Source organism: Inquilinus limosus (genome assembly GCF_002195995.1).
Classification (GTDB): domain Bacteria; phylum Pseudomonadota; class Alphaproteobacteria; order DSM-16000; family Inquilinaceae; genus Inquilinus; species Inquilinus limosus_C.
Window position 1 is genome coordinate 55,452 of sequence record NZ_NHON01000014.1, and the last position, 41,606, is coordinate 97,057.

General features: G+C 71.7%; 53 protein-coding genes and 1 riboswitch (1 of these 54 only partly in view). Of the genes, 31 read left to right on the forward strand and 22 right to left on the reverse strand.

Going from position 1 to position 41,606, the window contains the following annotated elements; genetic code table 11:
* The 6 genes from tldD to BWR60_RS10075 form a co-directional block, all read left to right on the forward strand.
* Nucleotides 1–1,428, forward strand: partial view of a metalloprotease TldD gene (gene tldD, locus BWR60_RS10050; protein WP_088150875.1) — the 3' portion only. 6 nt of this gene lie to the left of the window's left edge; the window shows 1,428 of its 1,434 coding nt (coding positions 7–1,434); its start codon lies off the left edge, out of view; the stop codon is at nucleotides 1,426–1,428.
* Nucleotides 1,429–1,779: 351 nt separating this feature from the next.
* On the forward strand, nucleotides 1,780–2,214 hold the full coding sequence (locus tag BWR60_RS10055) for a Csu type fimbrial protein (protein ID WP_230983009.1): 435 nt from the start codon (nucleotides 1,780–1,782) through the stop codon (nucleotides 2,212–2,214).
* 22 nt (nucleotides 2,215–2,236) lie between these two features.
* The gene (locus BWR60_RS10060; RefSeq protein ID WP_179221707.1) at nucleotides 2,237–2,950 is read left to right on the forward strand and encodes a fimbrial biogenesis chaperone; all 714 of its coding nucleotides are present in this window, start codon (nucleotides 2,237–2,239) and stop codon (nucleotides 2,948–2,950) included.
* Nucleotides 2,919–5,240, forward strand: coding sequence for a fimbria/pilus outer membrane usher protein (locus BWR60_RS10065; protein ID WP_179221708.1), 2,322 nt, complete (start codon nucleotides 2,919–2,921; stop codon nucleotides 5,238–5,240). The genes BWR60_RS10060 and BWR60_RS10065 overlap by 32 nt, the downstream gene beginning before the upstream one ends.
* Nucleotides 5,237–5,746 (forward strand): Csu type fimbrial protein, encoded by a 510-nt coding sequence (locus BWR60_RS10070; RefSeq protein WP_088150879.1) that lies wholly within the window; start codon nucleotides 5,237–5,239, stop codon nucleotides 5,744–5,746. The genes BWR60_RS10065 and BWR60_RS10070 overlap by 4 nt, the downstream gene beginning before the upstream one ends.
* 46 nt (nucleotides 5,747–5,792) lie before the next feature.
* Nucleotides 5,793–6,131, forward strand: coding sequence for an antibiotic biosynthesis monooxygenase family protein (locus tag BWR60_RS10075; protein WP_088150880.1), 339 nt, complete (start codon nucleotides 5,793–5,795; stop codon nucleotides 6,129–6,131).
* Here the strand turns inward: BWR60_RS10075 and BWR60_RS10080 are convergent.
* The 3 genes from BWR60_RS10080 to BWR60_RS10090 all read right to left on the reverse strand — a co-directional run bounded on the left by BWR60_RS10080 (nucleotide 6,128) and on the right by BWR60_RS10090 (nucleotide 7,275).
* Nucleotides 6,128–6,517, reverse strand: a complete 390-nt coding sequence (locus BWR60_RS10080; RefSeq protein WP_088150881.1) for a type II toxin-antitoxin system VapC family toxin — start codon at nucleotides 6,515–6,517, stop codon at nucleotides 6,128–6,130. The genes BWR60_RS10075 and BWR60_RS10080 overlap by 4 nt on opposite strands.
* A complete protein-coding gene (locus tag BWR60_RS10085; RefSeq protein ID WP_088150882.1) occupies nucleotides 6,517–6,771 on the reverse strand; it encodes a type II toxin-antitoxin system VapB family antitoxin in 255 nt (84 codons plus the stop codon). The genes BWR60_RS10080 and BWR60_RS10085 overlap by 1 nt, the downstream gene beginning before the upstream one ends.
* A gap of 69 nt (nucleotides 6,772–6,840) precedes the next feature.
* On the reverse strand, nucleotides 6,841–7,275 hold the full coding sequence (locus BWR60_RS10090) for a GFA family protein (protein WP_088150883.1): 435 nt from the start codon (nucleotides 7,273–7,275) through the stop codon (nucleotides 6,841–6,843).
* A 172-nt stretch (nucleotides 7,276–7,447) separates the two neighbouring features.
* Nucleotides 7,448–7,610, forward strand: a riboswitch (FMN riboswitch).
* A gap of 73 nt (nucleotides 7,611–7,683) precedes the next feature.
* Here BWR60_RS10090 and BWR60_RS10095 point away from each other — a divergent pair.
* Nucleotides 7,684–8,184 carry a 6,7-dimethyl-8-ribityllumazine synthase gene (locus BWR60_RS10095; protein WP_088150884.1) on the forward strand — a complete coding sequence of 167 codons (501 nt, stop codon included), beginning with the start codon at nucleotides 7,684–7,686 and terminating at the stop codon, nucleotides 8,182–8,184.
* An 18-nt stretch (nucleotides 8,185–8,202) separates the two neighbouring features.
* Here BWR60_RS10095 and BWR60_RS10100 read toward each other — a convergent pair whose 3' ends face one another.
* From BWR60_RS10100 to BWR60_RS10115, 4 genes are read right to left on the reverse strand one after another with little or no spacing between them, the layout of a single operon-like run.
* Complete coding sequence (locus BWR60_RS10100; protein WP_088150885.1) at nucleotides 8,203–8,763, reverse strand: YbhB/YbcL family Raf kinase inhibitor-like protein; 561 nt, start codon at nucleotides 8,761–8,763, stop codon at nucleotides 8,203–8,205.
* A gap of 31 nt (nucleotides 8,764–8,794) precedes the next feature.
* Nucleotides 8,795–9,706 (reverse strand): helix-turn-helix transcriptional regulator, encoded by a 912-nt coding sequence (locus tag BWR60_RS10105; protein ID WP_088150886.1) that lies wholly within the window; start codon nucleotides 9,704–9,706, stop codon nucleotides 8,795–8,797.
* A 3-nt stretch (nucleotides 9,707–9,709) separates the two neighbouring features.
* Nucleotides 9,710–10,276: a 16S rRNA (guanine(966)-N(2))-methyltransferase RsmD gene (gene rsmD, locus BWR60_RS10110; protein WP_088150887.1), complete on the reverse strand. Its 567-nt coding sequence runs from the start codon at nucleotides 10,274–10,276 to the stop codon at nucleotides 9,710–9,712.
* Complete coding sequence (locus BWR60_RS10115) at nucleotides 10,245–11,204, reverse strand: pseudouridine synthase (protein WP_088150888.1); 960 nt, start codon at nucleotides 11,202–11,204, stop codon at nucleotides 10,245–10,247. The genes rsmD and BWR60_RS10115 overlap by 32 nt, the downstream gene beginning before the upstream one ends.
* 58 nt (nucleotides 11,205–11,262) lie before the next feature.
* Between BWR60_RS10115 and BWR60_RS10120 the strand changes: the two genes are divergently transcribed.
* From BWR60_RS10120 to BWR60_RS10130, 3 genes are all read left to right on the forward strand, one after another.
* Nucleotides 11,263–11,739 (forward strand): nucleoside deaminase, encoded by a 477-nt coding sequence (locus BWR60_RS10120; protein WP_429913021.1) that lies wholly within the window; start codon nucleotides 11,263–11,265, stop codon nucleotides 11,737–11,739.
* A gap of 100 nt (nucleotides 11,740–11,839) precedes the next feature.
* A complete protein-coding gene (locus BWR60_RS10125; protein ID WP_088150889.1) occupies nucleotides 11,840–12,886 on the forward strand; it encodes a DUF6438 domain-containing protein in 1,047 nt (348 codons plus the stop codon).
* A 109-nt stretch (nucleotides 12,887–12,995) separates the two neighbouring features.
* On the forward strand, nucleotides 12,996–14,069 hold the full coding sequence (locus BWR60_RS10130) for an ankyrin repeat domain-containing protein (RefSeq protein ID WP_088150890.1): 1,074 nt from the start codon (nucleotides 12,996–12,998) through the stop codon (nucleotides 14,067–14,069).
* On the opposite strand, the gene BWR60_RS10135 is transcribed toward BWR60_RS10130, so the two are convergent.
* On the reverse strand, nucleotides 14,066–14,983 hold the full coding sequence (locus BWR60_RS10135; RefSeq protein ID WP_088150891.1) for a PhzF family phenazine biosynthesis protein: 918 nt from the start codon (nucleotides 14,981–14,983) through the stop codon (nucleotides 14,066–14,068). The genes BWR60_RS10130 and BWR60_RS10135 overlap by 4 nt on opposite strands.
* Before the next feature lie 70 nt (nucleotides 14,984–15,053).
* Between BWR60_RS10135 and BWR60_RS10140 the strand changes: the two genes are divergently transcribed.
* Entirely contained in the window at nucleotides 15,054–15,353 is a 300-nt protein-coding gene (locus tag BWR60_RS10140; protein WP_088150892.1) for an ArsR/SmtB family transcription factor, read from the forward strand.
* A 61-nt stretch (nucleotides 15,354–15,414) separates the two neighbouring features.
* Nucleotides 15,415–15,909 (forward strand): GAF domain-containing protein, encoded by a 495-nt coding sequence (locus BWR60_RS10145; RefSeq protein ID WP_088150893.1) that lies wholly within the window; start codon nucleotides 15,415–15,417, stop codon nucleotides 15,907–15,909.
* A 3-nt stretch (nucleotides 15,910–15,912) separates the two neighbouring features.
* Here BWR60_RS10145 and greB read toward each other — a convergent pair whose 3' ends face one another.
* Both greB and purD read right to left on the reverse strand, forming a co-directional pair.
* A complete protein-coding gene (greB, locus tag BWR60_RS10150; protein ID WP_088150894.1) occupies nucleotides 15,913–16,464 on the reverse strand; it encodes a transcription elongation factor GreB in 552 nt (183 codons plus the stop codon).
* Between the two features lie 43 nt (nucleotides 16,465–16,507).
* Nucleotides 16,508–17,767: a phosphoribosylamine--glycine ligase gene (gene purD, locus BWR60_RS10155; RefSeq protein WP_088150895.1), complete on the reverse strand. Its 1,260-nt coding sequence runs from the start codon at nucleotides 17,765–17,767 to the stop codon at nucleotides 16,508–16,510.
* Nucleotides 17,768–17,823: 56 nt separating this feature from the next.
* On the opposite strand from purD, the gene xseA reads away from it, so the two are divergent.
* Together xseA and BWR60_RS10165 are read left to right on the forward strand one after the other, a co-directional pair.
* Entirely contained in the window at nucleotides 17,824–19,329 is a 1,506-nt protein-coding gene (gene xseA, locus BWR60_RS10160; RefSeq protein ID WP_088150896.1) for an exodeoxyribonuclease VII large subunit, read from the forward strand.
* Nucleotides 19,330–19,364: 35 nt separating this feature from the next.
* Nucleotides 19,365–20,684, forward strand: coding sequence for an MFS transporter (locus BWR60_RS10165; protein ID WP_218823429.1), 1,320 nt, complete (start codon nucleotides 19,365–19,367; stop codon nucleotides 20,682–20,684).
* Between the two features lie 7 nt (nucleotides 20,685–20,691).
* On the opposite strand, the gene BWR60_RS10170 is transcribed toward BWR60_RS10165, so the two are convergent.
* The gene (locus BWR60_RS10170; protein ID WP_088150898.1) at nucleotides 20,692–21,375 is read right to left on the reverse strand and encodes a class I SAM-dependent methyltransferase; all 684 of its coding nucleotides are present in this window, start codon (nucleotides 21,373–21,375) and stop codon (nucleotides 20,692–20,694) included.
* A 196-nt stretch (nucleotides 21,376–21,571) separates the two neighbouring features.
* Here BWR60_RS10170 and BWR60_RS10175 point away from each other — a divergent pair, with 196 nt between their 5' ends.
* From BWR60_RS10175 to BWR60_RS10205, 7 genes are all read left to right on the forward strand, one after another.
* Nucleotides 21,572–22,375, forward strand: coding sequence for an alanine--tRNA ligase-related protein (locus BWR60_RS10175; protein WP_275542375.1), 804 nt, complete (start codon nucleotides 21,572–21,574; stop codon nucleotides 22,373–22,375).
* On the forward strand, nucleotides 22,372–23,232 hold the full coding sequence (locus BWR60_RS10180) for an aminoglycoside phosphotransferase family protein (protein ID WP_218823430.1): 861 nt from the start codon (nucleotides 22,372–22,374) through the stop codon (nucleotides 23,230–23,232). The genes BWR60_RS10175 and BWR60_RS10180 overlap by 4 nt, the downstream gene beginning before the upstream one ends.
* Nucleotides 23,233–23,563: 331 nt before the next feature.
* A complete protein-coding gene (locus tag BWR60_RS10185; RefSeq protein ID WP_088150900.1) occupies nucleotides 23,564–23,935 on the forward strand; it encodes a YciI family protein in 372 nt (123 codons plus the stop codon).
* On the forward strand, nucleotides 23,932–25,191 hold the full coding sequence (locus tag BWR60_RS10190; RefSeq protein ID WP_088150901.1) for an RNA polymerase sigma factor: 1,260 nt from the start codon (nucleotides 23,932–23,934) through the stop codon (nucleotides 25,189–25,191). Before BWR60_RS10185 ends, BWR60_RS10190 begins: the two co-directional genes overlap by 4 nt.
* Nucleotides 25,192–25,454: 263 nt before the next feature.
* Nucleotides 25,455–25,874 carry a VOC family protein gene (locus tag BWR60_RS10195; RefSeq protein WP_088150902.1) on the forward strand — a complete coding sequence of 140 codons (420 nt, stop codon included), beginning with the start codon at nucleotides 25,455–25,457 and terminating at the stop codon, nucleotides 25,872–25,874.
* Between the two features lie 58 nt (nucleotides 25,875–25,932).
* Nucleotides 25,933–26,379 carry a YybH family protein gene (locus BWR60_RS10200; protein ID WP_088150903.1) on the forward strand — a complete coding sequence of 149 codons (447 nt, stop codon included), beginning with the start codon at nucleotides 25,933–25,935 and terminating at the stop codon, nucleotides 26,377–26,379.
* 43 nt (nucleotides 26,380–26,422) lie between these two features.
* Nucleotides 26,423–26,851, forward strand: coding sequence for a YybH family protein (locus tag BWR60_RS10205; RefSeq protein WP_088150904.1), 429 nt, complete (start codon nucleotides 26,423–26,425; stop codon nucleotides 26,849–26,851).
* Nucleotides 26,852–26,860: 9 nt separating this feature from the next.
* On the opposite strand, the gene BWR60_RS10210 is transcribed toward BWR60_RS10205, so the two are convergent.
* Nucleotides 26,861–27,271, reverse strand: a complete 411-nt coding sequence (locus tag BWR60_RS10210; RefSeq protein ID WP_088150905.1) for a nuclear transport factor 2 family protein — start codon at nucleotides 27,269–27,271, stop codon at nucleotides 26,861–26,863.
* A 219-nt stretch (nucleotides 27,272–27,490) separates the two neighbouring features.
* Between BWR60_RS10210 and BWR60_RS10215 the strand changes: the two genes are divergently transcribed.
* On the forward strand, nucleotides 27,491–28,123 hold the full coding sequence (locus BWR60_RS10215) for a VOC family protein (protein WP_088150906.1): 633 nt from the start codon (nucleotides 27,491–27,493) through the stop codon (nucleotides 28,121–28,123).
* 9 nt (nucleotides 28,124–28,132) lie between these two features.
* Here BWR60_RS10215 and BWR60_RS10220 read toward each other — a convergent pair whose 3' ends face one another.
* From BWR60_RS10220 to BWR60_RS10235, 4 genes are all read right to left on the reverse strand, one after another.
* Nucleotides 28,133–28,540 carry a hypothetical protein gene (locus tag BWR60_RS10220; protein WP_088150907.1) on the reverse strand — a complete coding sequence of 136 codons (408 nt, stop codon included), beginning with the start codon at nucleotides 28,538–28,540 and terminating at the stop codon, nucleotides 28,133–28,135.
* A 72-nt stretch (nucleotides 28,541–28,612) separates the two neighbouring features.
* Complete coding sequence (locus BWR60_RS10225; protein ID WP_088150908.1) at nucleotides 28,613–29,491, reverse strand: hypothetical protein; 879 nt, start codon at nucleotides 29,489–29,491, stop codon at nucleotides 28,613–28,615.
* Between the two features lie 58 nt (nucleotides 29,492–29,549).
* On the reverse strand, nucleotides 29,550–30,416 hold the full coding sequence (locus BWR60_RS10230) for a hypothetical protein (protein WP_144445577.1): 867 nt from the start codon (nucleotides 30,414–30,416) through the stop codon (nucleotides 29,550–29,552).
* 63 nt (nucleotides 30,417–30,479) lie between these two features.
* Nucleotides 30,480–30,734 (reverse strand): hypothetical protein, encoded by a 255-nt coding sequence (locus tag BWR60_RS10235; protein WP_088150910.1) that lies wholly within the window; start codon nucleotides 30,732–30,734, stop codon nucleotides 30,480–30,482.
* 192 nt (nucleotides 30,735–30,926) lie between these two features.
* Between BWR60_RS10235 and BWR60_RS10240 the strand changes: the two genes are divergently transcribed.
* From BWR60_RS10240 to BWR60_RS10265, 6 genes are all read left to right on the forward strand, one after another.
* A complete protein-coding gene (locus BWR60_RS10240) occupies nucleotides 30,927–31,658 on the forward strand; it encodes a Crp/Fnr family transcriptional regulator (protein WP_088150911.1) in 732 nt (243 codons plus the stop codon).
* A 94-nt stretch (nucleotides 31,659–31,752) separates the two neighbouring features.
* Nucleotides 31,753–32,019 carry a hypothetical protein gene (locus BWR60_RS10245; protein ID WP_144445578.1) on the forward strand — a complete coding sequence of 89 codons (267 nt, stop codon included), beginning with the start codon at nucleotides 31,753–31,755 and terminating at the stop codon, nucleotides 32,017–32,019.
* A 90-nt stretch (nucleotides 32,020–32,109) separates the two neighbouring features.
* The gene (locus tag BWR60_RS10250; RefSeq protein ID WP_088150913.1) at nucleotides 32,110–32,292 is read left to right on the forward strand and encodes a CsbD family protein; all 183 of its coding nucleotides are present in this window, start codon (nucleotides 32,110–32,112) and stop codon (nucleotides 32,290–32,292) included.
* Between the two features lie 10 nt (nucleotides 32,293–32,302).
* A complete protein-coding gene (locus tag BWR60_RS10255; protein ID WP_088150914.1) occupies nucleotides 32,303–32,449 on the forward strand; it encodes an entericidin A/B family lipoprotein in 147 nt (48 codons plus the stop codon).
* A gap of 90 nt (nucleotides 32,450–32,539) precedes the next feature.
* The gene (locus BWR60_RS10260; RefSeq protein ID WP_088150915.1) at nucleotides 32,540–32,698 is read left to right on the forward strand and encodes a YqaE/Pmp3 family membrane protein; all 159 of its coding nucleotides are present in this window, start codon (nucleotides 32,540–32,542) and stop codon (nucleotides 32,696–32,698) included.
* A 69-nt stretch (nucleotides 32,699–32,767) separates the two neighbouring features.
* Entirely contained in the window at nucleotides 32,768–34,738 is a 1,971-nt protein-coding gene (locus BWR60_RS10265) for a S9 family peptidase (RefSeq protein ID WP_088150916.1), read from the forward strand.
* Nucleotides 34,739–34,782: 44 nt separating this feature from the next.
* Here BWR60_RS10265 and BWR60_RS10270 read toward each other — a convergent pair whose 3' ends face one another.
* From BWR60_RS10270 to BWR60_RS10290, 5 genes are all read right to left on the reverse strand, one after another.
* Nucleotides 34,783–35,205: a cupin domain-containing protein gene (locus BWR60_RS10270; protein WP_088150917.1), complete on the reverse strand. Its 423-nt coding sequence runs from the start codon at nucleotides 35,203–35,205 to the stop codon at nucleotides 34,783–34,785.
* Nucleotides 35,206–35,245: 40 nt separating this feature from the next.
* The gene (locus BWR60_RS10275) at nucleotides 35,246–35,971 is read right to left on the reverse strand and encodes an SDR family oxidoreductase (protein ID WP_088150918.1); all 726 of its coding nucleotides are present in this window, start codon (nucleotides 35,969–35,971) and stop codon (nucleotides 35,246–35,248) included.
* Between the two features lie 131 nt (nucleotides 35,972–36,102).
* Nucleotides 36,103–36,810 carry a TOPRIM nucleotidyl transferase/hydrolase domain-containing protein gene (locus BWR60_RS10280; RefSeq protein ID WP_218823431.1) on the reverse strand — a complete coding sequence of 236 codons (708 nt, stop codon included), beginning with the start codon at nucleotides 36,808–36,810 and terminating at the stop codon, nucleotides 36,103–36,105.
* Between the two features lie 79 nt (nucleotides 36,811–36,889).
* Nucleotides 36,890–37,432 carry a DUF3455 domain-containing protein gene (locus tag BWR60_RS10285; protein WP_179221709.1) on the reverse strand — a complete coding sequence of 181 codons (543 nt, stop codon included), beginning with the start codon at nucleotides 37,430–37,432 and terminating at the stop codon, nucleotides 36,890–36,892.
* Between the two features lie 134 nt (nucleotides 37,433–37,566).
* Entirely contained in the window at nucleotides 37,567–38,367 is an 801-nt protein-coding gene (locus BWR60_RS10290) for an AraC family transcriptional regulator (protein WP_088150920.1), read from the reverse strand.
* Nucleotides 38,368–38,542: 175 nt separating this feature from the next.
* Between BWR60_RS10290 and BWR60_RS10295 the strand changes: the two genes are divergently transcribed.
* The 3 genes from BWR60_RS10295 (at nucleotide 38,543) to BWR60_RS10305 (ending at nucleotide 40,574) form a co-directional block, all read left to right on the forward strand.
* Nucleotides 38,543–38,779, forward strand: coding sequence for a DUF1127 domain-containing protein (locus BWR60_RS10295; RefSeq protein WP_179221710.1), 237 nt, complete (start codon nucleotides 38,543–38,545; stop codon nucleotides 38,777–38,779).
* A 133-nt stretch (nucleotides 38,780–38,912) separates the two neighbouring features.
* Nucleotides 38,913–39,713, forward strand: a complete 801-nt coding sequence (locus BWR60_RS10300; protein ID WP_088150922.1) for a class I SAM-dependent methyltransferase — start codon at nucleotides 38,913–38,915, stop codon at nucleotides 39,711–39,713.
* Between the two features lie 33 nt (nucleotides 39,714–39,746).
* Nucleotides 39,747–40,574: a class I SAM-dependent methyltransferase gene (locus BWR60_RS10305; protein ID WP_088150923.1), complete on the forward strand. Its 828-nt coding sequence runs from the start codon at nucleotides 39,747–39,749 to the stop codon at nucleotides 40,572–40,574.
* Here the strand turns inward: BWR60_RS10305 and lpxK are convergent.
* Nucleotides 40,571–41,560, reverse strand: a complete 990-nt coding sequence (gene lpxK / locus BWR60_RS10310) for a tetraacyldisaccharide 4'-kinase (RefSeq protein WP_088150924.1) — start codon at nucleotides 41,558–41,560, stop codon at nucleotides 40,571–40,573. The two genes, BWR60_RS10305 and lpxK, sit on opposite strands and share 4 nt — an antisense overlap.
* Between the last annotated feature and the right edge of the window lie 46 nt (nucleotides 41,561–41,606).

The following is a 41,606-nucleotide window of genomic DNA, read 5'->3' on the forward strand; positions in this document are numbered from 1 at the left end:
GCCATCGACCAGACCGACGACCTGTTCTTCACCCAGGCCGGGCTCGACCGGGCCCGGCTCGAGCGGCTGGTCGGCGACGCGCTGCAGGGCGCCGATGACGGCGAGCTGTTCCTGGAATACGTCCAGTCCGAGGGGCTGAGCTGGGACGATGGCAAGCTGAAGAGCGCCAGCTTCGACACCAGCCAGGGATTCGGGCTGCGCGCGGTGGCGGGCGAGACCACCGGCTACAGCCATGCCTCGACCCTCAGCGAGGACGCGGTGAAGCGGGCGGCGGACACGGTGCGCGCGGTCCGCGCCGGCCATGGCGGCAGCCTGGCCGAGCCGCCGCAGGGCACCAACCGGCAGCTCTACACCGACGCCAACCCGCTTTCGGCGGTGCCGTTCGAGGCCAAGGTCAGGGTCCTGGCCGAGATCGATGCCTATGCCCGGGCGAAGGATCCGCGGGTGCGCCAGGTCAGCGCCTCGATCAGCGGCAACTGGCAGGCGGTGCGGATCCTTCGCGCCGATGGCCGCGACGCCGCCGACATCCGGCCGCTGGTGCGGGTCAACGTCTCGGTCGTGGTCGGCGACGGCGACCGGATGGAGAGCGGCAGCCACGGCGCCGGCGGCCGCACCGGCTACGATCTCTACCTCGAGCCGGCGCAATGGCAGGGGGCGGTGGACGAGGCGCTGCGCCAGGCCCTGGTGCGGCTGGACGCGGTCGAGGCGCCGGCCGGCGAGATGACCGTGGTGCTCGGCGCCGGCTGGCCCGGCATCCTGCTGCACGAGGCGATCGGCCACGGCCTCGAGGGCGATTTCAATCGCAAGAAGACCTCCGCCTTCTCCGGCCTGATGGGCCAGCGCGTCGCGGCGCCGGGCGTCACCGTGATCGATGACGGCACCCTGCCGGATCGGCGCGGCAGCCTGACCGTGGACGATGAGGGCACGCCGACCGGCAGCACCACGCTGATCGAGGACGGCATCCTGGTCGGCTACATGCAGGACCGGATGAACGCCCGGCTGATGGGCATGGCGCCGACCGGCAACGGCCGGCGGCAGAGCTACGCCCACCACCCGATGCCGCGGATGACCAACACCATCATGCTCGGCGGCAACACCTCGCCGGCGGAGATCCTGGCCTCGGTGAAGACCGGCCTCTACGCCGTCAACTTCGCCGGCGGCCAGGTCGACATCACCAACGGCAAGTTCGTGTTCTCCGCCTCCGAGGCCTATCTGATCGAGGACGGCAGGATCGGCCCGGCGGTGAAGGGCGCGACCCTGATCGGCAACGGGCCCGACGCGCTGACCAAGGTGTCGATGGTCGGCGACGACATGGCGCTCGACCCCGGCATCGGCACCTGCGGCAAGGAAGGCCAGGGCGTGCCGGTCGGTGTCGGCCAGCCGACGCTGCGGATCGACGGGCTCACGGTCGGCGGCACCCGGGCCTGACCGGCCCGGGCCTTCGGTCCCGTCAAGACTTCCGGTCTCATTCAAGAACGGCTGTCCGCCGACGGTGCCTCTTCGCCCGGAAGGTGGCGAGACTGAATAGTATTTTATGTATTCCTTCCAGAATTGCCGCCTGGAATCACCTGACTCTCCTTTAAATCAGACAAATTGCTTCGCCGCCGCCTCATTTGAGTATCCTCTTTTTCTTGATCGTTCTCGGGATATATGGCGTTATGAAAAGACGCTTCTGCGGGGGCGCATATTTTATAATTGATGTTTGGAGAGGCGAACGTGCGAATCTCCTTTGGTCTTTTGATCGGCGCGGCCATCGCTTTTCAGGCGCCGGCCAATATTGTGCAGGCGGCGACCGCGACCACCAGCTTCCTGGTCACGGCGACCGTGTTGAAGTTCTGTACCGTGGTGGCGACGCCGATGGCATTCGGCAACTACACCAGCTCGACGGACGCGATCAGCACCTCCACGATCACCGTCACCTGCACCAACGGCACCGGCTATGACATCGGCCTCGATGCGGGCGGGGCGGCCGGCGCCACGGTGACCACGCGCCAGATGTCGGGCACGACGGTGACCGCCGCCCGGCTGAACTACTTCCTGTACAGCGACAGCAGCCGCACCGTGAATTGGGGCAACACCGTGGGCACCGACACGGTCCACCTCACCGCCGGCGTCGCCCCCATCGTCTCGACCGTCTACGGGCGGGTCCCCTCCGGCCAGTTCGTCTCCCCCGACGCGTATCTGGACACGATCAACGTCACGGTCACCTACTGACCCGGGGCGGCCGATGACGGTGATGCGCGGACGCCTCGTCCTGATCGCGGCGGCCCTGGCTGCCTTGTGCCTCGGCGCCGGGGGCGCCCGGGCCGGGGGGCTCGAGGTCGCCCCCCTCGGGGTCGACTTCCCGGCGGGCCAGATGGCCCAGACCATCACCGTCGCCAACCGGGCCACCGCCCCGGCGACGGTGCAGGTGCGGACCTTCGAATGGTCGCAGCCCGGCGGGGTCGACCGGCTGGTCCCGACCGACGCGGTGGTGGCCAGCCCGCCGATCGTCACCATCCCGCCGGGGCGGGAGCAGGTGATCCGCGTGCTGCTGCGCCGGCCGTCCGCCGGGGCGGCGGAAAAGAGCTACCGGCTGATGGTCGACGAGATTCCGGTGCCCGTGCCGGGCCAGATCAACCTGGCGTTGCACCTGTCGCTGCCGATCTTCGTCCTGCCGGCCGCGCCCGGCCAGGCCAGCGTCGCCTGGTCGGCCCGGCCGGCGGGGGGCGGGGCGGTCGAGCTGGCGGCCCGCAATGGCGGCACCCGGCATGCCAAGTTCGACAGCCTGACCGTCGCCACCCGCAGCGGGGCGGCCAGTGCGGCCTTCGGCGGCTATGTCCTGCCCGGCCAGGAAAAGCGGTGGCGGATCCCGCTGCGCGGGCTGGACCGGGCCGGGCAGGTCACGCTCCGCGGCAACGGCAGCCAGGGCGGGGTGGATGTCACGATCGCCCTGGACGGCCGCCCTTAAGGCCGGCGCGGCGGTGCTGGCGGCCATCGGCTGGCTGGCGGCGCTGCCCGCGGCGGCGGAGGACCGCAGCCTCTATCTCGACGTCACCGTCAACGGGCAGAGGCAGGAGCTGATCGGCAGCTTCGTCGAGCGGGACGGCACCCTCTACGCGACGCCGGAGGAGCTGGAGGCGGTGGGCGTGCGGCGGCCGGAGGGCGCCGCGCCGACCGCCGATGGGCTGCTGCGCCTGACCGATGTCCCCGGCCTGCGCTACGACTACGACGAACCGGGCCAGGCGCTGCGCCTCGACCTGCCGGAGGAGGCGCGCCGGCCGGTGGCGATCGGGGCGCGCACCCCCCGGGTCGTCCAGGCCGACAGCGACTACGGCCTGCTGCTGAACTACGATTTGATCGGCACCCGCAGCGCGGGCGAGACCTCCGGCTCCGGCGTGGTGGAGGGGCGCGTGTTCGGGCCGCTCGGCGTGCTCGACACCAGCTTCCTCGGCAATATCGGCGCCGCGGCCGGCCAGGATGAGCGGCTGGTCCGGCTGGACACGACCTGGACCTGGTCCGACCCCGACGCGCTGCGCCGGGTCCGGCTGGGCGACTTCATCAGCGGCGGCCTGGCCTGGACCCGGCCGGTGCGGATGATCGGCGGCCAGGTCGACCGCGACTTCACCATGCGGCCGGACCTGGTGACCTTTCCGGTGCCGGCCTTCGGCGGCGATGCGGCGGTGCCGTCCACCGTCGACGTCTATGTCAACAACGTGAAGCAGTTCTCGACCGAGGTGAAGCCGGGCCCGTTCGAGATCACCAGCCTGCCGGTGCTGACCGGGGCCGGCGACGCCCGGGTGGTGGTGCGCGACGCGCTGGGCCGCGAGACGGTGCAGACCCTGCCCTTCTACGCCAGCCGCAGCCTGCTGCGCGAAGGCTTCGTCGACTATTCCCTCGAGGCCGGCTCGATCCGCCGGCGCTATGGCGAGGCCAGCAACGACTATTCCGGCTTCGCCGGCATCGGCTCGCTGCGCTACGGCCTCGACGACACGCTGACGCTGGAAGGCCATGTCGAGGGCAGCCGCGACCTGGTCCTGGGCGGCGCCGGCGCCGTCTATGGCGTCGGCACGCTCGGCACCGTCAACGCCGCGGTGGCCGCCAGCCGCGGCGGCGGCGAGTCCGGGCTGCAATACGCGGTGGGGTTCGAGCATCTCGATCCGCGCTGGAGCGCCAGCCTGCAGCGCACCGGCACGATCGGGGTCTACAAGGACCTGGCGGCGGTGGAGGATCGCAGCCGGCTGCGCGGCAGCACCCGGGTCAGCGCCAGCCTGAACCTCGACCGCTGGGGGTCGATCGGCCTGGCCTATGTCGACCTCGACCGGACCCGATTCGGGCGGACGCAGATCGCCTCGGGCAACTACACCGTGACGCTGTTCGACGACATCCAGCTGGTGGCCAGCAGCTTCCTCGACCTCGACGACACCTCGAATGCCGGGGTGCTGCTGTCGCTGACCGTGCCCCTCGGCCGCGAGACCAGCGTCGGCCTCGACGCCAATGCGCAGAACGGCCGGCGCTGGCTGACCCAGCGCGCCAGCTATGTGCAGGACACCGGCGTCACCGATCGCGGCCTGGTGGTCAACGCCCAGGTCAGCGAGGGCGACCTGCGCCGTTACTACGGCCAGGTCGACTACCGCACGGCGCTGGCCGACTTCACCGTGTCGGCCGACCAGATCGACGACCGTGCGAGTTTCCGCGGCGAGGTCCGCGGCTCGCTCGCCTATGCCGGGGGCGGGGTCTTCGTCGGCCAGCGCATCGACGACAGCTTCGCCGTGGTCGACACCGGCGTGCCGGATGTCGGCGTGACGCTGGAGAACCGACCGGTCGGCCGCACCGACGGCGCCGGCCAGCTGCTGGTGCACGGGCTTCGGGCCTATGAGGCCAACCAGATGGCGATCGACGTGGCCGACCTGCCGGGCGACGCCGCCTTCGACGACACCCGCCGGTCGGTGGTGCCGGCCGACCGTAGCGGCATCGTCGTGCGGTTCCCGGTCCATGTCGGCGATGCCGCGACCGTCGTCATCCATCGGCCCGACGGCAGCGCCGTGCCGCCCGGCTCCACCCTGGTGCTCGACACCGCCGGGCCGGAGCCGCTGCCGGTCGGCTATGACGGGCTGGCCTATGCCACCGGGCTGCAGCCGGAGAATGCCGGGACGGTCACCCTGCCGGACGGCAGCCGCTGCCGCATCGCCTTCGCCTTCGCCCCGACGCCGGGCGATATTCCCCGGATCGGTCCCGTCACCTGCGGAGGACCGCCATGAGACGATCCCTGCTGTGCGGCCTGCTCGTGACGCTGGCCTTCATCCTGGCCGGCCGCCCGGCCTTGGCTGCCGGGGAAAGCTGCACGGTCACCGCCACCCCGCTGGCCTTCGGCAATTTCGCGCCGCTGTCGGGCACGGTGCTGGACGTGACATCGACGATCACGGTGACCTGCGTCTGTCCTGTGCTGTGCCTCGGCATCAACTACACCGTCGCGGTCAGCACCGGCGGGTCGGGCACCTTCTCGCCGCGGCGGATGAGTGCCGGGATGCCGACCCTGGCCTATAACGGCTACACCACGTCCGGGCGGACCACGATCTGGGGCGACGGCACGGGGAGCACCGCGGTGCAGACGCGCTGCCGACTGGTCGGCGCCATCGGCAGCAGCTGGGTCGAGCCGATCACCTTCTATGGGCGGATCCCGGTCAACACGGCAGCGGCCCCCGGCAGCTATTCGGACACGCTCAACGTGACCGTCACCTATACGGGCATCTCCCTCTGCCTTTAGCCGCCGGGCCGGCTAAGCTGGAGGCAACGCAGCCAGGGAGAGACGCATGATCGCTGTTATCTTCGAGGTCGAGCCGGCGGAGGGCCGGTTCGACGACTACCTCGACCACGCCGCGCGGCTGCGCCCGGTGCTGGAGCAGATGCCCGGCTTCATCTCGGTGGAGCGCTTCCGCAGCCTGACCAATCCGGACAAGCTGCTGTCGCTGTCGTTCTGGGAGGATGAGCAGGCCGTCGCCGCCTGGCGCAACCGGGCCGAGCACCGCACTGCCCAGGCCGCCGGCCGCACCGGGATCTTCGCCGGCTACCGGCTGCGCATCGCTGGAGTGATCCGCGACTACGACATGGCTGAGCATCGCGAGCAGGCGCCGGCCGATTCGCCGTTCTAGGGAGCGGTCGTCAGATCCGTCTGGCTGAAGTCGTTCCCCTTGAACAGGAGTGGCTCTCCCCTCGTCGCGGCGAGGGCATAGGAAAAGCAGTCGCCATAGTTCAGCCCGGCGGGATGCCGGCCCTTGCCGAAGCGACGCCACGCCCGCCGCGCCATGGCGGCCTGCTCCGCGTCGACCGGCACGGTCTCGGCATCGAGCCGATGGAGCCACAGGTCGAGTTCCCGGCCGCCTGTGTCGCCCAGCCGTGCTTCGATCACGATCCCGGCCTCCAGCACGATCGCGGCCGAGATCAGCCGGACCGGATCCGCCGCGATCCGCCGTTCAAGATCAGCCGCCTCCGGCTCGTCGAGGAAGATCGCGAGGATCGCTGATGTGTCGATCACCATCAGCGCGGCAGCCCGTCTTCGTCATAGCCCATGATCTCGTCCGGACTCCGGCGGTCCAGAACGGGCAGGGCGGCGACCCGCTTGCGGATGGCGGCCAGATCCTCGAGCAATATCGGCGCCTTCCGGGCGCCAGCCACTCGGCGCAGCCGGTCCTCCAGGGCGCGGCGGGTGGCTTCGGTGATCGACTCACCGGTTCGTCGGGCCAGCTCGCGCGCCAGCGTCTCGGTCTCGGGATCCTTGATGCTGAGTGCCATGGTTGGTTCCTAGGTATCTTCCTAGGTAGATTATACCTGCAGCATCAGCAATACCACTGCAGACAGCTCTCACCCCAGTCCCGGCACCTGCGGATAGGCGGGGTCGTCCCAGTCCGGATGCTCCTCCCACTGCGGCGCGCCATCGGCGATGGCGTAGTAGTCGCCCTTGCCGACGGTGTAGAGATGGCCGCTCATTTCGAGCCCGGTGGCGCCGTCCAGCGTGCCGGCGGCGATGCTGATGGCGCGGCACTCCGCCAGCTTCCAGAACAGGCTCGAACCGCAGTCGCCGCAGAAGCCGCGCTGGGCCTCGGGTGACGACCGGTACCAGCGCAGCGTGCGGTCGCTCTCCAGTGCCAGGTCGCCGGCGGCGCAGGCGGTGAAGGCGGCGAAATGGCCGGAGGTGCGGCGGCACTGGCCGCAATGGCAGGCCACCACTTGCCGCAGCGGTCCCGTCACACGATAGCGCACCCCGCCGCACAGGCAGCCGCCGGTCCGGTCCGTCATCGCTCGCCTCCCTCGATGGTCCAGCCGCCAGGGTGCTGCCCCCGGGCCTGCGTCATTGTGCCGAAGCCGTCCAAGGATGTCGCAGCCGCGCCACCGCCATGTCGCGTCTGGCCTTGCCAAGCCCCTGCGGCCTCCCGATATTCGACGAAGCCGTCCGGATCCCCCGGGCGGCGGACGTTCTCAGGGCGGGGTGGAAGTCCCCACCGGCGGTGATGGCGCATTCCTCTCGGGGAGGCGCATGAGCCCGCGAGCGCCTGCCGGGTCAACCTGCAGGGTCAGCAGATTCGGTGCGATCCCGAAGCCGACGGTCACAGTCCGGATGAAAGAGAACGGGGACGGCAGGCCGGGCACGAGTCCCGGTGGTCGGTCCCGTATGCCCTGATTCTGGTCCGTTGCATGAGGATGACCATGAATCAGCCCCTGTCTTCTTCCTCCCGTACCGATACGCCCCGCATCGCCTTCATCCAGGCCTGCTGGCACCGCGACATCGTCGACCAGTGCAAGACCGCTTTCCTGGCTGAGATCGCCCAGGCCGGCAGTGCGGCTCCTGAGGTCGACCTGTTCGAGGTGCCGGGCGTGTTCGAGATCCCGCTGCACGCCCAGCTTCTCGCCAAGTCCGGCCGCTACGATGCCATCGTCGCCACCGGCTTCATCGTCGATGGCGGCATCTACCGGCATGAATTCGTGTCGACCGCGGTGATCGACGCGCTGATGCGGGTGCAGCTCGACACCGAAGTGCCGGTGCTGTCCGCCGTGCTGACGCCGCAGCGCTTCCACGAGCACGAGGCCCACACCGCCTTCTTCCGCGACCATTTCCTGGTCAAGGGCAAGGAGGCGGCGGAGGCCGCGCTGAAGACCATCGCCGCGGTGGCCAAGCTGCGCGGCCAGGGCCTGCGCGCCGCCGCCTGATCCGGATCCGCGCGGGTCTTACCTCCCGTAGCGGGTGGTGAGGCTCGCGCGGCCGATCTCGCTGCCGTGCAGGGCGAAGCCGACCATGGCGGCGGAGGCCTGCGGGTCGGCCGGCAGCCGGTCGACCGACAGCGCATGCACCGTGAAGATGTAGCGGTGCGGCTTGTCGCCCTGCGGCGGGCACGGGCCGCCATAGGCCGAGCTGCCGTAATCGGTGCGGCCCTGCACCGCTCCGGCGGGCAGCCCCTGTCCCGACACTGCGCCCGCGCCCTGCGGCAGCGCCGTGACCCCGGCCGGGATGTCGGCCACCACCCAATGCCACCAGCCGCTGCCGGACGGCGCGTCCGGGTCATAGGCGGTGACGACGAAGCTCTTGGTCCCGGCCGGCGCGCCGGACCAGGCCAGGGCCGGGGACACGTTGCCGCCGGTGCAGCCGAAGCCGTTGAAGACGAAGCGGTCGGCGATCGTGCCGCCGGGCGTGAGGTCGGGGCTGGTCAGGCGGAACTGGGCGGCATGGCCGGGACTGCTGGACAGCAGGGCGGCCAGCGCCAGGCCGGCAGCGACGGAAAACAGACGCATGGAACTCTCCTCGGGATCGGGTGAGGAGAGGCTAGGGCGACGACGCCCCCGGCATCGTCCCGTTCCGATCGGAGACGGTCCCGATCCGATCAATCGCGGCCGCCGGGCGGGTGGCGGAGGGGATCAGCCCGAACCGCGCCCGGAACAGCCCGGCGAAGCGGGAGGGCGAGCGGTAGCCGCAGGCCTGCGCCACCTGGGCGATCGGGCCGGCGCCGCCATAGAGCAGCGTCAGCGCATGGTCCAGCCGGGTGTCGCTCAGCACCCGGGTGAAGCCGGTGCCCTCGGCCCGCAGGCGGCGGCGCAGCGTCGGCTCGCTCAGCCCCAGGCGGCGGGCGGCATCGGCGGCGGACCAGGGCGCGGCCGGCTGGGCCGCGATCAGCAGCCGCAGCCGTTCGGCCACGCGCTCCTCCGCCTCCGGCCGCCAGGCGATGCCATGCTCGGCCAGCAGGATCAGGAGCTCGGTCATCCGGTGCCGGGTGGCCTCGACCGACAGCTTCGGCCCGGCGGCGAAGGCCGACAGCGCATGGTCGGCTGCCTCGGCGAGACGGTCGGAGCGCAGCAGGGCGAAGGGCCGCGGCGGCCGGCCGCTTTCGGCGAGATGGGGGAAGGACAGGCGGAAGGCGCGCAGCAGCGACGGCGCGAAGCTGATCAGCACCGACCGGTACAGCCCGCCCTCCGGCGGGATGTTGACCACGTCCACCGCCTCGACCGGCGACAGGGCGATGGCGTCCCCGGCGCGGGCGGCGATCAAGCGGCCGTCGAGATGGAACTCCTTGCCGCCGCTGGCGACCAGGATCAGCCCGGGCTCGGGGAAGCGGACGTTGCGGATATGGTCGCGGGCGTGGCAGCCGAAGACGCAGGCGGTGCCCACGGCCTCGTCGCGCAGGGTGCCGCCCTCTTCCCCGAAATGGCGGATCAGCGCGGTGGCGGCCTTGTGCCCCATGGCCTACTCCGCCACCCGGCCGAAGCCGATGCGGGCGATGCCGTAGCGGCGCTCGTCCAGCAGGGCCAGGCCGGGCACCGCCGGCTCGTCCGCCGCGGTCTCGGCCACCACCAGGCAGCCGGGCGCCAGCCAGCCGGCGGCCGCCAGCGCCGCGATCGCCGGACCGATCAGCCCCTGGCGGTAAGGCGGGTCCAGGAACAGCAGCGTCGCCTGCGCCCGGGCCGGCGGCGGCTTCAGCGCGTCGGCGCGCAGCAGATGGGCGCGGCCCGTCTCGCCCAGCGTCTCGGCATTCTTCCGGGCGAAGCCCAGCGCTACCGCGGAGCTGTCGAACAGCCAGGCCTCGGCGGCGCCGCGCGACAGCGCCTCGAAGGCCAAGGCCCCGGTGCCGGCGAAGGCGTCCAGCACCACGGCGCCGGTGACGGCGTCGCCCTCGTCGGGGCCGTAGCCGGCATGGGCCAGGATGTTGAACACGGCCTCACGCACCCGCTCGCCGGTCGGCCGGGTGGCGCGATCCGGCGGGGCGGCGAGCGCCCGGCCCCTATGCCGGCCGGCGACGAGGTGCAGGGGCATGGCCGGGCTTCGGGCCGGAAGACTTTGCGGCGGCGGGCTTTCCGCCTGCGGGCTTGGCCGCCGGCTTGCGCGTCGGCCGCTCCTCCTCATGGGCCTGCAGCCAGCGGCCCAGCTGGTCGCGCAGCACCGAGGCCTTGATCTCCTCGGCCTCGCCCTTCTCCAGGATGCCCAGCTGGAACGGGCCGTAGGAGACGCGGATCAGCCGGTTCACGTTCAGGCCGATCGCCTCCATCACCTTGCGCACCTCGCGGTTCTTGCCTTCGCGCAGGGTGACGGTCAGCCAGGCATTGGCGCCCTGCACCTTGTCCAGCGCCGCCTCGATCGGGCCGTAATGGACGCCGGAGACGGTGATGCCCTTGGCCAGCCCGGCCAGCTTCGCCGGGTCCGGCGCGCCGTGCACCCGCACGCGATAGCGCCGCGGCCAGCCGGTCGACGGCAGCTCCAGCCGGCGCGACAGCTCGCCGTCATTGGTCAGCAGCAGCAGGCCCTCGCTGTTCAGGTCCAGCCGGCCGATCGAGACCACGCGCGGCAGCTCTGCCGGCAGGTTGTCGAACACGGTCTGGCGGCCCTGCGGGTCGGACCGGGTGGTGACCAGCCCGGCCGGCTTGTGATAGCGCCACAGCCGGGTGCGCTCGGCCTCCGGCACCGGCACGCCGTCGACGCTGAGGACGGCGCCGGGCGGCACCACCACGGCCGGGGTGTCCAGCACCTTGCCGTCCAGCGCCACGCGGCCCTCGGCGATCCAGCGCTCGGCCTCGCGGCGCGAGCACATCCCGGCCCGGGCCAGCACCTTGGCGACGCGCTCGCCGTCCTTCTCGCCGCCATCCTTGAAGGTGGCTTTCGGTTTCCCGGCGGGCATCGCGGCGCCTGTCGCGGCCGGGTCGCCCGCCGTCTTCCCGACGGTGGTCTTGGGGTCACTCTTGCTCATCACCCTTGTCTACCGCGAAGCGCCCGGCCAGGGTTAGCGCGAAACGTGAGGATCTGACTTGCCCGCCGACCTGCCCGCTGCCGATCCGGCCGACCCCTATATCCGCCTGGCCCTCGACGAGGCCGCCGCCGCCGCCGCGCGCGGCGAGGTGCCGGTCGGGGCGGTGCTGGTCGAGGCCGCGACCGGCCAGGTGCTGGCGAAGGCCGGCAACCGGGTGGAGGAGCTGGCGGATCCGACCGCCCATGCCGAGGTGCTGGCGATCCGCGAGGCCGGGCGGCTGCGCGGCCGGCCGCGGCTGCCGGATTGCGACCTCTACGTCACGCTCGAGCCCTGCGCGCTGTGCGCCGGCGCCATCTCCTTCGCCCGCATCCGCCGGCTGGTCTTCGCCGCGACCGACCCGAAGGGCGGCGCCGTGCTGCATGGCCCGCGCTTCTTCGAGCAGAAGACCTGCCACCACCGCCCCGAGGTGGCGCAGGCCCCGGGCGCGGAGGAGGCCGGCGAGCTGCTGCGCGCCTTCTTCCGGGCGCGGCGGTAGGGCGCCGGGCTGGCCGCGGATCCGGCGATCTGACAAGATCGAACGGCCCTGGGGAGGGGCGGTTTCAGAGATGCCATATCATGCTCGGATTGCGGGACGGATGGCCGCAGCCATCCTGGCTTTCGGTGTCCTCCCGGGATGCCAGGCGCCGTTTCCCAAGGTGTCGGAGGCGAGCAAGGTCCGTATCCAGCTGGAGCGCAGCTGGTGCTACGGCGGGTGCCCGGCCTATGTCGTCGATGTCACCGAGGACGGATCGGTGACCTACGAGGGGACCAGTTTGGTGGCCGTCAGCGGCCGGTTCCAGGACCGGATCGCGCCGACAGCGGTGGCTGCGCTAGTCGGCCTGTTCGATCGTGCAGATTTCTTCTCGCTCCGGGATGAATACTCAGCGTCATTCCCTGATGGCGTGGCCTACACGATATCACTGACCGTCGACGGACGAACGAAGACCGTCAGAGACTATGAAGGACAGACGGTTGGCATGCCCGTAATCGTCACGGAACTCGAAGACGCGATCGACCGGACTGCGGGAACAGCAAAGTTCGTCAAAGGCACGCCCGAGACCATTGAGGTGCTCCGGAAGGCAGGCTTTAACTTCTCCTCTCCACAGGCCGGGGTGTATCTGGCCGACGCGCTGGAGATCGGCAGCTACGGCTACGCGCGCGAGCTTATCGAAGCGGGCGCCCCTCTCGACGGCCGGACGACGCGGCAACAACTGCCATTCCCGCAACTGATCGGCACGGGCTTGCCAGAAACGGACGCGACTGCAAGGCTGCTCGTCGAAACGGCCATCGCGCGGGGCTCCTATCAGGACAGAACCAATGCGCTTTGGCTGGCGGTGGATCTCGACGATGCTGATCTGCTGCGCCGGCTCATTGCCAAGGGCGCCGACCTCAGGATTACTTTTGGGGACATTCCCTGGATCACGCTTCTGAGCAATGCCCGGTCGGCTTCGGTGGCTCGCGTCCTGCTCGCTGCGGGTCTCGATCCGAGGCAGATGAGGCCTTCGCCTCTCTTGGTGACCGAATCCGAGGACGTGGCGCTGCTGCTGGCCGGCAGGGGCTTGAGCGACGAGACCAGGACCGCGCTGATCGCCCGCGCCCGCGAGAAGGGTTGGAGCCGTATCCTCGCCAAACTGCGGGCCTAGCCGCTCCGGCCACAGGATTGCTGCAAAGCCCGGCAGTCCGCCACCGGACGGCCACAGAGGGCGGGCGGAATGGCGGCAGGTTCAGCTTGTACCGATGATGGAAGACCCGATGCGCCGATCTCTCCTGCCGCTCCTCGCCGCTGCCCTGCTGCTGCCGGGCGCTGCGGCCATGGCCGCGCCGAAGGACTGGTCCGGCGTCCGCATCGGCCTCAGCCGCGACGCCTGCTACGGCAGCTGCCCGGTCTACACGGTCGAGATCGCCGGCGACGGGACGGTGACCTATGAGGGCGGACCGTTCACGGTGATCCAGGGCCGGCATCAGGCGACGGTGCCGCGCGCGGCGCTGGAGCGGCTGGTCGCGCAGATCGAGGCGGCGGATTTCTTCGCGCTGCAGCCGGCCTATCAGGCCGGCGTCACCGACATGCCCGCCTATACCATCACCGTGTCGATCGACGGGCGACAGCACATGGTGCTGGACTATCTCGGCCGCGAGGTCGGGATGCCGGCCGCGGTCACGGCGCTGGAGGACGAGATCGACCGTGTCGCCGGCACCGGGCGCTGGGTGGCGGGGACCGAGGAGACGATTCCGCTCCTCAAGACCGCCGGCTTCGACTTCCGGTCGGAGGCCGCGGCCGACCTGCTGGCCGACGCGGCCCGTGGCGAGCGCATGGCGTTCCTGCAGGGGCTGCTGGCCGAAGGCGCGCCGCTGGACGGCCGGGGCGGCGGTCGCGGGTCATCGGCGCTCTTGCATGCCGCCCGGGGCAAGGCCGCGATCGAAGCCGCGTTGATCGAGGCGGGGCTCAGGCGCGGCACCAAAGTGGACCTGACCCAGGCGCTCGGCATCGCCGCGCAGGCCGGCGACGCGCCGCATGTCCGCGAGCTTCTGGCCCATGGCGGCGCGGTCGACGGCCGGCTCGTCGCCGGCCTGACCCCGATCATGGTGGCTTCGACCGCCGAGACCGTCCGCCTGCTGGCCGCATCCGGCGCGGATGTGAACGCCCGGGCCGAGAACGGCGCCACCGCCCTGCGCATGGCCTCCACCGAGGATGTCGCCCTGGCGCTGCTGGACGCGAAGGCCGATCCCGCCATCGGCACCGATCCCTTCGGCGGCAAGACCCCGTTCCACGACCAGGCCCGCGACGCCGGCTGGACCCGGGTGCTGGCGAAGCTGGGGAAGTCCTAGACTTCCGCCTCGCCCTTCAGCACCGGGATGCAGCCGCCGCCGACGGTGGAGCGGATGCCATCCGCGGCGCGGCGGGCGGCGACGCGCAGCAGGCTCGGGCGGCCCATCTCCACGCCCTGGACGATCTCGGCCTGCCCGGCCTCGGCGCCGGACAGCGACAGCAGCAGGGCGCCCAGCGTGGCGTTGGCGCTGCCGGTCGCCGGGTCCTCATAGGTGCCGGACAGCGGCGCGAACATCCGGGCGCGGATGCGGGCGCCGCCCGGCGCGGAAACATCGGGCGCGGCCGGGTCGCGGGCGTAGAGATGCAGCGACAGGCGGCGCTCCACCTTCGGGAACTGCTCCTGGGTGCGGCGGAAGGCGGCGATGTCCGGGGTGGCGCGGGTCAGCGCCTCGCCCGTCACCTCCACCAGCACGAAGGGGATGCCGACCGAGGCCAGCACCGGTAGGTGCGCCGTGGTGACGATGTCGGACGGGGCCAGGCCGGCGCAGGCGGCGATCGCCTCGGCCGGCAGCTCCATCAGGGTCGACAGCGGCTGCGGCGCCGCGATCACGGCGCCGGTCACGGCCCCGGCCGCGTCGCGCTCGACCCGCACCTCGACTAGGCCCGACAGCTCCTCGAACAGCAGCACGCCGTCGCGGTCCAGCCCATGCCGGGCCAGGACGCAGCCGGTGCCGACATTGGGGTGGCCGGCGAAGGGCATCTCGTAGCTTCGGTTGAAGATCCGCACCCGCGCCGTGTGCGCCGGGTCCTCCGGCGGCAGCACGAAGGTCGTCTCGCTCAGGTTGAACTCTGCCGCCAGCGACTGCATCTCGCCGTCCGACAGGCCGCGCGCATCCGGGAACACCGCCAGCTGGTTGCCGCCGAAGCGGCGGTCGGTGAACACGTCCACGGTCTCGAAGGCGAAGCGGCGCATCACGGCCTCCCGGGCGGGGTTGAGAGGCCCCGAGTCTTGACAGGAGTTTGCCCTTTGGCAAAGTGCCGAAATGTACCCAGCCAATCTCTTCCGCGCTTTGGCCAATGAGCGCCGCCTGCAGATCCTGGACTGGCTGAAGGATCCGCGGGCGCATTTTCCGCCCCAGGCCGATGGCGACCTGGTCGAGGACGGGGTCTGCGGCGTGTTCATCGCCGACAAGCTCGGCATCAGCCAGCCGACGCTGAGCGAGCATATGCGCGTGCTGGTCCAGTCCGGCCTGGTGGTGCCGAAGCGGATCAGGCAATGGACCTTCTACAGGCGCGACGAGGACCAGATCCGCGCCGCCCGGGCGATGGTCGAAACTCTCTGAGGCTTTCCGCCGGGCGTTCCCGTGCCTATCTTCCAGGCAACCCGACACCAAGGCCCGACCGATGTTCCAGACCGCACGCCCCGACCCCGCTTTGCCGAAGGCCGAGGCCTATCACGACCTGCTGTCCCAGGCGGAGGGGCTGTTCCACGGCGAGACCGACGCCATCGCCAACGCCGCCAACCTCTCGGCGCTGATCTATCACGGCCTGCCCGACCTGAACTGGGCCGGCTTCTATCTGCTGCGCGGCGAGGACGAGCTGGTGCTCGGGCCGTTCCAGGGCAAGCCGGCCTGCATCCGCATCCCGCTCGGCCGCGGCGTCTGCGGCACGGCGGCGGTGCGGCGCGAAGCGGTGCTGGTGCCGGATGTGCACGCCTTCCCCGACCATATCGCCTGCGACGCCGCCTCGCGGTCGGAGCTGGTGGTGCCACTGGTGTGCGATGGCCGGGTGCTGGGGGTGATCGACCTCGACAGCCCGCTGCCCAACCGCTTCGACGCCGAGGACCAGGCCGGGATCGAGGCGCTGGCGGCGCTGTGGGTGACGGCGAGCGCCGCCTGACGCTCAGCCCTTGTCGTAGCGGATCTCGACCACCTCGGCGGTCTCGACCCCGCCCGGGGCGCGGACCTCGACCACGTCGCCCTCCTGCGCCCGCATCAGGGCGCGGGCGAGGGGGGAGATCCAGCTGATCTCGCCCTCCTCCGGCCGGGTCTCGTCGATGCCGACGATGCGCACGGTGCGCTCGCGGTCCTGGCCGTCGACATAGGTGACGGTGGCGCCGAAATACACCCGGTCGCGGCTGGTCTGGCGCGCCGGGTCGACCACCTCGGCGATCTCCAGCCGCTTGGTCAGGAACCGCACCCGGCGGTCGATCTCGCGCAGCCGCTTCTTGCCGTAGATGTAGTCGCCATTCTCCGACCGGTCGCCGTTGCCGGCGGCCCAGGACACCACCTCGACCACCTTCGGCCGCTCGACCCGCCACAGCTGCTTCAGCTCGTCCTGCAGCCGCTGGAAACCCTCGGGCGTGATGTAGTTCTTCGACCCCGCGGGCAAGGGCGCCGGCGCATCGTCCAGCTCCTCCTCGGTGTCGGTCTCTTTGGTGAAGGCTTTGCTCATCCGGGCAGTCTACGCCGATCGGGCCGTAGGTTTCAAAATTAGGTCACACCGCGATGTCCCTGCGGCAGAACCCCTCGGGCCAGTCGATGCGGTCGACCGCTTGGTAAGCACGGGACCGGGCCTCGGCGATGTCGGCGCCCAGGGCGGTCACCGCCAGCACCCGGCCGCCATGGGCCGTGACCGTGCCGTCGGCCTCGGCCCTGGTGCCGGCATGGAAGACGATGGTGCCCGGCACCTGACCGGCCGCTTCGAGCGCCCGGATCGGGCTGCCCTTCCGGTAGCTGCCGGGATAGCCGTTCGCCGCCATCACCACCGTCACCGCCGCCTCCGGCCGCCAGCGCAGGGTCAGGTGGCGCAGCGTGCCGTCGGCCGCCGCGATCAGGGCGGTGAGCAGGTCGGAGTTCAGCCGCGGCAGCAGCGTCTCGCATTCCGGGTCGCCGAAGCGGACATTGTGCTCGATCAGCTGCGGCCCGCGCTCGGTCAGCATCAGCCCGGCGAACAGGATGCCGCGGAACGGCGTGCCCTCGGCCTCCATGGCCTTCAGCGTCGGCTGCACGACCTCGGCCATGATCCGGGCCTCGAGCTCCGGCGTCGCCAGCGGGTGCGGAGACACCGCGCCCATGCCGCCAGTGTTCGGGCCTTCGTCATTGTCGAAGGCCCGCTTGTGGTCGCGGGCGGTGGCCAGCGGCAGCGCGGTCTCGCCGTCGCACAAGGCGAAGAAGCTCAGCTCCGGCCCGACCAGGCACTCCTCGACCACGATCGAGGCCCCGGCGGCGCCGAAGCCGCCCTCGGTCAGCATGGCGTCGACGGCGTCCTGCGCCTCCTCGACCGTCTGCGCCACCACCACGCCCTTGCCGGCGGCCAAGCCGTCGGCCTTGACCACGATCGGCGCGCCCTCGATGGCGACATAGGCCTTGGCCTCGGTCGCGTCGGTGAAGCGGCGATAGCGCGCGGTCGGGATGTCGTATTTGGCGCAGAGGTCCTTGGTGAAGCCCTTCGACCCCTCCAGCGCCGCGGCCGCGGCAGTCGGGCCGAAGGCTTTGATCCCGGCCGCGGTCAGCCGGTCCACCAGCCCCGCCACCAGCGGCGCCTCGGGCCCGACCACGACGAAGTCGATCGCGTTCTCCTGCGCGAATGTCACCAGCCCGTCGACATCCTCGGCCACGATCGGCACGCAGGTCGCCTCCTTGGCGATGCCGGCATTGCCGGGCGCGCAATAGAGGGTGGTGCAGAGGGGGGAGGCGGCGATCGCCCAGGCCAGGGCATGTTCGCGGCCGCCGCCGCCGACCAGAAGGATGCGCATCGCAGGACCCAGTCTCACTTGCTCGAACGGCAGGGGTTTAGCATGGTGGCCGCAGCATGACCGAGCAAAACGACACCCCCCCGGCCCCCGCCGGCCGCCCCGGCTCCAACCTGCCGGAATTCACCATCGCCGAGCTGACCGGCGCGCTGAAGCGCACGATCGAGGGCGAGTTCGGCCTGGTGCGCGTGCGCGCCGAGATCGGCAAGGTCACCGTGCCGCGCTCCGGCCATGTCTACCTGACGCTCAAGGACGACAGTGTCACCCTCGAATCGGTGATCTGGAAGGGCCAGGTGCCGCGCCTGATGGTGCGGCCGGAGCAGGGGATGGAGGTCGTCTGCACCGGCCGGCTGACCATCTACGGCTCGCGCTCGCAGTACCAGATGGTGATCGAGCAGATGGAGCTGGCGGGCGAGGGCGCCATCCTCAAGATGCTGGAGGAGCGCCGCCGCCGCCTCGCCGCCGAAGGGCTGTTCGAGGCCGGGCGCAAGCGGCCGCTGCCCTTCCTGCCGCGGGTGATCGGCGTCGTCACCTCGCCGACCGGCGCCGTGATCCGCGACATCCTGCACCGCCTGTCCGACCGCTTCCCGCGCCATGTCCTGGTCTGGCCGGTGGCGGTGCAGGGCGAGAGCGCGGCGGGCCAGGTGGCGGCGGCGATCGAGGGCTTCAACGCCCTGCCGGCCGGCGGGCCGGTGCCGCGGCCGGACCTGCTGATCGTCGCCCGCGGCGGCGGCAGCCTGGAAGATCTGATGCCGTTCAACGAGGAGATCGTGGTGCGCGCGGCCGCGGCCAGCGCCATCCCGCTGATCTCCGCCGTCGGGCACGAGACCGATACGACGCTGATCGACTTCGCCTCGGACCGCCGCGCGCCCACTCCCACCGCGGCGGCGGAGATGGCGGTACCGGTGCGGGCCGAGCTGCTGGGCCGGGTGCTGGACTGCGCCCGTCGCCTCGAATCCGGCACCGCCCGGCTGTTCGGCGAGCATCGCACCCGGCTGGACGCGCTGCGCCGCGGCCTCGGCGACCCGGCGCGGCTGATCGAGACGGCGATGCAGCGGCTGGACGACCGCGGCGAGCGGCTGGACCGCGCCGCGCTCGGCACGGTCGACCGCCGGCGCGCCCGGCTGGCCGAGCTCGGCGCCCGGCTGCCGCATCCGCGCCGCCAGGTGGCGGAGACGGCGCGGCACCTGGCCCAGCTCGGCGACCGGCTGACCGCCTGCGGCAGCCGCCTGACCCACCGCCCGGCCGAGCGCTTCCACACCCTGTCCGGCCGCTTCCGGCCGGAGCCGGTGCAGCGCGCTTTGGCCGACCGCACGGCGCGGCTGGCGGCGGCCGGACGGCTGCTGGAGAGCTACTCCTATGTCGACGTGCTGCGCCGCGGCTACGCCCTGGTGCTGGATCCGGCGACCGGTCACGCCCTGGGGTCGGCGCAGGAGGCGACGCCCGGCCGTGCCGTGTCGATCCGCTTCCAGGACGGCGAGGCCCCGGCCGTGATCGGTGGCGGCAAGCCGCACCGGCCCGCCCGCGCGCCGGACCCGAAGCCCGAGCAGGGATCGCTGCTCTAGCCACCCTTCCTCCACCTCAGACTGCCGAGGCCCGATTGAGCGGTACATCCTCCAGCCCTGGTCCGGCCCGCCAGCCGGTGCGCGCCGCGGCCGCCGCCTTCATCGGCACCGCGGTCGAGTTCTACGATTTCTACGTCTACGGCCTGGCCGTGCCGCTGGCGCTGGGGCCGCTGTTCTTCCCCAGCGACGACCCGTTCCTCAGCACGCTGGCCGCCTTCGGCACCTTCGCGGTCGGCTTCATCGCCCGGCCGATCGGCGGCGTGGTGTTCGGCCATCTCGGCGACCGGTTGGGCCGCAAGAAGCTGCTGGTCTTCACCATGCTGCTGATGGGCTTCGCCACCATCGCCATCGGCTGCCTGCCGACCTATGCCCAGATCGGCATCTGGGCGCCGGTCCTGCTGATCGTGCTGCGCATCCTGCAGGGCCTCGCCACCTCGGGCGAATGGGGCGGCGCGGTGCTGATGGCGGGTGAGCACGCGCCGCCGAAGCGGGTCACCTTCTTCGCCTCCTTCGCCCAGCTCGGCAGCCCGGCCGGGCTGCTGCTGGCGCTCCTGATGTTCCGGGCGATGACCCAGCTGGACCACGCCGATTTCATGGCCTGGGGCTGGCGCGTGCCGTTCCTGGCCGGGGTGGTGCTGCTCGGCGTCGGCTTCGCCATCCGCGCCAGCGTCAAGGAGACCCCGGCCTTCGAGGCGGTGGTGAAGCAGGACGAGAGGGCGCGGATGCCGGTGGTCGAGGCGCTGCGCACCGCCTGGTACCCGATCCTGCTGGCGGCCGGCGTGTCGGTGCTGGGCACCGGCGGCTTCTTCTTCACCAACGTGTTCATGATCTCCTACACGACCAAGTATGTCGGCATCCCGGAGCAGCTGATCCTCGACTGCCTGCTCTGGGTCACGGTGATCCAGTTCCTGTCGCAGCCGGTCTCGGCGCTGCTGGCCGAGCGCATCGGCGAGGTCCGTTTCCTCAAGCTGGCGGCATTCCTGGCCATCCTGTCGCCCTACCCGATGTTCCTCCTGGTCGGCACCGGCCAGCCGGCGGCGATCGTGCTCGGCATCTCGCTGGCCATCGTCACCCTGTCCGGCGTCTATGCGGTGATGGCGGGTTTCCTCGCCACCGCCTTCCCGGCCCGGCTGCGCTATTCCTGCATCTCGATGGGCTATCAGCTCGGCGTCACCGTCTCGGCCGGCGGCGCGCCGCTGCTGGGGGCGGTGATCGCGCAGAGATACGCCGGGCAATGGCTGCCGCTGGCGCTGTTCTTCAGCCTGCTGGCGCTGGTGACGCTGGTCAGCGTCCATGTCTTCATGCTGTGGCGCCGCGGCTACGAGGTGCGGCAGGCGCAAACGCAGCCGGCCTGAGCGGGCGTCAGGCCGGGACGGCGAGTCCCCAGGTCCGTCGCGGATCCAGCCAGCGGTCCAGCCGCAGCCCGGCGGCGGCCAGCTCCGCCGCCATCCGCTCGTCGTCGATCACCTCCTGGGTGAAGCTCTGGGTCCAGGTCGCATCTGCGGCCTCCGAGCGCAGGGTCGCCTGGATCAGCCGGCCCTCATGCCGAACCGATTCGATGACGTGGCGGATGCCGGCCTCCTCACCGACCGGACCGGGCCGCAGCGTCGCGAAGGTGTCGGGGTTGCGCCGCTCGATCAGCACCACGCCGCCGGGCCGGACGTGCCGCCGGGAGGCGGTGAGCAGCGCGGCGCGCGTCTCCGCCTCCGGGAAGTTGATCAGCGTGCTGGCCAGCAGCACCGCGTCGAAGCGGCGATCGAGGTCGAGATCCTCGATGTCGGCCAGCACGGTCTCCGCGCCCCGCACATGGGCCAGCATCTCGGCGGAGTTGTCGACCGCGGTCACGGCATAGCCGAGGGCGACCAGGGCGTGGGTGACCCGGCCCGGCCCGCTGCCCAGCTCCAGGATCGTGCCGCCGGCCGCCACCACGCCGGCGACGATCTCCGCCTCGCCGTCGGCCGGCATGCGCCGGTACAGCTCGACGGAGCAGCCATCCTGCGTGTGCGCGCCCGGCCCGGTGCCGGTGAAGCGGATCGCGGAGACCATGCGATGTCCTCCCTTTTGCTCTGCCGGAGATGGCGACGAGGCGAAGCCGCCGCCAGGGGGGCTTGAGAAGCGCCCGGGGCGTGGCTAGATAGCGAATGGGCCGTCCTTCCGGCGGTCCTGAATTGCACAGGAGGTTGCCTATGTCCCCGCGGGACGCCTGACCCACCGGTTCCGCCTGTTCTGTGAGAACAGGGGGATCGGTTTCGACACGAACCCTTCGGTTCGGCCCTTCGACAGCACGACGCTGTTCTGTACGGCGGGCATGCAGCAGTTCAAGCCGCTGTTCATCGACCCGTCCGTCACCGCCACCTTCGCCAATCTCCAGTCCTGCCTGCGCCTGGGCGATCTCGACGAGATCGGCGACGGCACGCATCTGCTCCGCTTCGGCATGCTCGGCCTGTTCTCGTTCCGGCAGTGGACGGTCGGGCAGGCGATCGACTTCTGGCTCGATTTCCTCGGGGAGATCGGGGCCTCGCCGCATCACGTCACCATCCATCCCGACCGGATGGCGGAGTGGGCGCCGCTGTATCGCGGCCGGGTGCCGGTCCGGCCGGACCCGGAGTGCACCTGGAGCGACGGCAACGTCACCGGCTTCTGCACCGAGTTCTACCGGGACGGGGTCGAGATCGGGAACATCGTCAATCCGCTCGGCACCTGCATCGATGCCGGCTTCGGCCTCGACCGGCTCGACGCGCTGGTCAACGGCACCCCGCCGATGAGCCCGGTCGAAAGCCTGGCCGACGCGATCGGGCGGATCATCGCCGACGGCACCCGCCCCGGCGGCAAGCAGCAGGGCTATGTGCTGCGTAAGCTGCTGCGCCGGCTGTGGGCGCTGCGCGGCACGCTCGACCATCCGTATTTCCGGGCGGAGGTGGCGCGGCAGCAGAGGTTGCGCGACCGTTACGCCCGGCTGCAGCCCCGCCATCCGGACAAGCCGCCGGAATGGTGGTTCGACACCCATGGCATCGATCTGGACGAGATCGAGGAGCCTTCCGCATGACACCGAAGACCGAGGATCCGGGGATGTTCGAGGAAGATCTGGCGCGCTGGGACCTGGTGCCGGACGGCGCGCCGATCGTCACCCATGGCAGCCGGCTGCTGGCGGTGCGCGCCGGCGACCTGCCGGCGATGATCAAGCAGCCGGTGAACGAGGACGAGAAGCTGGGCTGCCTGCTGATGCAGCACTGGACCGGGGAGGGGGCGGCGATGGTGCTGGCCCAGCACGGCGACACGCTGCTGCTGGAACGCGCCACCGGCCCGCTGTCGCTCGTCGCGATGTCGCGGCAGGGGCAGGATGACGAAGCCTGCCGCATCCTGTGCGACGCCGCGACCCGGCTGCACGCGCCGCGCGGCCGGCCGCTGCCGGACGGGCTGCTGCCGCTGGAGCGGTGGTACGACCCGTTGACCCTGGGCGGCGACCGTTATGGCGGCGTCGTCGCCCGCGCCGCCGCCATCGCCCGTGACTTGCTGGCCGAGCGGCGGGACATCGTCACCCTGCATGGCGACCTGCACCACGACAACGTGCTGGATTTCGGGCCGCGGGGCTGGCTGGCGATCGATCCGCGGCACCTGGTCGGCGACCGCGGCCACGACTTCGGCAGCCTGTTCACCAACCCCGACATGGGCCTTCCCGGCGCGCCGGCCCTGGCCGCGCCCGACCTGGCGGTGGCGACCCAGCCCGGCCGCCTGGCCCGGCGGGCGGCGGTGGTGGCCGAGGCGGCGAGGATGGAGCGCGACCGCCTGCTGCGCTGGGTGCTGGCCTCGTCCTCCCTCTCCGCTGTCTGGAGCCTGGACGACGGCGACCACCCGGCGATCGACCTGACGGTGGCCGAGATGGCGCTGGCGGAGCTGGGCTGAGGCCGCTGTCTTTCACCCCTTTGTTCCTCGTCATCCCGGGCGCGGCGCAGCATGAAGTGATGCGCCGCGCCTCCGCTCCGTCGTTGCGAGGAGGCGAAGCCGACGAAGCAATCCAGGGGCCGGTTCGCACTGGCCCCTGGATTGCTTCGCTGCGCTCGCAATGACGGTTTTGGGTATTCTGAAGGACCTCAGGACTACGCGAGACCCGTGTCACTCCGCGCAGCAGTGCGCGGGGGATGACGATGTCCCCCGAAGCATCGCCGCATTTTTTGCGGCCCGTGTCGGCGCCGGGCATACTCCTTCGTCCTCGGGAGGAAGAAGGAACACCCGGATGCTGTACGCCGTCCTCTGCTACCACAACGAAGCCGTGACCGAAGCCTGGACCCAGGCCGAAGACGACGCGGTCATCGGCAAGTTGACCGCGGTGCTGGAGCCGGTGGCGAAGCAGGGCAAGGTCGGGCCCGTCGCTAGGCTGATGCCGACCACCGCCGCCACCATCGTGCGCCAGAGCGGGGGCGAGCCGCTGGTGCTCGACGGCCCCTTCGCCGAGACCAAGGAGCAGCTTCTCGGCTTCTACACCTTCGAATGCGCGTCGCTGGAGGAGGTGCTCGCCATCGTGCGCGACCTCTCCGACGCCAACCCCGGGGCGACCTATGAGGTCCGCCCGATCCGCCGCTTCAAGCCGGGACCCGCTGGATCATGAACGACATCGCCTGGATCGACACGGCCTTCGCCTCCGCCCGCCCTCAGGCTCTCGGCGCGCTCTTGCGCTATTTCCGGGACCTGGACACGGCGGAGGAGGCGTTCCAGGAGGCCTGTCTCCGGGCGCTGAAGACCTGGCCGCAGAAGGGGCCGCCGCGCGACCCGGCGGCCTGGCTGATCTTCGTCGGCCGCAACGCCGCCCTCGACGGCGTGCGCCGCGGAAGGAAGCAGGAGCCGCTGCCGCCGGACGAGATGCTGTCCGACCTCGAGGACGCCGAGGCCGACATGGCCGAGCGGCTGGACGGCGCCGAGTATCGCGACGACATCCTGCGGCTCCTGTTCATCTGCTGCCATCCCGACCTGCCGGCGACGCAGCAGATCGCGCTGGCGCTGCGCATCGTCTCCGGCCTCTCGGTCCGGCAGATCGCCCGCGCCTTCCTGGTGGGGGAGAGCGCGATGGAGCAGCGCATCACCCGGGCCAAGGGCAAGGTCGCCAATGCCGGCGTGCCGTTCGAGGCGCCGGGCGCGCCGGAGCGGGCGCAGCGTCTGGCCATCGTCGCCGCGATGATCTACCTGGTGTTCAACGAGGGCTATTCCGCCGCCAACAGCGAGGAGGCGCCGCTGCGCGCCCCCTTATGCGACGAGGCGATCCGCCTGGCCCGGCTGCTGCTGCGGCTGTTCCCGGCGGAGCCGGAGATCATGGGCCTGACCGCGCTGATGCTGCTGCAGCACTCCCGGACCGCGGCGCGGTTCGACGCCGGGGGCAGCATCGTGCTGCTGGAGGACCAGGACCGCGGCCGGTGGAACCAGGGGATGATCGCCGAGGGGCTGGCGCTGATCGACAAGGCGATCCGCCACCGCAGCCCCGGCCCGTACCAGGTGCAGGCGGCGATCGCGGCGCTGCACGCGCGGGCGGCCGAGGCCAAGGACACCGACTGGGCCCAGATCGACCTGCTCTACGCCACGCTGGAGCGGCTGCAGCCCTCGCCGGTGGTGACGCTGAACCGTGCCGTCGCCGTGGCCAAGCTGCTCGGCCCCCAGGCGGCGCTGGAGCTGATCGAGCCGCTGGCGCCGCGCCTGTCCGGCTATTTCTACTTCTTCGGGGTGCGCGGGGCGCTGCTGCAGCAGCTCGGCCGTGCCGCCGAGGCGCGGGAGGCCTTCAACCAGGCCATCGCCCTGGCCAACACCGCGGCCGAGGCCGCCCATATCCGGATGCATCTCGACCGTCTCCAGCAGGACGGCGCGGCCTCCGCGTAAAACCGGTGGTTTCTGAGATCCGTCCAGCTCTCCGCCCTCTTCCGTCATGGCGAGGAGGCGAAGCCGACGTGGCCATCCAGCGGCTCGATCTCTGGATGGCCACGCCCCTTCGGGGCTCGCCATGACGGTTTGGTGGTTTCCGACCGTCGGGAACGTCCGGCGCGAACCAAATTTTTTCCGGGAGCGATGTCGAAAACGCCCCGGGCCGTTCGTCCTAGGGGCAGGCCCGCGGTTCCGCGCGGCTGGAACGCAGGAGAGACCGGATGACCGAGTTCAACGAGGCCGCGATGCAGGCGCGGGCCGAGGTCCGCGGCGTGGCCCCCTATCTCAATGTCGGCGGGGCGGTGAAGGCCTCGGAATTCTACCAGAAGGCGTTCGGCGCCGAGGAGGTCGGCCGCGTTCCGGTGGACGACCAGGGCCGCACCATGCACATCCACCTCTACATCAACGGCGGCTCGGTGATGCTGGGCGACCCGTATCCGGAGCATGGCTACCCGCTGGAGGCGCCGCAGGCCTTCTCGCTGCATCTCCAGGTCGACGATGCCGATGCCTGGTGGAACCGGGCGGTCGCGGCCGGAGCCGAGATCGTCACGCCGCTGCAGCCGATGTTCTGGGGCGATCGCTGGGGCCAGCTGCGCGACCCGTTCGGCGTGCTGTGGTCGATCGGCGCGCCGATCCGCTGAGCGGCCTGCCGGCGGGAGGCTGGTCCTGCCGCCGGCCTTTCATGTCAGGAGGAGCGAGATGACCAGCCAGCACGACGGCGAGATCCGTGCCGTGATCGAACAGCGCGCGGCGGCGCTGCGCCGCAAGGACGCCAAGGGCTTCGTCGCCCGCCAGGCCGCGGACTATGCCCTCTACTCCCTCTATTCCATGGGGTCGCCGCTGGCGGCCGACCAGGCGGAGCTCGAGGCGGTGGACGCCTGGTTCGCCGGCTGGCGGGGGCCGATCGGCTACGAGCTCCGCGACCTCGACATCACGGCCGGTGAGGATGTCGCCTTCTGCCACGGCTTCGCCCGGATGAGCGGCACCAGGACCGACGGCGAGACGGTCGATCTCTGGTTCCGTCTCACCCTCGGCCTGCGCCGGGCGGCCGATGGCTGGACCATCGTGCATGAGCACGAATCCGTGCCCTTCTATATGGGCGGCAGCCTGCGGGCGGCGGTGGACCTGACGCCGGCCCCTCGTTGAAGCAGCCGGTCCGGACATCGGACCCATGACAGAGGAGAACCTCATGACCGACACCACCGAAGCCCGGATCCACGCCCTGGTCGAAGAGCATGCGGCGGCGCTGCGCCGCAAGGATGCCCGCGGCGTCGTCGCCTGCCATGCCGCCGACCCCGTGCTGTTCTCGCTGGCGCCGCCGCTGCGGGTCGACCAGCCGGGGACGGAGGGGCTGGACGCCTGGTTCGCCACCTGGGACGGGCCGATCGGCTACGAGATGCACGACCTGCGCATCGCGGCGGATGGCGATGTCGGCTTCTGCCACGGCTTCGCCCGGATGACCGGCACCAAGACCGATGGTGCGAGGGTCGACCTCTGGTTCCGCATCACCCTGGGCCTGCGCCGGACGGAAGAGGGCTGGCTGATCGTGCACGAGCACGAATCGGTGCCCTTCTATATGGATGGCAGCCTGCGCGCGGCAGTGGATTTGAAGCCCTGAGGCGCCGGGTCAGGCGATCCGCGCCAGCAGCCGGACGCCGACCCAGCCCCAATAGACCCGGTGATGGGCGATCAGCCCGCCCACGAGGTCCATCACCTCGACCAGGTCGACCTGGTCACCCTCCGGCGTCTCGCGCGGGTATTCCCACACCAGCTGCCGGCCATTCGCGTAGAAGGTGCCGGTGCGGTACCAGCGGCTGAGGTCGCTTTGCAGCGTGCGCAGGCCGGCCGCGAAGAAGGACCGGATCGGCTCCTGCCCGCGCAGCACGCCCGAGCCGAGTTCCGGCAGGGTCGCCAGGATCAGCGGCGTCTCCAGCACCGCGTCCTCGGCATAGAGGGCCATGAGCCCGTCGAGGTCGCGGCCGCGCACGGTCTCGTGCCAGCGCTCATAGATCCGGCGGATATCGGCATCGGTGGTCATCGCGCTCTCCATCGGTTCGGCGGGAAGCCTGCACCGATGGTGGGCTGGCCGGGTGCGCGAACGCTTCGGCCGCGGTCGAACCATCCGGTCCGCGCCCGGGCCGGCCGGGCTTGACGGTCCCTCCGGGCGCGATCATCGTTCCACGGCTTCGCAGGGCGCGTCGGCAGGGGCCGGAGGGGCAATGCCCGCCTGCAGGTTCCACCATCCCGGATGCGCCCCATGCCGAATCCCGAGAATCTCCGCAAGCAGGCCAAGACCGTCCTGCGCTGGCACCGCGACCGGCACCACCCGGTGGCCGAGCAGATCCGGGCCTGGCTGCCCCGCTTCGCGCAGCTGACCGACGCCGAGGTGCTGGCCCGGCCCTTCACCCTGGCCGACGCGCAGGAGCTGGTGGCGCGGCGCGAGGGCTTCGACAGCTGGCAGGCCCTGGTCCGGGGCCTCGACGCTACGCCCGGCCCCGCGCTGGGGTCGCAGGGGCGGCCGGTGCTGGGCCCGGCCGAGCCGCAGCTGCTGGTCGCCGACATCCGGGCGGCCTGCGACTTCTACGTCGGAACGTTCGGCTTCACGGTGGTCTTCGCCTATGGCGAGCCGCCCTTCTATGCCCAGGTGGCGCGCGACCGGGCACGGCTGAATCTGCGATGGGTCCAGGGGCCGGTCTTCGCCCCCGGCTTCCGCGAGCGCGAGGCCGATGTCCTGGCCGCGACGGTCACGGTTGACGACCCAAAGGCGCTGTTCCTGGAGCTGCAGGCCGCCGGCGCGCCGTTCCACCAGCCGCTGCGGACCGAGCCCTGGGGCGCCCGCACCTTCATCATCCGCGACCCGGACGGCAACCTGGTCGCCTTCGCCGGGTGAGGGGCGGGGTCAGGCCAGCCCTTCCAGCCGGCGCCGCTCGAGCAGGAAGGCGTCGCCGAAGGACAGCTTCGCCGTGGTCGGCGACCGCCGGTCCAGCACCCGCCAGAACGGGGTGATCCCGACCGGGTCCGCGCCCTGCCGGTGCGCCTCCCACGCCGCCTCGGCGACGATGCGCAGGTGGAAGCCGGTGGTGATCGGGCAGGTCACCTGCGCCCCGTGCCGCCGGGCCAATTCGCGGCGCAGCGCCGGCACGTCCATGGCGCTGCCCGTCGGGATGACGCGGATGAAGGCGTCGATCAGCCGCGGCGTCGGCACCAGCATGATCTCGCCGGCCTTCATCCCGGCGATGTCGACCAGGACCGGCTTGACCTGGTGCGGCCGCGGGTCGTTCAGCTTCTCGGTCCAGGATGTCGCCATCGGTGCCTCCTTCCGTTGACGCCAGGATAGCCCGTGCGGATTGACAGATCCTGCGAAGCTGCCGGTCGAACGCTACTTCATCAGCGAGATCCGGCCTTGCTCGACGCTCCAGATCCGTCTGTCCATGGTGCCGACAGTCAAAGGCAGCCCGTACAGCAGCGTCACGAACACATGGGTTTCGGTCGGCGTCGGAGACAGCAATTCGGTCACGACGTCGGCAACGGGTACACTTCCGGGAGGGAGCTCGAAGCGGGGCGCCAGGCACGTCTTCGTCAGGTTCGCCGACGACAGGATCCGCTTGCCGTCCGCGCTGACCAGGGTGCGGTGATGGCCGCCATACATCCTCACCTGTGGATCCGTGGTCGCGGCCAGGAGATAGACAAGCCAGTTCCGGCTGCCGGGATCGCGGAAGACCACCGTGTTGTAGGTAAGAGGCGGCGCGCACAGCGGAGCGAAGCCGGAGATCGCCAGGTTCCTGGCGGCGAACTGGATGGCCTGCTCCGGCGTCAAGGCCGAATTCGCCGGCCGCGTCATGGCGACGGCCCGGCCATCCCGGTCGACGGTCACGTCATAGGCCGCCTCGAACCGGTCGCCCCTCTGCCGGATAAAGCGCACCAGAATGCCCGGACCCGATGTATCCGTGACCCAGCCGCGCATATCCGCTGCCCGCAGATTGGCTCCCTGAGCGAAAGCGAGATCCGTCGCCCGGGCGGCGGCGTTGTCGAGGACGTAGATGGTGCGGCCCAGGGCCTCGATCCGCTGGATCTCCGGCGACGCCTGCGGAACCAGGCGGGAGCCGGCGATCTCCGACGCCGTGGCCGGGCCGCGGGCGCCGGGCGGCGTCGCGCTGTTGCAGCCGGCCAGGACGGCCAGCAGGACGAGCGGCAGCGTCGCGCGCCGCAACACGCGGGCCGCGCCGGACCGGCGCAGCAAAGCGGTGGTGTCGATCATATGGTCCCCCCTGTGCCGCCAGCATGCCGCGTCGCGCGGCGGCGGCCAAGGGCGGACCTTACTGCTGCATCGTGGCGATGGTGCCGTGGGCCACCAGCCAGCGCTTGCCGTCCGCCGCCACGACGATCAGCGGCAGGTTCTGGCGCAGGCTCAGGAAGACATGGACCTCCGTCGGGATCTTCGAGACCGGCTCCGCCACCATGAAGGCCACGGCCGGGTGGCCCTCGGCCGTCTTCTGGCCGGCCAGGCAGGAAGGCGGCGGCAGCCGGCCGCCGGACAGGATGCGGCCGCCATCCGGGCTGACCAGGAAGCGGAAATGGCCGCCGACCATGAACACGCCGGGATCCTCCGACGTCGCCAGGGCGTAGACCCGCCAGTTGCGGGTGCCGGGGTCGCGGAACGCCACCGGCCGGTAGGTCTTGGAACAGGGCTGCTCCAGCCGGCCCAGGGCGGTCTGCGCCGCGGCGAACTGGGCGGCCTGGTCCGGCGTCAGCGGCGCGCCGTCGCGGCGGGTCAGCACCGGGGCGGCGCCGCCGGCATCGACCGTGACGTCATAGGCCGCCTCCGGCCCCTGGCTGCCGCGGCGGACGAAACGGACCAGGATGCCGTTCGCCGCCGGCTCGGTCACCCAGCCGACGACGCCGCCGGATTGCGGGTCGACGCCGTTGCGGCGCAGCGTGGCGCTGGCCAGGGCGGCGGCGCCGTCGATGGCGAAGATCTGCCGGCCCAGGGTCGTGGCCTGGCGGAAGGCCGGCCCGGTCTCCGGCACCGCGTTGGACGGCGCGCCGGCATCGGCGGGCGGGATGGTCTGGCCGGGCGGCGCGCTCTGCTGGGCCAGGGCGCCGGAGGCGGGCAGGGCTATCGCCGCCAGCAGCAGCCCGGCCGGCGCGAGGCGGCGGCGAAACGCGAAGGATTCCGGTCGCATGCTGTCTCCGCTGTGATCGGCGGCCACCATGCCCCGGCTCGCCGGCCGGGCCAACCCCGGCTGTCAGGAATCAACGGGGCCCCAGTCCAATCGTGCCTTGTCGGCCTTGGCCTTCGCCTCTTCCGCCGTGGCCCCGGCGCGAAGATGCGTGTCGTAGACGATCTTTCGCCAGCTCCGCTCCGCCTGCAGCCGCCAATGCATGGTCAGGACGAACAGCGTCCCGATCACGGCGACGCCCAGGATGGCGCCGACCTGCCAGGGCAGCACGATCAGCAGGACGGTGAACAGCAGCAGCGCGCCGGGAATGACGAAGGCCATCGCGCCCTCCGGATCCGTGGGGCCGTCACCCCGAGGGTCGGCCGGAGATGTGGCGCGATCAAGGCCGGCCCCGGCGCGGGTGCGGCGAGCGCATCGCAGCGGCACTAAACATTTGACGTACTCGGATTCGACCTTCGGGTTTAAGTCCATGGCCGTCCGGAGCGACTCGCCGGTTGATGAGGAGAGCGATCGATGGCTGCGACTCCCTGCGCCACCTGCCCGCTGCGCAGCCAGCCGCTGTTCAAGACGAACACGGCGGAGGAGATCGAGTTCATCGCCGGCATGCGCCGCGGCAACCTGAAATACCCGGCCGGGGCGCAGATCCTGTCCCAGGGCGACGACGACAGCGACCTGTACACCCTGTTCTCCGGCTGGGCCTTCCGGTTCAAGGAGCTGGAGGATGGGCGGCGGCAGATCCTGAACATCCTGATGCCGGGCGACTTCATGGGCTTCCACATCGCGCCGCAGACCGGCGCGCCCTACGGCATCGAATGCCTGACCGATGTCGAGGTCTGCGTCTTCCCGCGGCGGCGGTTGTGGGACCTGTTCCGCAACCATCCGAGCCTGGCCTACGACATCACCTGGCTGACCGCGCATGAGGAAGGCATCGTCGACGACAACCTGCTGTCGGTTGGCCAGCGCTCGGGGGTGGAGCGGGTGGCGACCATCGTGCTCGCCGTCTACAAGCGGGCGCGGCAGCTGGACTTGGTCAGGGACAACAGGCTCGACTTCCCGCTGACCCAGAGCCACATCGCCGACATGCTGGGCATGTCGCTGATCCACACCAACCGGGTGCTGCGCCGGCTGCATCGCGACGGCGTCTTCACCCTGGCGCGCAAGAAGCTGCAGGTGCACGACACCCGCGCCCTGCGGTCGCTCGCCGCATGGGCCGAGGCGCCCGTGCCGAAACGGCCACTGATCTGAGTTTCCGCTGTTTGTCCCCGTATAGGCCCGGTGCGCGGCGTCGCCGCGACGCCCGCCCCGTGCCGTTCGTTGCAACCCAGAGGAGAGTATGACCATGGCGACCCGCAACCTCGAACAGGATGTCGACGCCCTGACCCAGACGCTGGCGGAGCTGCGGGCCGAGATCGGCAGCCTGGCCGGCCGTGCCGGCGGTGCCGCGGAGGAGGCGATCGGCGCCGGGCGGCGGGGCGCGCGCCGCGTCGGCCGCGCGGCCGACGCGATGGCCGAGGAGCTGCAGGGCCATGTCGCCGAGCGGCCGCTGACCGCGCTGGGCCTGGCCTTCGTCGCCGGCCTGGCGATCGGCCGCTTCCTCTGCCGCTGATCCCTGCGGCACCTGGGAACTCCCAGCGAAGCGGTGCCGTTACCTCACCGGTCCGTCCCGGATCGGTTTCCTAACCACGGAGGAAATCCAATGGACAAGGATCGCATCAAGGGCGCGGTCGACCAGGCGGTCGGCAAGGGCAAGACGGCGGCCGGCAAGGTGACCGGCGACCGCAAGCTCGAGGCCGAGGGCCGGGCGCAGGCCGCGTCGGGCAAGGTCCAGTCCGCCGCCGGCAAGGTGAAGGACGCCGTCCGGGACGTTCTGAAGACGTAAGGAGCAGACCATGATCACACGCATCGTTCTCATCGCCGGCCTGCTGGCCGCCGGCCTTGGCATGGCCGCCTGCGACAACACCGTCCGCGGCTTCGGCCAGGACACACAGAAGGCCGGGCAGGGCATCGAGCAGTCAACCAAGCCGAACCCGCCCTGACCGGCCGGCCCGGGCGGATGGGCCCACCATCCGCCCGGGCGTCCCGATCTCCCTGATCTCCGCGCCGCAGCCTGAAGGACCCCGCCCCGCATGGATCTGATCCGGATCATCATCGCCATCCTGCTGCCGCCGCTGGGGGTATTCCTCCAGGTCGGCTTCGGCGGGGCGTTCTGGCTCAACATCCTGCTGACCCTGCTGGGTTACATCCCGGGCATCGTCCACGCGGTCTGGGTGATCGCGAAGAAATAGCGCGGCACTGGAATCCGGGCCGCCGATCGGAGAGGCTGGCGCGGTCGCCCACCGACCGGAGTCGCAGCCATGCCCAGCACCAGGATCGCCCCCTACGGCTTCTGGAGGTCGCCGATCACCTCCGACCTGATCGTGGCGCAGTCGATCGGCCTGTCCGAGGTCCGGCTGGACGGCGATGCGATCTGGTGGCTGGAGGGCCGGCCGCAGGAAGGCGGGCGCAGCGTGCTGATGCGCCGCGCGCCCGATGGCGCGGTGGCCGAGATCAGCCCGCCTGACTTCAACATCCGCACCCGGGTGCATGAATATGGCGGCGGCGCCTGGACCGTCGCCGACGGCACCGTCTTCTTCTCGAACGACCGCCCCGGCCCGGCCGGCGCGCGGCCCGACCGCCGGCTGTACCGCCAGGCGCCCGGCGCCGCCCCGGTCGCGGTGACCGCCGCCACCGGCGAGGCCGGCGAGGAATGGCGCTTCGCCGACGGCCTGGTCGATCCGCGCCGGCGCCTGTGGATCGGCGTCGGCGAGCGGCACCAGCCCGGCCGGGCCCATCCCGACAACATGATCGTCGCCGTGCCGCTGGAGGGCGAGGGCGCCGGCAGCATCCGCATCCTGGCGCAGGGCCACGACTTCTTCGCCTCGCCCCGGCTGTCGCCGGATGGCGGGCGGCTGGCCTGGCTGGCCTGGGACCATCCGAACATGCCCTGGGTCGAGACCACGCTGTTCGTCGCCGACCTCGACGCCGCAGGCGCGCCGGCCGGGACGCCGCGGGCGGTGGCCGGCGGGTCGGGCGAATCCGTGTTCCAGCCGGAATGGTCGCCCGACGGGCAATGGCTGGTCTTCGCCGCTGACCGCTCCGGCTGGTGGAACCTGTATCGCTGCGACGGCAATGGCGGCCCGGTCGAGCCGGTGCTGGCGATGGCGGCGGAGTTCGGCCAGCCGCAATGGGTGTTCGGCCTGTCCGCCTATGCCTTCTCCGGCCCTGGTCGCCTGCTGTGCAGCTATATCGAAGGCGGCCTGGGCAAGCTGGCCCTGGTCGATCTCCTCACCGGTGCGCTGACGCCGGTCGACATCCCCTTCACCGATATCAGCTCGGTCCGCGCCGATGAGCGGATCGCGGTGTTTCGCGCCGGCTCGCCGCGCGACCCGGCCCAGATCGTCCGCCTCGACCTCGCCACCGGGCGGTGGGAGGTGCTGAAGCGGGCGACCGGGATCGGCCAGGACCCGGCGCTGCGCGGCTTCTTCGCCCCGGCCCAGCCGGTCGAGTTCCCGACCGCCGGCGGCCGCACCGCCCATGGCCTCTACTATCCGCCGACCAGCGCGGACCATGCGGCGCCGGATGGCGACGTGCCGCCGCTGGTGGTGAAGATCCATGGCGGCCCGACCTCCGCCGCCTCCTCGACGCTCAATCTCGGCATCCAGTACTGGACCAGCCGCGGCATCGCCGTGCTCGACGTCAACTATGGCGGCAGCACCGGCTATGGCCGGGCCTATCGCGACCGGCTGAACCTGACCTGGGGCGTGGTCGACGTGCAGGACGCGGTGGCCGGGGCGAAGTATCTGGCGTCGCAGGGCCTGGCCGACGCCGCCCGCTCGGTGATCACCGGCGGCAGCGCCGGCGGCTACACCGCCCTGGCGGCGCTGGCCTTCGACAGCTATTTCGCCGGCGGCGCCAGCCATTTCGGCGTCAGCGACGCGGCAGCGCTGGCGCGCGACACGCACAAATTCGAGTCGCGCTATCTCGATTGGCTGATCGGCCCGTATCCGGCGGAGGCGGAACGGTACCGCGAGCGGTCGCCGCTGTTCCACGCCGACAAGCTGTCCAAGCCGGTGATCTTCTTCCAGGGCGACGAGGACGAGGTGGTGCCGCCGAACCAGACCGAGGCGATGGTCGACGCGCTGCGGGCCAAGGGCCAGCCGGTCGGCTATGTCCTGTTCGCGGGCGAGCAGCACGGCTTCCGCAAGGCCGCCAACATCCAGCGCGCCCTGGACGGCGAGCTGGCCTTCTACGCCGTGGAGATCTTCAAGACCGGGCTGGCCTTCTAGGCATCGCCGCGGCCGGGCCAACCGGTCCGGCCGCGGTGGCCGGCTTACTTGTGGATCGGCGTCGTCAGCTGGGTCTCGCTGGTGTCGACGACGAAGACGGCCAGCAGCTTGGCCGGCTCGGTCTTGCTGCCGTTCGAGCTGACGGCGTGGCGGTCGCCCGGCAGCTCGGTGAAGCTCTGCCCGGCGGTGTAGGTCGTGACCGGCCCGTCATTGACCTGGCTGGTGATCGAGCCTTCCAGCACCGTCGCATAGATGAAGGCCGACTTGGCGTGGGTGTGGGCGTCGGACGACCCGCCCGGGGCGTATTCTACCAGGAAGGCCTTCAGGCTCTTGCCCGGGATATTGGGGATCACATGGTCGTAGACCAGCGTCACCTTCGAGCCGACATCGGCGGCCAAGGCGGGGGCCGCCAGGGCCGGGACCGAGACCAGGGCGGTGAGCGCGAGGGCGCCGAGGATGTGTTTCATGGCTGTGTCCTTCAGGTTGGGATGAAACAGGGACGGAGGATCAGGCCCTTGCCCGGGCCCGGTGGAACCACGCCTCGAACCGGGTCATGCCGAGGCGCGGGGCGCTGTTGGGAACCGGCGGGCGGTCGTCGGACGCTGTGCCCGGCCAGCGGGCGTGGATGTCGCTGACGACCGCGCGCGGGTCCTCCGTCGCCCGCAGGTAGCGGGCGACCAGCTCGCTCAGCCGCAGCCGTTCCGGCCCGGCGATCTCGATGGTGTCGTTGAGCGGGGCGCCCAGCGCGATCCGGGCCACGAAGGCGGCCACGTCGTCGGGGGCGATCGGCTGCACGGCCGCCGGCGGCAGGCGGAGGATGGCGCCGGCCGCCGCCGACCGGGCGATGCCGCCCAGGAACTCGAACAGCTGGGTCGAATGGATGAGGGTGTAGGGCAGGCCGGAGGCGTGGATCAGCCGCTCCTGCGTCATCCGGCCGCGGGTACCGCTGCCCTGTCGCGGCCGCTCCGTCCCGGCCACCGACAGCGCCACATGATGTCCGATGCCGGCAGCCGCCTCGGCGGCGAGCAGGGCGCGCTGCGCGGCCGCGAAGGCCTCCAGCGCCGCGGCGTCGCGGCAGGAGGCCGCGTCCGTCATGTCGACCACCACCTGCGCGCCGGCCAGGGCCGGCCCCGGGGCGTTGCCGGTGGATGCGACCTCATGGCCCGCCTGCCGGAGGAGCCGGGTGGTCCTGGCGCCGATCGGGCCGGAGCCGCCGATGATCACGACCTTCATGTTCCGCCTCGTGTTGCCGAGGCGCCGCCGCCCGTTTGTCCTGCCGGACCCGGCGCCTCGACCCCAAGACGAGGCAGGGGCCGCGGATGTGACAGGGCGGCGTCCGGCCCCGCGCCGCCGGCCGGCGCCAGTCAGGCCAGGCGCAGGAGGGCCCGGAGCGGCCGGGGCTGGCGGTCGAGGTCCAGTGCGCGAACGAACAGGCCGGCATAGCGCAGCTTCCGGCGTGCCCCCGCGCCCAGGAAGCGGCGGAGCTGATCGACGAAGCCGGCCTGCCGCCACGCGGCCTGGTGCTGGAGGGTGCGGAACGATGCGAGGTCCCCCGCCTGCGCCAGGATCGCCTCGATGGCGTCCGGCCCGACCGCGCGGATCAGCTCATCCTCCAGGTCGCGGTCACAGACGAAGAAGCCCGCTTCCTCCAGCTCGCCGCGCGTCTCTGGCCGGGCATAGCCGGCCCGGGCCAGCTCGCGGCGGAAGTGCCGCTCCTCGGCGGCATCGCACAGGCCGCTGACGCGCAGCCCGGCGCCGGCCGGTCCGAAGCGGGCGAGGAACTTCGACACCGACCGGGCGCCGCCGATCGGCACCACGGCCACGCCGTCCTCTGTCAGGTCCCGTCCCTGCAGGCTCGCCAGGGTCTCGACCGCGATCTGGTCGCTGATGCCCTCGACCAGCACGACGGACCGGGCGTGCCGGGCGCGGTCCAGCGCAGCGGCGGTGGCCCGCAGCGGCGCATCGGCCCCGCTCGCATATCCTGGAACGGAACGCTCCCGCCACCGGCGCCGCGCGCCGTCGGGGCGGTCCCCCGATCGCGGCGGCGTCCTATCCTCGGCTTTGCTGGGCAACCCGGCCATCCATGCGGTCCGACAGGCCCCGTGATCGTACACATCCCCGGCGGCCGCTGGCGAGCCCGCGGCGGACCTGCTAGCGGCCCGCCTCCGCCTTCGGGGCCTCCCTGGCGAAGAAGGCATAGGTGGCGGTGTAGGGAACGCCGATCCGGGTGCCGGGCCGGACGGGCGGCGTCGCGGGGGCGGCCCCGCCATGCGCGGCCAGGCGCTCGACATAGGACACCCCGGCCAGGACGCCGGAGGCCGGATCCGCCGCCACCGTGATCAGCAGCGCCGGGATGTCCGCGGGGTCGGCCGACGGCGCGGAGACCATCGGCACCGCCGGGTCGCGCGCCACCTTGCTGCCGTCGGCCGCCTCCCAGGACGGGCCGGCATAGTGATAGATCGTGACCCGGCCGTCCTGGCCGCTCAGGCGGGGACCGGTCAGCCGGGCCAGCGGCGCCTCCAGCTCCCAATGCAGCGCGCCGCCGGTGTCGGCGCTGCGGTAGATCTGGACGCCGGAGGCCTTGGCGATGAACAGCAGCCGCGCATCGGCCGGGCTCTGCAGGGCCGGGGCGGGCGCCGCCGCGGCCGGCAGGGCGGCCAGCAGCAGGCAGGCGCACAGGGCATATCGAGACATCGCAATCACCCGGGCGGAGAATGATGGAGGGAAGGACATGGCCAATTCCGTGCCGGGTCCGATGCTGGCCTGCCGCCGCTACGGAAGCGTGTCGCCATCATTGCATTCGCAACGGGACCGGTGTCCGCGCCGCCTCAGCCGCCCCCGGCGAAATAGCGGCCGGGCGTGACGCCGAAGGCCTTGCGGAAGCCGGCGACGAAGGCGCTCGGTCCCTCATAGCCCAGCCGGTCGGAGACATCGCCGACCGAGGCGCCGAGCGACAGCCATTCCACCGCCTTGAGCAGCCGGGCCTGGCGCCGCCAGGCGCGGAAGCTCAGGCCGGTCTCGGCCCGGAAATGCCGCTCGAAGGAGCGCTCGGACAGGGCCGCCCGCCCGGCCACCTCGGCCAGGCCGTCGGCCCGCGCCGGGTCGGCGGCGAGATCGGCCACGGCGCGCCGCAGCCGGGCTGATTCCGGCATCGGCAGGTGCAGCGGCGCGATCGGCTCGGTCACCAGCTGGTCGAGGATCACGCCGACGATCCGTCCCGCAGGGCCGTCGGCCGCGGCCCCGTCGCGGGGATGGCCCAGCAGCGCCAGCACCAGCTCGCGCAGCAGCGGCGACAGCCGGATCACCGACGGCTCGGGCGGCAGTCGGCGTGCCGCCTCCGGCCGCAGGAACAGGTAGCGCAGCGCCGAGCGCTGCAGATAGGTGACGGCGTGCGGCACGTCCGGCGGGATCCACAGCGCGCGCTCGGGCGGCACCACGAAGCTGCCGCGCGCGGTCTCCACCGTCACCGAGCCGGAGACGATGTGGAACAGCTGCGCCCAGCGGTGGCTGTGCGACCGGAAATGCAGCCCGGCCTCGGCCTCGCCGGCATAGACCAGCGCCGGGGCGGGATAGTCCTGCGCCGCCGGCCGGTCGAGATCGGGATGGACCAGATTCTCCGGATGAACCATGGCGACTCAGATACAGAAATCGGGCAGATGGCGCCAGATATGTGGCGGCTCACAGATATAAGTGGGCGTAGTCGCGCTAACCCGAAAAGCGGAGACGAGCTTAGGGTGCTCGCCATCGACGCCGGCCCGATGGGCATCGCGGCCGGGCGTCGGCATCCAGCAAGGGAGTCCGATGATGGACAGCGCAACGGCCGTTTCGTGCCGCGAGCCCCGCACCGCGGCGATCCGCCGGACACCGCCGGCCCTGGACCGCATCGCGGCCTGGATCCGGCGGCAGGTGAAGATGTCGCGGGACACCGCGAGGCTGACGGCGCTCGACGACCATCTGCTCGCGGATATGGGGCTGACCCGCGGCGAGATCCGCGGCCTGGTGCGCCGCGGCCGTCTGCCGGCCGGATGGACCGGGCGGTAGCGGCGAGAGCCGGAATGGCGGGCGTCCTGGCCGGCCATGGTGCCCGCCTCCCGCGTTCGGAACGCATTCCGTCCTGCCCCATGATGGCTACAGGCCCTTGACCCGCCGGCCTTCGACCTCCGTAGAATCGGCCATGCCACCGTCGAGACTCGCCAGGGAAGCGGGGCGCCAGGCCTTCGGGGCCGACCCGGCCAACTATCACGATGCCCGCCCGGACTATCCGGACTGGGTGTTCGGAACGCTCCGGTCCCGCTGCGCCCTCGGGGCGGGGACCACGACGTTCGAGATTGGCGCCGGCACGGGCAAGGCGACCCGCCGGCTCCTCGATCTCGGCGCCCGCCCGCTGGTCGCGGTCGAGCCGGATCCCCGCCTCGCCGAATTCCTGCGGATGGCAAACCTGGACCCGGCGCTGACGGTACAGGTGTCCGCCTTCGAGGACGCGGCGCTGGACGCGGGGGCCTTCGACCTCGGCGTCAGCGCCACCGCCTTCCATTGGCTCGACGAGGAGGCCGCGCTGGCCAAGATCGCGCGCCTGCTGTGCCCCGGCGGCTGGTGGGCGGCGTTCTGGAACGTGTTCGGCGACGACAGCCGGCCCGACCCGTTCCATCTCGCGACCCGGGATCTTCTGCAGGGGTCGGCCAACCCCTCGACCGGCGAGCGGGGCATCCCGTTCGGCCTGGACCGCGAGGCCCGCCTGGCGGCGCTGAAGCGGACCGGCGCCTTCGACATCGTCGACACGGCGACGAGCGTGTGGTCCCTGGTGCTGGACGAGGACCGGACGGCGGCGCTCTATGCGACCTATTCGACCGTCAGCCTCCGCCCCGACCGCGATTCCGTGCTGGCCGGGCTGCGCCGCATCGCCCGCGACGAATTCGGCGGCCGTGTCGTCCGCAACATGACGACCAGCCTGTATATTGCCCGCCGGGCGGCCTGATGGTCCGCACCGCCGGCCACCAGCGGAGGCCCCATGCACCGTCCCGGGCGGATCGCCACCAACCAACCGGAGCGCCGGGCCACGGCATCGGCCTTCGCCGATGCCGGCGTGGCCCGCTGCTACGCGGCCCGGCCGCCCTATGCCCCGGCGCTGTATGAGTTCCTGCTCAACCAGGTGGCGGGGCGGCGTCGGGTGCTGGACCTGGGCTGCGGGCCGGGCAAGATCGCCATCGTCCTGGCCGGGCATTTCGCCGAGGTGGTCGCGCTTGACCTGTCCACGGCGATGATCGAGGCCGGGCGGGCGGCGGATGCCGGCCGGCATGGCGGCATCGCCTGGACCGTCGGGACGGCCGAGGCCTACCGGACACATCGCGGCTTCGACCTTGCCACGGCCGGCACCTCGATCCATTGGCTCGATCACGCCGTGGTGTTCCCGAAGCTTGCAAAATGGACCGGGACCCTGGCGGTGATCAGCGGCGACGAGCCGGCTGCTGCCCCCTGCGGCGGCGAGGCCTGGACGGCGTTCCTGGCGCGCTGGATCGCCCGGGTCGGCGGCCGGTACGATCCGGCGGCGGCCGCGGCGGAGGCGAATCGCCACGAGGCCTGGATGGACATCGCCGGCCGGAAGACGTTTCCGTTCACAGCCCGGCAGAGCGTCGCCGAGTTCATCCGGGGCCAGCATTCGCGCGCGACCTGGAGCCTTGCGGTGATGGGCGAGACCCTGGCCGCCGAGTTCGACCGCGAGCTCGAGGCACTGATGCGGCCCTTCGCGACCGACGGGCAGCTGTCGCTCGACATGGTCTCGACCCTGACCTGGGGCGCGCCACGCCGGACGCCGCAGGGCGCGGCGACAGGGGGTTAGGCGCGCAGTGCCCGCCGCACCACCGGCTCCAGCACCGCGTCGACCGCGGCAGGGTCGTCCCACGCCAGCTCGACGCGCAGCGCCTCGACCATCGGCCGGGCCTCGGGCGGCAGGCGGACCAGGTCCTTCTCCGTGGTCACCGGCACGGCCTGCCGCTCCTGCGCCGTCTCGACCAGCCGCATCACCTCGTCCGGCGTGTAGGCGTGGTGGTCGGGGAAGGGGACCGCGCCGACGATCTCGGCCCCCAGCTCGGCCAGGGTGGCGAAGAATTTCTCGGGCCGGCCGATGCCGGCGAAGGCCAGGACCTTGCGGCCGCGCAGCCGGGCGACATCCTCCGCTGCCGGCACCAGCCGGGCCCCCAGGGCCGGCAGGCCGTGGCGGGCGGCGAGATCCCCGATCCCGGCGCGATCCGGGCCCATCACCACCAGGGCATCGGCCCGCTTCAGCCCGTTCGCCGGCCGTTCGCGCAGCGGCCCCGCCGGCAGGATCAGGCCGTTGCCGAAGCCGCTGCCGCCATCGACCACCAGCAGCGACAGATCCTTCGCCAGGCTCGGATTCTGGAAGCCGTCATCCATCAGGATCAGCCGCGCCCCCGCGGCGGCCGCGGCACGGGCACCGGCCGGCCGGTCGCGCGAGATCCAGGCCGGCGCGGCCCGGGCCAGCAGCAGCGGCTCGTCCCCGACCTCGGCGGCCGAATGCCGGTCGACCCGCACCGGCCCGGCCAGCGACCCGCCATGGCCGCGGCTGAGGAAGTGGACGGTGATGCCGATCTCGGCCAGCCGCCGCCCCAGCGCCAGCGCCACCGGCGTCTTGCCGGCGCCGCCCGCCACCAGGTTGCCGATGCAGACCACCGGCACCGGCGCGCGCTGCGGCGAGACCCAGGCCCGGCGCAGCCGGGAGGCGGCGTCGTAGAGCGCGCCGGCCGAGGCCAGCAGCCAGGCCGCCGGCGTCGCCCGCGGGCGATACCAGAAGCCGGGGGTCTTCATGATCTCTTGTCCCCCCTCCCCCCGCGGGAGGGGGGTAGGGGGAGGG

What these genes read in the sequence shown, in the direction of transcription:
- BWR60_RS10145 (WP_088150893.1), top strand. Translation starts at nt 15,415, where the DNA reads ATGTTCCAGACCGCACGCCCCGACCCCGCTTTGCCGAAGGCCGAGGCC.
- BWR60_RS10295 (WP_179221710.1), top strand. Translation starts at nt 38,543, where the DNA reads ATGGACAGCGCAACGGCCGTTTCGTGCCGCGAGCCCCGCACCGCGGCG.
- xseA (WP_088150896.1), top strand. Translation starts at nt 17,824, where the DNA reads ATGACCGAGCAAAACGACACCCCCCCGGCCCCCGCCGGCCGCCCCGGC.
- BWR60_RS10125 (WP_088150889.1), top strand. Translation starts at nt 11,840, where the DNA reads ATGGCCGCAGCCATCCTGGCTTTCGGTGTCCTCCCGGGATGCCAGGCG.
- BWR60_RS10075 (WP_088150880.1), top strand. Translation starts at nt 5,793, where the DNA reads ATGATCGCTGTTATCTTCGAGGTCGAGCCGGCGGAGGGCCGGTTCGAC.
- BWR60_RS10200 (WP_088150903.1), top strand. Translation starts at nt 25,933, where the DNA reads ATGACCAGCCAGCACGACGGCGAGATCCGTGCCGTGATCGAACAGCGC.
- BWR60_RS10240 (WP_088150911.1), top strand. Translation starts at nt 30,927, where the DNA reads ATGGCTGCGACTCCCTGCGCCACCTGCCCGCTGCGCAGCCAGCCGCTG.
- BWR60_RS10290 (WP_088150920.1), bottom strand. Translation starts at nt 38,367, where the DNA reads ATGGTTCATCCGGAGAATCTGGTCCATCCCGATCTCGACCGGCCGGCG.
- BWR60_RS10305 (WP_088150923.1), top strand. Translation starts at nt 39,747, where the DNA reads ATGCACCGTCCCGGGCGGATCGCCACCAACCAACCGGAGCGCCGGGCC.
- purD (WP_088150895.1), bottom strand. Translation starts at nt 17,767, where the DNA reads ATGCGCATCCTTCTGGTCGGCGGCGGCGGCCGCGAACATGCCCTGGCC.
- BWR60_RS10090 (WP_088150883.1), bottom strand. Translation starts at nt 7,275, where the DNA reads ATGACGGACCGGACCGGCGGCTGCCTGTGCGGCGGGGTGCGCTATCGT.
- BWR60_RS10215 (WP_088150906.1), top strand. Translation starts at nt 27,491, where the DNA reads ATGCCGAATCCCGAGAATCTCCGCAAGCAGGCCAAGACCGTCCTGCGC.
- BWR60_RS10105 (WP_088150886.1), bottom strand. Translation starts at nt 9,706, where the DNA reads ATGGGGCACAAGGCCGCCACCGCGCTGATCCGCCATTTCGGGGAAGAG.
- BWR60_RS10285 (WP_179221709.1), bottom strand. Translation starts at nt 37,432, where the DNA reads ATGTCTCGATATGCCCTGTGCGCCTGCCTGCTGCTGGCCGCCCTGCCG.
- BWR60_RS10135 (WP_088150891.1), bottom strand. Translation starts at nt 14,983, where the DNA reads ATGCGCCGCTTCGCCTTCGAGACCGTGGACGTGTTCACCGACCGCCGC.
- greB (WP_088150894.1), bottom strand. Translation starts at nt 16,464, where the DNA reads ATGAGCAAAGCCTTCACCAAAGAGACCGACACCGAGGAGGAGCTGGAC.
- BWR60_RS10235 (WP_088150910.1), bottom strand. Translation starts at nt 30,734, where the DNA reads ATGGCCTTCGTCATTCCCGGCGCGCTGCTGCTGTTCACCGTCCTGCTG.
- BWR60_RS10265 (WP_088150916.1), top strand. Translation starts at nt 32,768, where the DNA reads ATGCCCAGCACCAGGATCGCCCCCTACGGCTTCTGGAGGTCGCCGATC.
- BWR60_RS10115 (WP_088150888.1), bottom strand. Translation starts at nt 11,204, where the DNA reads ATGAGCAAGAGTGACCCCAAGACCACCGTCGGGAAGACGGCGGGCGAC.
- BWR60_RS10270 (WP_088150917.1), bottom strand. Translation starts at nt 35,205, where the DNA reads ATGAAACACATCCTCGGCGCCCTCGCGCTCACCGCCCTGGTCTCGGTC.
- BWR60_RS10195 (WP_088150902.1), top strand. Translation starts at nt 25,455, where the DNA reads ATGACCGAGTTCAACGAGGCCGCGATGCAGGCGCGGGCCGAGGTCCGC.
- rsmD (WP_088150887.1), bottom strand. Translation starts at nt 10,276, where the DNA reads ATGCCCCTGCACCTCGTCGCCGGCCGGCATAGGGGCCGGGCGCTCGCC.
- BWR60_RS10185 (WP_088150900.1), top strand. Translation starts at nt 23,564, where the DNA reads ATGCTGTACGCCGTCCTCTGCTACCACAACGAAGCCGTGACCGAAGCC.
- BWR60_RS10255 (WP_088150914.1), top strand. Translation starts at nt 32,303, where the DNA reads ATGATCACACGCATCGTTCTCATCGCCGGCCTGCTGGCCGCCGGCCTT.
- BWR60_RS10140 (WP_088150892.1), top strand. Translation starts at nt 15,054, where the DNA reads ATGTACCCAGCCAATCTCTTCCGCGCTTTGGCCAATGAGCGCCGCCTG.
- BWR60_RS10065 (WP_179221708.1), top strand. Translation starts at nt 2,919, where the DNA reads ATGTCACGATCGCCCTGGACGGCCGCCCTTAAGGCCGGCGCGGCGGTG.
- BWR60_RS10100 (WP_088150885.1), bottom strand. Translation starts at nt 8,763, where the DNA reads ATGCGTCTGTTTTCCGTCGCTGCCGGCCTGGCGCTGGCCGCCCTGCTG.
- BWR60_RS10230 (WP_144445577.1), bottom strand. Translation starts at nt 30,416, where the DNA reads ATGCGACCGGAATCCTTCGCGTTTCGCCGCCGCCTCGCGCCGGCCGGG.
- BWR60_RS10220 (WP_088150907.1), bottom strand. Translation starts at nt 28,540, where the DNA reads ATGGCGACATCCTGGACCGAGAAGCTGAACGACCCGCGGCCGCACCAG.
- BWR60_RS10300 (WP_088150922.1), top strand. Translation starts at nt 38,913, where the DNA reads ATGCCACCGTCGAGACTCGCCAGGGAAGCGGGGCGCCAGGCCTTCGGG.
- BWR60_RS10225 (WP_088150908.1), bottom strand. Translation starts at nt 29,491, where the DNA reads ATGATCGACACCACCGCTTTGCTGCGCCGGTCCGGCGCGGCCCGCGTG.
- BWR60_RS10210 (WP_088150905.1), bottom strand. Translation starts at nt 27,271, where the DNA reads ATGACCACCGATGCCGATATCCGCCGGATCTATGAGCGCTGGCACGAG.
- BWR60_RS10070 (WP_088150879.1), top strand. Translation starts at nt 5,237, where the DNA reads ATGAGACGATCCCTGCTGTGCGGCCTGCTCGTGACGCTGGCCTTCATC.
- BWR60_RS10260 (WP_088150915.1), top strand. Translation starts at nt 32,540, where the DNA reads ATGGATCTGATCCGGATCATCATCGCCATCCTGCTGCCGCCGCTGGGG.
- BWR60_RS10085 (WP_088150882.1), bottom strand. Translation starts at nt 6,771, where the DNA reads ATGGCACTCAGCATCAAGGATCCCGAGACCGAGACGCTGGCGCGCGAG.
- BWR60_RS10190 (WP_088150901.1), top strand. Translation starts at nt 23,932, where the DNA reads ATGAACGACATCGCCTGGATCGACACGGCCTTCGCCTCCGCCCGCCCT.
- BWR60_RS10080 (WP_088150881.1), bottom strand. Translation starts at nt 6,517, where the DNA reads ATGGTGATCGACACATCAGCGATCCTCGCGATCTTCCTCGACGAGCCG.
- BWR60_RS10130 (WP_088150890.1), top strand. Translation starts at nt 12,996, where the DNA reads ATGCGCCGATCTCTCCTGCCGCTCCTCGCCGCTGCCCTGCTGCTGCCG.
- BWR60_RS10275 (WP_088150918.1), bottom strand. Translation starts at nt 35,971, where the DNA reads ATGAAGGTCGTGATCATCGGCGGCTCCGGCCCGATCGGCGCCAGGACC.
- BWR60_RS10250 (WP_088150913.1), top strand. Translation starts at nt 32,110, where the DNA reads ATGGACAAGGATCGCATCAAGGGCGCGGTCGACCAGGCGGTCGGCAAG.
- BWR60_RS10205 (WP_088150904.1), top strand. Translation starts at nt 26,423, where the DNA reads ATGACCGACACCACCGAAGCCCGGATCCACGCCCTGGTCGAAGAGCAT.
- BWR60_RS10060 (WP_179221707.1), top strand. Translation starts at nt 2,237, where the DNA reads ATGCGCGGACGCCTCGTCCTGATCGCGGCGGCCCTGGCTGCCTTGTGC.
- BWR60_RS10095 (WP_088150884.1), top strand. Translation starts at nt 7,684, where the DNA reads ATGAATCAGCCCCTGTCTTCTTCCTCCCGTACCGATACGCCCCGCATC.
- BWR60_RS10170 (WP_088150898.1), bottom strand. Translation starts at nt 21,375, where the DNA reads ATGGTCTCCGCGATCCGCTTCACCGGCACCGGGCCGGGCGCGCACACG.
- lpxK (WP_088150924.1), bottom strand. Translation starts at nt 41,560, where the DNA reads ATGAAGACCCCCGGCTTCTGGTATCGCCCGCGGGCGACGCCGGCGGCC.
- BWR60_RS10180 (WP_218823430.1), top strand. Translation starts at nt 22,372, where the DNA reads ATGACACCGAAGACCGAGGATCCGGGGATGTTCGAGGAAGATCTGGCG.
- BWR60_RS10245 (WP_144445578.1), top strand. Translation starts at nt 31,753, where the DNA reads ATGGCGACCCGCAACCTCGAACAGGATGTCGACGCCCTGACCCAGACG.